53 protein-coding genes are annotated in these 57,671 nt (G+C 42.6%); 27 read left to right on the top strand and 26 right to left on the bottom strand.

The annotated features are described in order from the left end of the window. Window positions 1-69: 69 nt before the first annotated feature. The 3 genes from RM347_RS27730 to RM347_RS27720 all read right to left on the bottom strand — a co-directional run bounded on the left by RM347_RS27730 (window position 70) and on the right by RM347_RS27720 (window position 2,321). Window positions 70-462, bottom strand: coding sequence for a DUF309 domain-containing protein (locus tag RM347_RS27730; RefSeq protein ID WP_322719112.1), 393 nt, complete (start codon window positions 460-462; stop codon window positions 70-72). Continuing rightward, the gene (locus tag RM347_RS27725) at window positions 459-824 is read right to left on the bottom strand and encodes a ferredoxin thioredoxin reductase catalytic beta subunit (RefSeq protein WP_041565931.1); all 366 of its coding nucleotides are present in this window, start codon (window positions 822-824) and stop codon (window positions 459-461) included. The genes RM347_RS27730 and RM347_RS27725 overlap by 4 nt, the downstream gene beginning before the upstream one ends. A 336-nt stretch (window positions 825-1,160) precedes the next feature. Further along, entirely contained in the window at window positions 1,161-2,321 is a 1,161-nt protein-coding gene (locus RM347_RS27720; RefSeq protein WP_322719111.1) for a DUF58 domain-containing protein, read from the bottom strand. A 230-nt stretch (window positions 2,322-2,551) separates the two neighbouring features. Here RM347_RS27720 and RM347_RS27715 point away from each other — a divergent pair, with 230 nt between their 5' ends. Further along, a complete protein-coding gene (locus RM347_RS27715) occupies window positions 2,552-2,995 on the top strand; it encodes a DUF29 domain-containing protein (protein WP_322719110.1) in 444 nt (147 codons plus the stop codon). 301 nt (window positions 2,996-3,296) lie between these two features. Here the strand turns inward: RM347_RS27715 and RM347_RS27710 are convergent, their stop codons facing one another. From RM347_RS27710 to RM347_RS27700, 3 genes are all read right to left on the bottom strand, one after another. Further along, window positions 3,297-5,132 (bottom strand): caspase family protein, encoded by a 1,836-nt coding sequence (locus tag RM347_RS27710; RefSeq protein WP_322719109.1) that lies wholly within the window; start codon window positions 5,130-5,132, stop codon window positions 3,297-3,299. Window positions 5,133-5,142: 10 nt separating this feature from the next. Further along, window positions 5,143-5,517 (bottom strand): hypothetical protein, encoded by a 375-nt coding sequence (locus tag RM347_RS27705; protein ID WP_322719108.1) that lies wholly within the window; start codon window positions 5,515-5,517, stop codon window positions 5,143-5,145. Window positions 5,518-5,730: 213 nt separating this feature from the next. Continuing rightward, window positions 5,731-6,603: an S-methyl-5'-thioadenosine phosphorylase gene (locus tag RM347_RS27700; RefSeq protein WP_322719107.1), complete on the bottom strand. Its 873-nt coding sequence runs from the start codon at window positions 6,601-6,603 to the stop codon at window positions 5,731-5,733. A 397-nt stretch (window positions 6,604-7,000) separates the two neighbouring features. Between RM347_RS27700 and RM347_RS27695 the strand changes: the two genes are divergently transcribed. Then, window positions 7,001-8,128 carry a metallophosphoesterase family protein gene (locus RM347_RS27695; RefSeq protein ID WP_322719106.1) on the top strand — a complete coding sequence of 376 codons (1,128 nt, stop codon included), beginning with the start codon at window positions 7,001-7,003 and terminating at the stop codon, window positions 8,126-8,128. Window positions 8,129-8,160: 32 nt separating this feature from the next. Here RM347_RS27695 and RM347_RS27690 read toward each other — a convergent pair whose 3' ends face one another. Further along, a complete protein-coding gene (locus tag RM347_RS27690; RefSeq protein ID WP_322719105.1) occupies window positions 8,161-9,393 on the bottom strand; it encodes an FIST signal transduction protein in 1,233 nt (410 codons plus the stop codon). 374 nt (window positions 9,394-9,767) lie between these two features. Between RM347_RS27690 and RM347_RS27685 the strand changes: the two genes are divergently transcribed. The 7 genes from RM347_RS27685 to RM347_RS27655 all read left to right on the top strand — a co-directional run bounded on the left by RM347_RS27685 (window position 9,768) and on the right by RM347_RS27655 (window position 16,462). Continuing rightward, window positions 9,768-10,013, top strand: a complete 246-nt coding sequence (locus RM347_RS27685; RefSeq protein WP_322719104.1) for a Calvin cycle protein CP12 — start codon at window positions 9,768-9,770, stop codon at window positions 10,011-10,013. Between the two features lie 1,155 nt (window positions 10,014-11,168). After that, window positions 11,169-11,765, top strand: coding sequence for a DUF3177 family protein (locus tag RM347_RS27680; RefSeq protein WP_322719103.1), 597 nt, complete (start codon window positions 11,169-11,171; stop codon window positions 11,763-11,765). Between the two features lie 36 nt (window positions 11,766-11,801). Continuing rightward, a complete protein-coding gene (locus RM347_RS27675) occupies window positions 11,802-12,098 on the top strand; it encodes a hypothetical protein (RefSeq protein ID WP_322719102.1) in 297 nt (98 codons plus the stop codon). Between the two features lie 124 nt (window positions 12,099-12,222). Next, the gene (locus tag RM347_RS27670) at window positions 12,223-12,330 is read left to right on the top strand and encodes a DUF6888 family protein (protein WP_416211906.1); all 108 of its coding nucleotides are present in this window, start codon (window positions 12,223-12,225) and stop codon (window positions 12,328-12,330) included. A 176-nt stretch (window positions 12,331-12,506) separates the two neighbouring features. Next, a complete protein-coding gene (cbiD, locus tag RM347_RS27665) occupies window positions 12,507-13,619 on the top strand; it encodes a cobalt-precorrin-5B (C(1))-methyltransferase CbiD (protein ID WP_322719101.1) in 1,113 nt (370 codons plus the stop codon). Between the two features lie 224 nt (window positions 13,620-13,843). Beyond that, window positions 13,844-15,466: a glutamine-hydrolyzing GMP synthase gene (gene guaA, locus RM347_RS27660; RefSeq protein WP_322719100.1), complete on the top strand. Its 1,623-nt coding sequence runs from the start codon at window positions 13,844-13,846 to the stop codon at window positions 15,464-15,466. A gap of 588 nt (window positions 15,467-16,054) precedes the next feature. Continuing rightward, window positions 16,055-16,462 (top strand): response regulator, encoded by a 408-nt coding sequence (locus RM347_RS27655; RefSeq protein WP_322719124.1) that lies wholly within the window; start codon window positions 16,055-16,057, stop codon window positions 16,460-16,462. Between the two features lie 232 nt (window positions 16,463-16,694). Here RM347_RS27655 and RM347_RS27650 read toward each other — a convergent pair whose 3' ends face one another. Beyond that, window positions 16,695-17,600, bottom strand: a complete 906-nt coding sequence (locus RM347_RS27650; protein ID WP_322719099.1) for a cation diffusion facilitator family transporter — start codon at window positions 17,598-17,600, stop codon at window positions 16,695-16,697. A 445-nt stretch (window positions 17,601-18,045) separates the two neighbouring features. After that, window positions 18,046-18,654 (bottom strand): TetR/AcrR family transcriptional regulator, encoded by a 609-nt coding sequence (locus RM347_RS27645; protein WP_322719098.1) that lies wholly within the window; start codon window positions 18,652-18,654, stop codon window positions 18,046-18,048. A gap of 108 nt (window positions 18,655-18,762) precedes the next feature. Between RM347_RS27645 and RM347_RS27640 the strand changes: the two genes are divergently transcribed. Both RM347_RS27640 and RM347_RS27635 read left to right on the top strand, forming a co-directional pair. Next, a complete protein-coding gene (locus RM347_RS27640) occupies window positions 18,763-19,509 on the top strand; it encodes a 3-oxoacyl-ACP reductase family protein (protein WP_322719097.1) in 747 nt (248 codons plus the stop codon). 302 nt (window positions 19,510-19,811) lie between these two features. Further along, a complete protein-coding gene (locus RM347_RS27635) occupies window positions 19,812-20,165 on the top strand; it encodes a hypothetical protein (RefSeq protein ID WP_292702939.1) in 354 nt (117 codons plus the stop codon). Between the two features lie 706 nt (window positions 20,166-20,871). Here the strand turns inward: RM347_RS27635 and RM347_RS27630 are convergent. The 3 genes from RM347_RS27630 to RM347_RS27620 all read right to left on the bottom strand — a co-directional run bounded on the left by RM347_RS27630 (window position 20,872) and on the right by RM347_RS27620 (window position 22,715). Then, complete coding sequence (locus RM347_RS27630) at window positions 20,872-21,108, bottom strand: DUF4327 family protein (protein WP_069073690.1); 237 nt, start codon at window positions 21,106-21,108, stop codon at window positions 20,872-20,874. A gap of 857 nt (window positions 21,109-21,965) precedes the next feature. Beyond that, complete coding sequence (rbfA, locus tag RM347_RS27625) at window positions 21,966-22,385, bottom strand: 30S ribosome-binding factor RbfA (RefSeq protein WP_322719096.1); 420 nt, start codon at window positions 22,383-22,385, stop codon at window positions 21,966-21,968. Between the two features lie 123 nt (window positions 22,386-22,508). Continuing rightward, window positions 22,509-22,715 (bottom strand): DUF751 family protein, encoded by a 207-nt coding sequence (locus RM347_RS27620; RefSeq protein ID WP_012407479.1) that lies wholly within the window; start codon window positions 22,713-22,715, stop codon window positions 22,509-22,511. 165 nt (window positions 22,716-22,880) lie between these two features. Here RM347_RS27620 and RM347_RS27615 point away from each other — a divergent pair, with 165 nt between their 5' ends. Beyond that, window positions 22,881-23,738 (top strand): DNA adenine methylase, encoded by an 858-nt coding sequence (locus RM347_RS27615; RefSeq protein WP_322719095.1) that lies wholly within the window; start codon window positions 22,881-22,883, stop codon window positions 23,736-23,738. On the opposite strand, the gene RM347_RS27610 is transcribed toward RM347_RS27615, so the two are convergent. The 3 genes from RM347_RS27610 to RM347_RS27600 all read right to left on the bottom strand — a co-directional run bounded on the left by RM347_RS27610 (window position 23,710) and on the right by RM347_RS27600 (window position 26,776). Next, complete coding sequence (locus RM347_RS27610) at window positions 23,710-24,186, bottom strand: PD-(D/E)XK nuclease superfamily protein (RefSeq protein ID WP_322719094.1); 477 nt, start codon at window positions 24,184-24,186, stop codon at window positions 23,710-23,712. The two genes, RM347_RS27615 and RM347_RS27610, sit on opposite strands and share 29 nt — an antisense overlap. Before the next feature lie 302 nt (window positions 24,187-24,488). Next, window positions 24,489-25,709: a HetZ-related protein gene (locus tag RM347_RS27605; protein WP_322719093.1), complete on the bottom strand. Its 1,221-nt coding sequence runs from the start codon at window positions 25,707-25,709 to the stop codon at window positions 24,489-24,491. 407 nt (window positions 25,710-26,116) lie between these two features. Beyond that, a complete protein-coding gene (locus tag RM347_RS27600) occupies window positions 26,117-26,776 on the bottom strand; it encodes an L-threonylcarbamoyladenylate synthase (protein WP_322719092.1) in 660 nt (219 codons plus the stop codon). Window positions 26,777-26,867: 91 nt separating this feature from the next. Here RM347_RS27600 and larC point away from each other — a divergent pair, with 91 nt between their 5' ends. After that, window positions 26,868-28,142 (top strand): nickel pincer cofactor biosynthesis protein LarC, encoded by a 1,275-nt coding sequence (larC, locus tag RM347_RS27595; RefSeq protein ID WP_322719091.1) that lies wholly within the window; start codon window positions 26,868-26,870, stop codon window positions 28,140-28,142. A gap of 182 nt (window positions 28,143-28,324) precedes the next feature. Here the strand turns inward: larC and RM347_RS27590 are convergent, their stop codons facing one another. Together RM347_RS27590 and RM347_RS27585 are read right to left on the bottom strand one after the other, a co-directional pair. After that, window positions 28,325-29,929 carry an NAD(P)H-hydrate dehydratase gene (locus RM347_RS27590; RefSeq protein ID WP_322719090.1) on the bottom strand — a complete coding sequence of 535 codons (1,605 nt, stop codon included), beginning with the start codon at window positions 29,927-29,929 and terminating at the stop codon, window positions 28,325-28,327. Window positions 29,930-30,035: 106 nt separating this feature from the next. After that, window positions 30,036-30,971, bottom strand: coding sequence for a hypothetical protein (locus RM347_RS27585; RefSeq protein WP_322719089.1), 936 nt, complete (start codon window positions 30,969-30,971; stop codon window positions 30,036-30,038). Between the two features lie 205 nt (window positions 30,972-31,176). Here RM347_RS27585 and RM347_RS27580 point away from each other — a divergent pair, with 205 nt between their 5' ends. Both RM347_RS27580 and mnmA read left to right on the top strand, forming a co-directional pair. Beyond that, the gene (locus RM347_RS27580) at window positions 31,177-31,374 is read left to right on the top strand and encodes a hypothetical protein (RefSeq protein ID WP_322719088.1); all 198 of its coding nucleotides are present in this window, start codon (window positions 31,177-31,179) and stop codon (window positions 31,372-31,374) included. A gap of 95 nt (window positions 31,375-31,469) precedes the next feature. Beyond that, entirely contained in the window at window positions 31,470-32,525 is a 1,056-nt protein-coding gene (gene mnmA, locus RM347_RS27575) for a tRNA 2-thiouridine(34) synthase MnmA (RefSeq protein WP_322719087.1), read from the top strand. A gap of 205 nt (window positions 32,526-32,730) precedes the next feature. Here mnmA and RM347_RS27570 read toward each other — a convergent pair whose 3' ends face one another. Next, window positions 32,731-33,000 (bottom strand): type II toxin-antitoxin system ParD family antitoxin, encoded by a 270-nt coding sequence (locus RM347_RS27570; protein ID WP_322719086.1) that lies wholly within the window; start codon window positions 32,998-33,000, stop codon window positions 32,731-32,733. 124 nt (window positions 33,001-33,124) lie between these two features. Then, entirely contained in the window at window positions 33,125-33,778 is a 654-nt protein-coding gene (locus RM347_RS27565) for a Uma2 family endonuclease (RefSeq protein WP_322719085.1), read from the bottom strand. A 199-nt stretch (window positions 33,779-33,977) separates the two neighbouring features. Between RM347_RS27565 and sat the strand changes: the two genes are divergently transcribed. The 4 genes from sat to RM347_RS27545 all read left to right on the top strand — a co-directional run bounded on the left by sat (window position 33,978) and on the right by RM347_RS27545 (window position 40,290). Beyond that, window positions 33,978-35,156 (top strand): sulfate adenylyltransferase, encoded by a 1,179-nt coding sequence (gene sat, locus RM347_RS27560; RefSeq protein ID WP_322719084.1) that lies wholly within the window; start codon window positions 33,978-33,980, stop codon window positions 35,154-35,156. Between the two features lie 99 nt (window positions 35,157-35,255). Then, window positions 35,256-37,385 carry a caspase family protein gene (locus RM347_RS27555; RefSeq protein WP_322719083.1) on the top strand — a complete coding sequence of 710 codons (2,130 nt, stop codon included), beginning with the start codon at window positions 35,256-35,258 and terminating at the stop codon, window positions 37,383-37,385. Between the two features lie 67 nt (window positions 37,386-37,452). Then, a complete protein-coding gene (locus RM347_RS27550; RefSeq protein WP_322719082.1) occupies window positions 37,453-38,583 on the top strand; it encodes a tetratricopeptide repeat protein in 1,131 nt (376 codons plus the stop codon). A gap of 165 nt (window positions 38,584-38,748) precedes the next feature. Then, window positions 38,749-40,290 carry a phytoene desaturase family protein gene (locus tag RM347_RS27545; RefSeq protein WP_322719081.1) on the top strand — a complete coding sequence of 514 codons (1,542 nt, stop codon included), beginning with the start codon at window positions 38,749-38,751 and terminating at the stop codon, window positions 40,288-40,290. Here the strand turns inward: RM347_RS27545 and RM347_RS27540 are convergent. The 4 genes from RM347_RS27540 to RM347_RS27525 all read right to left on the bottom strand — a co-directional run bounded on the left by RM347_RS27540 (window position 40,277) and on the right by RM347_RS27525 (window position 45,077). After that, window positions 40,277-40,951 (bottom strand): hypothetical protein, encoded by a 675-nt coding sequence (locus RM347_RS27540; RefSeq protein ID WP_322719080.1) that lies wholly within the window; start codon window positions 40,949-40,951, stop codon window positions 40,277-40,279. The genes RM347_RS27545 and RM347_RS27540 overlap by 14 nt on opposite strands. 667 nt (window positions 40,952-41,618) lie before the next feature. Then, window positions 41,619-42,080, bottom strand: coding sequence for a hypothetical protein (locus tag RM347_RS27535; protein ID WP_322719079.1), 462 nt, complete (start codon window positions 42,078-42,080; stop codon window positions 41,619-41,621). A gap of 27 nt (window positions 42,081-42,107) precedes the next feature. Continuing rightward, complete coding sequence (locus RM347_RS27530) at window positions 42,108-43,946, bottom strand: bifunctional serine/threonine-protein kinase/formylglycine-generating enzyme family protein (protein ID WP_322719078.1); 1,839 nt, start codon at window positions 43,944-43,946, stop codon at window positions 42,108-42,110. Between the two features lie 321 nt (window positions 43,947-44,267). Then, complete coding sequence (locus RM347_RS27525; protein ID WP_322719077.1) at window positions 44,268-45,077, bottom strand: ABC transporter permease; 810 nt, start codon at window positions 45,075-45,077, stop codon at window positions 44,268-44,270. 903 nt (window positions 45,078-45,980) lie between these two features. Between RM347_RS27525 and RM347_RS27520 the strand changes: the two genes are divergently transcribed. Further along, window positions 45,981-47,066 carry a glycosyltransferase family 4 protein gene (locus RM347_RS27520; RefSeq protein WP_322719123.1) on the top strand — a complete coding sequence of 362 codons (1,086 nt, stop codon included), beginning with the start codon at window positions 45,981-45,983 and terminating at the stop codon, window positions 47,064-47,066. Between the two features lie 78 nt (window positions 47,067-47,144). Here the strand turns inward: RM347_RS27520 and RM347_RS27515 are convergent, their stop codons facing one another. Beyond that, on the bottom strand, window positions 47,145-48,776 hold the full coding sequence (locus RM347_RS27515; protein WP_322719076.1) for a DUF655 domain-containing protein: 1,632 nt from the start codon (window positions 48,774-48,776) through the stop codon (window positions 47,145-47,147). Between the two features lie 236 nt (window positions 48,777-49,012). Between RM347_RS27515 and RM347_RS27510 the strand changes: the two genes are divergently transcribed. The 3 genes from RM347_RS27510 (at window position 49,013) to psb35 (ending at window position 51,408) form a co-directional block, all read left to right on the top strand. After that, window positions 49,013-50,185: a cysteine desulfurase family protein gene (locus RM347_RS27510; RefSeq protein WP_322719122.1), complete on the top strand. Its 1,173-nt coding sequence runs from the start codon at window positions 49,013-49,015 to the stop codon at window positions 50,183-50,185. A gap of 545 nt (window positions 50,186-50,730) precedes the next feature. Further along, window positions 50,731-50,913: a CsbD family protein gene (locus RM347_RS27505; RefSeq protein ID WP_322719075.1), complete on the top strand. Its 183-nt coding sequence runs from the start codon at window positions 50,731-50,733 to the stop codon at window positions 50,911-50,913. A gap of 285 nt (window positions 50,914-51,198) precedes the next feature. Further along, window positions 51,199-51,408 (top strand): photosystem II assembly protein Psb35, encoded by a 210-nt coding sequence (gene psb35 / locus RM347_RS27500; protein WP_322719074.1) that lies wholly within the window; start codon window positions 51,199-51,201, stop codon window positions 51,406-51,408. Between the two features lie 21 nt (window positions 51,409-51,429). On the opposite strand, the gene RM347_RS27495 is transcribed toward psb35, so the two are convergent. Next, window positions 51,430-52,524, bottom strand: a complete 1,095-nt coding sequence (locus tag RM347_RS27495) for a hybrid sensor histidine kinase/response regulator (RefSeq protein ID WP_322719073.1) — start codon at window positions 52,522-52,524, stop codon at window positions 51,430-51,432. A gap of 688 nt (window positions 52,525-53,212) precedes the next feature. Between RM347_RS27495 and RM347_RS27490 the strand changes: the two genes are divergently transcribed. From RM347_RS27490 to RM347_RS27475, 4 genes are all read left to right on the top strand, one after another. Next, entirely contained in the window at window positions 53,213-53,932 is a 720-nt protein-coding gene (locus tag RM347_RS27490) for a response regulator transcription factor (RefSeq protein ID WP_322719072.1), read from the top strand. A gap of 182 nt (window positions 53,933-54,114) precedes the next feature. After that, complete coding sequence (locus RM347_RS27485) at window positions 54,115-55,803, top strand: NAD(P)H-quinone oxidoreductase subunit 4 (RefSeq protein WP_322719071.1); 1,689 nt, start codon at window positions 54,115-54,117, stop codon at window positions 55,801-55,803. Window positions 55,804-55,981: 178 nt separating this feature from the next. Then, the gene (gene thrB / locus RM347_RS27480) at window positions 55,982-56,896 is read left to right on the top strand and encodes a homoserine kinase (RefSeq protein ID WP_322719070.1); all 915 of its coding nucleotides are present in this window, start codon (window positions 55,982-55,984) and stop codon (window positions 56,894-56,896) included. Between the two features lie 42 nt (window positions 56,897-56,938). Then, complete coding sequence (locus RM347_RS27475) at window positions 56,939-57,448, top strand: hypothetical protein (RefSeq protein WP_196513112.1); 510 nt, start codon at window positions 56,939-56,941, stop codon at window positions 57,446-57,448. 18 nt (window positions 57,449-57,466) lie between these two features. On the opposite strand, the gene RM347_RS27470 is transcribed toward RM347_RS27475, so the two are convergent. Further along, a partial coding sequence (locus tag RM347_RS27470) for a hypothetical protein (protein ID WP_428850623.1) occupies window positions 57,467-57,671 on the bottom strand: 205 nt, incomplete at its 5' end.

The raw sequence follows: 57,671 nt of genomic DNA, 5'->3' as shown, positions 1-57,671 counted from the left end.
AGGTATAGAGCAGGTGCAGAGGGAAAGTTTTCCCCCAAGCACTAATCCAAATCACCTGAGTAAATTTTACTAATCAGTAGTTAGCACAATTCTAGGCAAAGATAAGACTTGATTTTTACCCAAGTCTCCAGATGTAATCTTATCTGGCCCCATTTGTTGTAATGTCGTCAACAACACTGCACTCTCACTCAATAGCTCATCTACATCAATGCCACCGTAACTAGATGGGTAACGGCGTAGGCGATTGCTGCCTTCTCCCAATAGAATTACTGCACCTCGCCAGTTACGATTCTCCAAATGATAAAGTGCCACAGCAATTTGGAGAATTCCTTGATAAAAGGTTTTTTCCGGTTCGCCAGCTTCAATCCACAAAGCCTCTAAAGTGTCATGACAAGCGTAGAACTGACCAGAATTGAACTGTTCTACGCCTTGCCAAAACTCTTGGGGCATGATTTCGCTCATCCCATGCTGTCTCGTACTTCTTTAATTGTTTCGAGAGAGATGTCTTGTTTTTCTCCAGCAAACTCGTTGTCAGGGGTGAGGAACAACATGCAATGGCACTCTTTGCGTTCTCTCATTGGCACACAAGGACAGTTCCAATATGTGGCGTGAACCTCAGCCTCTTTATCTTCGTAATGGCGACAGGGACATAAAGGGGCACCTAGTTCGTCTTTATGTTTGGCTAGTCCTTCAATCACAACTGCGGTAACAGAAGGTTCAGAACAGAAGTATGTTCCAGTACGCTTGGCGTATTGTTCGGAAAAATGCCGCATTGCCTCTAGGCTTTTATCGCTGGATTTTGTGTTATGTTCTGATGTGATCATGTCGCTCATAATTTAAATATTTCTTTGCATTGTACCTCAGCCTCATGTGGGGATTACTGGGTGTATTTCCCCAACCTTACCTGCTCAAGTTGTTTTACTTTTGCTCAAAGGCTGATGTATCTGGTGTGCTGGGATCAGAAAAAATCTCAGAACTCGCAAAAGCTTAACTTGCGTGGGGAGTGGGAACTGGGGAAGAGGCAGGGGGCAGGGGAAGCAGAGGAGCAGGGGAGGCAGTGCGGTCTTCTCTACGAGACGCTGCGCGATGGGGTTTCCCCAAGTAGAGCAACTGCCGTGGAGCAGGGGAAGAATTTCTAACTCTTGACTAATTCCTGCAATTTATAAACGTAATGTTTTTTGCAGTTGGGGTTGTAGTGCGCGATCGCTTTGCAAAATTATACCAGAATGATCCCAATTGATTACCTGTTGTTCTGCTGGTGAGGAAATATTTTGCCACAAAACCCAGCGACTGCCTTGAGGAAGAGTAGCAAGGCTCAGGGGGTTTTGAGTTAGCCAAATCAAGGGATAGCTTTTAGGAACTACTGAACTGGCATCTTCTAGGGCTGTAGTTGCTGCTAAGGTTTCTAGAACGAAGCGATTGCCTTTAATTAAACTTGTTGATGCTGTCCATAGTTGCACCTGTAATTGCTCTTGTTGTGCATAAAAATACAGTGAAGCTGCGGTAATTACTGCTTGCTCAAAGTTTTCTTCTTCCCAATTGCTAGCACTGTCAAGGGCAATAACTATTTCTTGTCCACCTGTAACCATTTCTAACTCCCGGACTCTTAATTCGCCATAACGGGCGCTGGTCCGCCAGTGAATCAGACGAGTAGGATCTCCGATGCGGTAGGGACGGAGCGATCGCACCAGCCCCGCTGTCGCTGTCTGCAAGGGTTTACCACGAGGATCGCCCCTTTTGCTCTCTTCTTGCCCCATTTCGTCTACTAAGGGGCAGGTAGCCAAAGGTAACACTGTGGGATAAACGATCGCTGTAGCAGCACAATCACGCTGTCGGCGACACCAAAACAATCCTAAAGGCGCACCAGAACCCAGTTCGACTGTGTGCCAGCGATAAACGCCCCGGCGCTGGGTAGGGTGGTAATATACCCAACGGTAACTACCTTGGCTAGGAATTGTCTCGATTGCCTTTTGTACTGGTTTACCTAAGACGAAGGGCAGTATATCCTCGACTTGCAATAAAGTTACAGGCTGCTGTGTCTGATTGCGGATTTCTAACTCCACCCTCAGATCATCACCTGCTGACACAGGTTGCATGGGACGGCGGGTGATGGATAGATTTGTGAGCGATCGCGGCGGTAAGATGGCTGCTACACCCAAAAGGGCAAAACTGATACCGCTAATTGCGTACAGCCAACCAGCCATCGTATTGATACCAGCTCCAAAAAAACAAATAGCGGTTGCTGCTAGTACCCAACCGCCATAAGCAGGGGCACTGGCGCGGGTTTCTAACCAGTTGGTGATGGGTTTGATGATTTTCATGTTTCTTTTTTAACCCAACACACCCGAAATTCACAGTGTCTCAGGGGTTCGCCAAAAAAGTCATAATAGTAGTATTTATGAAGCGTCAAGCAATTTGAAGCGTGCGTGGTTCAGGAGGCGATCGCACTATGTATTATTAAGATATCAAATGGAGGGGAAGATTTTTTGATGCAGTTAGTCAGTTAGGAAATATATGATTAAGTTATGGAATGTAGGTAGAAGGTAAAAATATGACAATTACTACTAACTTAAAGCAACTGTATGAAACCGATGAGAATTTATGGTTAGAAGAAACTATTGAATTATTAAAACAAAAACAGTTTAACCAACTTGATTTAGAAAACTTAATTGAGGAATTAATCAGTTTGGGAAAAAGAGATTTAGCTAAAGCTAAAAGTCTTTTAAGGCAAATTATTATTCATATATTGTTACTCCAATATTGGCAGGTAGAATATGAAAGAAACTATCGTCATTGGATTGGAGAAGTAAAAACCTTTAGATATGACTTAAAGAATCATTTAACGACAAATTTAATAAACAAGTTACAGGATGATTTAGAGAATATTTATCAAAGTGCGGTTGATTTTGTGAAAATTAAAACCGATTTAACTATTTTTCTAGAAAAGTGTCCTTACACTCTTGTACAATTATTAGATGAAAATTATTTACCTTAGATATATCAGTCTTATCTGATTTTTGTGGAATTAAAGCAGTACTGAGAGATGATCGCACTGTAAATCTATGCTTTGGCGATCGCAATTTTACAAATAGTTACGAGAATTGCCTGTTTCAATCGTCTTCATTTTTAACAAAATGCTTACAACATGGTGGTTGGCTAATAGTGCAAGGTGCTCGGCTGGTTGGTCAACCTCATTTGATAGGGTAACGATGATTTGGGCACTTATGGTTTTACTCAAATCTTTCCTGCTATACGTACTCTACGAGTATAACGATGGCGATCACACTTTTTATTTACTACTCAGCAGAAAGTCCTCTAGCAAAGGCTCCACTAAAAGCAGAATCTATAATAATGATTTGCCTTCTTGCTTTACTACTCTGCATAGCTTCGTGTATAAAACTTGCTGAAACCGCTGTTGCTTTTATAAGATCACCTCGTGAGTTTTTCCGGGTAATTCGAGTTGTAAAGTAAAAATTTCCATTGGAATCCTTAACTCCAAGACCTGCAAAATATAGAAGAAGTAAATTACCTCTATCAGCTTCCGAGAAGAGAATTTCGATTGCCTCTTGCATTTGAGTGGGTTCTGGATCGATTAGCGTTTGAACATCTTCAAAATCTCCCTTAGCTGAGTGCTGTAAGACCCTTGCCAAAGCTGCAACATCATCTTTGCCACAATGGGATGGTAAGTTCCAATCATTTCCATGTTCATATTTACTAACTCCAATTAACAGAGCAATTTTGCCAGTTACCTTAGTTTTGCTCGTTTTCTTAGGAGATTTAGCTACTAAAATTCTAAAGCCCTCTTTAATTGGAAAGAATTTAGGAGTCATAGCCGGAAAAGCTTCGGTGATTTTGTTAGCAGCATACTCATGCAACTCATCAACTGAAATCCAGCCATCATTGTCCAAATCTGCTTCTCCCGTTTCAATACCTTCAATTAAGCGACGAGTATAAGGAAGTAAATTTGAATCTTTTTCGACAAAGTTGTATTGAATTGAAGAGGTAGAAGTTAAAATAACACGACCCTCTCTACCAAGAGTAGTCTTTAGTTCTACAGCCTTTGTAAAGGCAAGTACCCGTTGTTCAATTGAAGCAACGTCTTCATCTTGAAGTCCTAAAGATTTCTGGTAATCCTTTAAATCTTTAGAAGCGTCTTCATTAAAGGGATATTCAATCCCTACAGCCTCAATTAATGCTTGCTCATACTCCCTTAGATTGCGTTCATATTCTCTATATGGCTGTAGTACTTCATTTTCTATAGCAGTAGCTTCTTCAATAGATAGTCCCCATTCAATCCGTTTTCGATCCAATATCTTACGCGCAAAGATAGAAAATTTGCCCTGGCCTGCGCGGCTTTCAGCTTCTTTACGATACTTCAATTTAGGATCATCTTTAGGAGATTTCGCTAGAAAAATCTTATATCCTTCTTCCGTGGGATAAAACTTAGGTGTCATTGCTGGCGCAGTCTCACGCACCTTAGCACTAGCATACTCATGCAATTCATCAACTGAAATCCAACCGTCTTCATCCTGATCGGCAGCACCTTTCTCAATGCCTTCAATCAGGTATCGAGTGTAGATCGAAGTTTCAGCTCCTTGTCCAAAAGAATATTCAGTTGTACTCGAAGAAGTCAGAATTGCTCGTCCTTTACCACCCAACTGCTCCTGAAGATTGACAGCACCATCGTCTTTCACAGTCATGCCTTGGGCAATGGCTCCGCTAAAGCAACAATCCAAAATAACGACCTGTCGCTGCGATCGGCTTTCGTTGATGCTTTCATGCAGAAACGCGGTAGCTACGGCTGACGGTTTGACTAGTCTGCTACTACTGTCCTTACGGGTGCTACGAGTCGCTAAGTAAAGTTTGCCACTCTCATCTTTGATACCATGACCAGAGAAGTAAAGCAGCAGCAGGTCATCTTTTTTGCGATCGCTAAAGAGCCGATAGATTGCATCTTCCATCTCTTGCCGCTGCGGATTTTTCAGCAATGTGATGTCTGCCTCGGCAAAGTCTCCCATTTCCGGATGTGCCAAAACGCGTTGCATAGCATCCACATCTTTAACCGATCCAGGTAAAGGATTCAGCCCAGGCTCATATTCACTTATGCCAATCAGTAACGCTACCTTTGCCATGTTTTTCTGTCTATGCTGCAATAAAATCTTGGGCTGCTTTGATGGCGGCTTCTAGTTCTTCCCGACTGTGGGCTTTTACTGTCAGCTTCTTGCCGTTAGCTTCCACAGACAGTTCAATCGGTTTACCACCGAGGCGATCGCCCAGAAATCCCATCAACTTTTTCGCATTGGCTGTATTTACCTCAGCCATTAACAAACCCACCAGAAACCCGCCTAATGCTTTGTTGCCTTCTGGTGGGCTGGGATCAAGAACACGACCAACTGCGTCTACCTCGTCAATTTGCTTGAGTTCAGTAATTAGCCGTTGAACCTGTTCGTCCCTTTCTTCCGCGTCCAAGTCAGGGTCATTGAAGGCGATGATAAGCTTAATGCTATTTGCGGTCATACTACACTGATTAGGGTTTGGTCAGTTTTTTGTTCTAACTACTGACAATTATCCCAGTTATATCAGTAAAAACCTCATGCCTTAATTCACAGAACGAACAGTTGTACAAATCTTCACAGATGTTATCTTATGATGGTGCGGCACTGATAGCGAGCGTTAGCGAGTCGTCGAGCGTTACAGCCCGTCGTAGACATCGCTCATTCATCACCAATACTACAAATACTTCTGCAACAATAACCCTAACTTTTTCTTCGTCGCCGCTGGTGCTTTATCCAACTGAGTCAAAATCGCATACTGCAACGCCGAATGCGCTTCACTCGGTGGTGGATTTTCACTCAACCGCCGCACAGTTTCTTGAATAACCTTTTGAGCATTCACAGCATTCCGCAGCAAATTGCCAATCACCAATTCCACTGTCACACTGTCATGATCTGGATGCCAACAATCGTAATCTGTCACCAGCGCTAAGGTTGCATAGGCAATTTCCGCTTCCCTTGCCAACTTCGCCTCTGGTAAATTCGTCATGCCAATGATTGTTGCACCCCAACTGCGGTAAAGATTCGATTCTGCCTTAGTAGAAAAAGCTGGCCCTTCCATGCACACATAAGTGCCGCCGCGATGGAGAGTAACTTCTGGTAAATTTAGAGATGCGATCGCATCTGCCAACACAATAGCCAAATTCTTACAAATCGGGTCGCCAAAGGCAATATGAGCAACAATTCCCTCACCAAAAAACGTTGAAATTCGATTTTTTGTCCGATCGATAAACTGATCTGGCACCACCATATCCAGTGGTTTTGCTTCTGCTTTCAAGGAACCCACAGCACTAGCTGAGATTAAATACTCCACACCCAATTGCTTCATCGCATAGATATTAGCGCGAAACGGTAACTCAGAGGGTAAAAGCGTGTGATGGCGACCATGACGCGCCAAAAAAGCTACTCGTGTATCATCCAAAGTCCCTAGAATCAAAGCATCAGATGGTGAACCAAAAGGAGTATCGACTCGCAGCTCTTCGACATCTTTGAGCGCGTCCATTTTGTACAGACCGCTACCACCAATAATCCCAATACTAGCTTGAGCCATGATTCTGAACCTGTTCCTTACCGATCTGCTAAGTTATTTTATCGAAAAGGGGAGTAGCAGAAAACAAAGTGGTATCTACGATGAGCTACGCGATCGCATTTCGTGCCGCTAACACTATTGAATTATTACCCATTAATTGTTTGTTTACGTGCAGAGAGAAGTCATCACCCAGTTCTTCGAGCATTGATTACTAATTCTTCGCAATTAAATTTCCGATAATTCTTGGATATTAATGCTTATCATTAGCCCTTAAGTCAATTGTCACCATAGTGTATAATCGATGCTTCATGTATACAAATGTTAAGTAGACGCACTCCTGAGCAGGGAGAGAAAGTAAGGGTTATACTTTTGGGAAAAGGCTTATTTTAACCACTGCTTTTAACATTTTCATAAATCAATGACTCTCAATTTTCGCTTTGCGGTAGTCAGCGACTTACACCTGGCACTTCCCCACACAATCTGGGATCATCCCAGTCGGTTTCATCTGGTGGAAGTCAGTATCTCGGCATTTAAAAGTGTACTAGAACATTTAACACAACTTGATTTAGATTTCTTGTTGTTGCCAGGAGATTTAACCCAGCACGGCGAACCAGAGAACCACGCCTGGTTGCAACAATGTTTAGCCCAGCTACCTTTTCCCGTCTATGTTGTTCCTGGTAATCATGACGTTCCTGTGTTGTTGGCTGATCAGCAATCAATTGCTTTTGCAGATTTTCCCTACTATTACACAAAGTTTGGCTATGACGATCCACAGCAGATTTACTACATTCGTCAGTTGCTACCTGGAGTTAAGCTGATTGGACTGAATTCTAACTCCTTTAATGACCAGGGGGAGCAAGTGGGTTGTTTGGATGCCAAACAGCTACGGTGGCTAGAAGAGATGCTGGCGGCATCTGGTGATGACTTAGTTTTGGTGATGGTGCATCATAATGTGGTGGAGCATTTGCCCAATCAATCGAGTCATCCATTGGCAAATCGGTACATGTTGGCGAATTCAGCAGAACTGTTGCACCTGCTGAGGCGCTACGGAGTCAAGCTAGTGTTTACGGGGCATTTGCACGTTCAGGATATTGCTTACTCAGATGGAGTATATGATATTACCACTGGTTCTTTAGTGAGCTATCCTCACCCTTATCGGGTGCTAGAGTTTCATCGGGATAACCAAGGTAAAGAATCGTTGCAAATTTTATCCCATCGCGTAGAGTCAGTACCTGAGTTCCCCGACTTGCAACAGTCATCGCGGCAGTGGATGGGCGATCGCTCTTTCCCCTTCCTAATCAAGCTACTAACTCACTCTCCATTAAACTTACCCTTATCGCAGGCAAAAAAATTAGCTCCTAGTTTGCGAGACTTCTGGGCAACTATTGCCGATGGAGATGCAGTGTTAGATTACCCTCATTTCCCCCTAGAAGTACGGCGCTACATTGAGACATATAGTGCATCACAGCCCAACCCAAGCATCCCAACTAGTGGAACCTTGACTCTGATTGATAATAACAGCACACTTTTGCTGGATAAGAGTTAAAAGTTAGGACGTGATTTAACACTCAGCATTCATCACTGATTTTGGCGACAAATTCCAAATGCTGAAGTGTAGGCGTGTAAGAAGGTTCTGCCACCAACAGGGCCGATTTCACCGCCGCAGAAAAAGCCACCTACAGGAATATCGTTGAGATACCGCCGAAATAGTTCAGAATCGAAATTAGGTTTACCGTACAGTCCTTCACCTCGTCCCAGACAGGCAAACATTAAGGCAGCTACAGCAGAGGGTTCAGATTCTCGTTGGTGTTGATAACTTTGGAGGAGTAATTCTAGGTCTTCAGCAGAGGCTTGGGCATCGCGGAGGTGGAATTGCAGCCTTTGACCAGGACGGACACGATCGCCAATTGCGATCGCCCCAGCAGTTGGATCGACCCCAAGAATACCACGAATTAAAAAGTCTCCTTGCTGCAAAGCCAGCTTAAATTCATCCATTGCCACACCAACAAACAGAGAATGCTGTGCTAGAGTCCGTTCGTGTTCGCTGAGACTAGCAATCAAATCTCGCAACACCATCAGAGGTACTTGCTCATCTAACTCCAGAATAATATTGCGATCGGCTTTTGTGACTTGCAATGGTTTGCCAATCGGTCTACATCCTTGGGCTACAATCGTTTCCAAAACAATATTGCCAGTCAAAGCTATACCAACAGTCCCCTCACGATACAGACTTTGGTGTTCTTCACCGCAGGCATCATTACAAAATAGGGCAACACGACCACCCATACCCCCACCACTAGCCTGTCCCCCCACTATCACCGATCCTGGATAAGCAAAATCCAGCCCCTGCAACAAATCGTTGATTCCAGAGGCGAAAGAACTAGACAGCAAGATGAACTGGGGTGTTGGTGATGGCGGCACACCGATCAAATCAAGCCAAGCATCTGGTGGACTGTCCAAGTCTGGTAATTCTTCAGCAACAACATGAAATACTTGAATTTTGACCCCTGGAAGATGCGCCAAAGTCAGACTAATAGCTGGTTCAGCTTCCAGTTCTTGGATTTCTCCGCTACCTGTAGTCCCAATCACACCTCCACCACTACAACCAATTAGCACTGGCACAGAAAGTTTCTCAGCTAACAAAGGTAACAGTCGGGAATACTCACTCGTAAAAGCAGACGAAATGAATACCAGTCCTAGATCCGCAGGTGCTGTTAACGATGAGACAGCTCGTTCCACCACATCTGTAACAGCGGCTTCCAAAGAATGACGGGTTGATAGGGCGTTTGCCCACTGCATTTGGTCTGCCATGAGTTTTGAGCTTCTTTCTCTTTTTAGGCTAGTAGGTTTTGATTTTTTATTTTGGGAAAAATTGCATCTTACAAGAATTGACGCCAGCCCTTTGTCTCCTCCATCCCAAGAAGCTGGGGTTGTCATTCCCTAATACATTGCATCTAAATATATTGTATGATTATTTATCTATGGTACCGATTCCACAAAATCTTAAAAAATAAAGGTAAATGCATTATAGATGCGCTAATTTGTTGTATTGGTTATAAATCAATAGGCTAAAACACTAACTTATGATCAGCTAAATGGTTAGAATGGTTAGTAATCAAGCTAAAAACTGCCATTTCTGAAGTTTTTCTATACTAGTATTAACAACACACAACGAGACTAAAGCAATGACCAACATCCAAGAAACAGCAAAGAGCGACATCCAAGAAAAAATCCAAGAAGAAGTGGAACAAGCGCGTACTGTCTGTGATATTAACGGTAGCAACTCACCAGAGTGTGCAGCTGCTTGGGATGCAGTAGAAGAATTGCAAGCCGAAGCTTCCCACAAACGCCAAAGTAAGCCAAAAAACTCTCTAGAACAGTATTGTGATGACAACCCAGATGCAATTGAGTGCCGGGTTTATGACGACTAGAAATTGAGGCGAGTGAATTTTTGTCTTTTGCTTTGGTCAGCAAGCAACTAACGATTGACCAAAAAAGATGCGAAGAGTGGGGGATGGAGCAACGCCAAGAGTCGCCCCATCCCCCTTAATTCTTTCCTGATAAAAAATTCCTTATTTGAATCAAGAAGCTTCTCTCTTTGGGAGACGCGGCTCTAAACATGGGTTATCTGTGTGTTACCGTTCTCCATGTCTTCTAAATTACTTAGATGTAGCAGTTTTACGCCACCCCCCGTCTAAAACCCTGCTCTCCCTGTTTGATCATTTTCTCCAAAAGGTAGAAAATTGGTGAAATATCTGCCTTTAGAAATGTCTAAGAGTTAAACTTTGAAGATTTGTTTATCTTAAAAGGAAACCTTCACACCCAAAAAATCGGGATTACAAAACTTCACCTTGTAATATATTTTCTAAAAATGAAACAACAAATGAATTGCCTGTAGGGGCGTACAGATGTACGCCCCTACAAGTTTGTAAGTAAGTCGGTGGTAATATTTCCAGCTATGTTAAGGAATTTTAATGTAGGGTGTGTTGTCGCCAAGCGCCGCACCGTCAACAGTTCGACTTCGCTCACTGTTAACCCTGAGCGAAGCCGAAAGGTCAAAAATCCAAGGTGCGTATAAACTACGGCATAACACAACGCCCTTGCTACAACCCGCGAAACCCGCTCAACGCAGTGGCTCCCATACGGCTAATTTATATTTCTTCATATACATGGAATTTTTCTCGCCGACTTTACTTATCCCTCTTCCGTCACTTTGGGATAAAACCTTAATTTTTTGTTGGCTGAAACGATTCGTTAATTTTTCCAGGACTGATGGAAGAAGGTTAGTATAAATTTTGTGAAATCGTAAATGACTATGGGAATCATAACTAATTAGTACAGTATTGGGTCTAACTACTTAGCTTTGTGCTTTGATTAAACTATTATCAAGAAGAATTCATGCTGAATTCAGGAGTCAGAATTCAGCATGAATTGGAGTCCGACTGACTCCTGAATAAAAGAGTTTAATAGCCCTGCCTTATTAAGCGAACTACAATCAGGTAGTGGTATAAAACCCCACTTGATTAATTCTGACTCGTAACTTATTTCTTGGTAACTTATTTCTTGTTTATTGTTTGAGAAAAACTATGGACTATAATATTTGGTTTCGCCCTTTCGTCTGGATTGATTACCGACTGGCAGTATTATTCCTGGTAATTATTCCGCTAATTCTTCTGATTTGGGCATTTGTGCAAAAAGCGGAAGGCATACAACGCTTATTAACTATATACTGGCGAGTAGCAAGCCTAGTGGCAATCACGATTTACTTAATGATTGCCCAGTATCCAGTTAGTTTTATTTCTGGGTTGATGGCTCGGATTTTGATCCCGATTTCGCTGTGGTTTTGGGTGGATCTTAACGATGAAATTGAGTATCAAACCAGTAGCTCTTTGAAATTGATTTTCACCTCTTGGCGTTGGGCTACGACTGTTTATTGTATTTTGGGTACACTAGCTTTTATCCCTTTTTTGGGCTGTGCCTTTTCTGGCAATGTACTGAAGACTCCTTATTGTCGCGTCTGGTTCGAGGCTCCGTTGCTATTCAAAGAATATTTCCATGCTAATAGCAAGGCTGAGTTCTTAGGTTTTCTTGGTATAACTAGTTTAGTAATTTATGTGCTTTACTTAAGCTATTTTGTTCTGATTAAGTTGGGCAAGCAGGGACGTTCAGCCACACCACAGTAACTGCCACTCCGCCACCCTACCCCTACTCTTAAAAAAATGAATTCCATTGGCAAGCGACTGGAACAATACACTGCTAAACGCCCCCAAGAAGTCCTACTTGTAACGGTGGAAATTGCCGATGAGCAAGATACAATTGCGATTTTCAAAGGCTTTTCCAGTTCTTTGATGCGTCCCACGGCATTTGATGCAGATGTACCAGTTCTGCCGGATGGGGCAATTATCCTCAATATTGACCGAGTAGCCAGTCCTTATAATCCTGAAGCACCCCGTTACATTCAACAAGGAATTTCTTGGGAAGCTATGGAAGCTCTATTATCAGAAGTAGGTGTTTAGCTAATTACTAATTCGTAATTCGTAATTTTGGTGTAATTAAGTAAAGTAAAATGCCTACTGCTGCTCAAGTAGCAAGTTTGTATCGTATTAGCTATCAACTGACGTATATCATGCTTTATACCTCATTTGCGTTGATAATAGGACTCGTAATGTATACATCTTTGCTGGGTATGACGAAGAGATTGAATTCCAAATTTTACCCAACGGAGAGTTGTCTGATGAGCCGAATTAATTACGATTCAAGACGAAGGCTAACAGGGCGTTGCAGCCGAACGCCGAGAGGTTATTTGCTGCACCCTAAAGGTAGTAAGCTACAGTTGAGGTCTAAATTGCCCTCTGAAACTGTCTTCTCTACGAGAGGCTGCGCGAACAATTTTGAAGAATTATTTTGATTTTTGAATTTAAAAAATGTCCCGTTCTGGATACACTCTCCCGGTATTTGCGTGCGCTGCTGCTGTTGCAGCTTTACACTGGTTACGCGATCGCCAACCCCTAACTTTAGCATCTGTAGATCTGATTGAACCCGCTCAAATTGCAGAAATCCCAATTGAACAGGTAGCAGGACTATCTGAGAATACAGCTTTAGCGATCGCTCGCAGCGATCCTGGTGATAATCTCGATTTGACTAAAGATACACCGATTTGGGCGCTGGTGGAGTGGAGGGAAGCAGGGGAAGCAGTAATTATTAAAGGCGGGGAAGGAATTGGTAGGCAATTAAATGCTGACAACAAGCCTGCTATTTATGCCTACGCTCAAAGGCTGTTGCAAGAGAATCTGCAACGGATGCTAGCATCTGGGGAAAAAATCACGGTGACGATTATTCTACCTGAAGGGCGATCGCTTGCTGTTAGAACTTCAAATTCTGCTTTTGGTGTGGTTGAAGGACTTTCCCTTTTAGGCACTACTGGCATTTCTCAACCCTTAAGTACACCAGATCAGCTTGCAGTTTTTCGGGCTGAATTACAAAATAAAGCCAGTCGTTTTGAAAGTTTAGTATTCTGTATCGGAGAGAATGGCCTAGATTTGGCGCATAAACTAGGGATTAATCCTGAGCAATTGGTCAAAACTGCTAACTGGCTTGGCCCAATGTTAGTAGAAGCTGATGTGCTGGGCGTGAAAGAAATCTTATTATTTGGCTATCACGGCAAGCTGATGAAACTGGCTGGAGGGATTTTTCACACCCATCACTACTTGGCTGATGGACGCCGGGAAATTTTGGCAGCGCACTGTGCGATCGCTGGTTTAAAATCACCAGATATCCAAGCTGTGTTTAACAGTGCGACTGCGGAAGCTGCACTAACACACTTAAAATCCCTAGATACTGCAACTGGTAGTGATTGGGTAAATCAAGTTTACAGTGCGATCGCCGAAACCATTGATGTTCGTTCCCAAGAATACATTCAAAACCATAGCCAAAGGGGCACAGGAAGTACAGTCTGTGGCTCTATTCTCTTCGATCGCGATCGCAAAATTATTGTGAAGAGTAAAACTGCTGGTTTGTTGATGGGAAAATTATGTTAATTTATTATGAATAATCGTAAACAATCCAAATAAATAATCTTTTAAGTAACCACTCTAGGGTAAGTTTATCGTTTTAATACCATCTCCGACTCAGGGACTAGACAAACGCACATAAACTCGCGTTTGTAAAGGCTCTCTATACCATTATCAGCCTATCCAGGCTGAATAATAGCATCACCATAGACCACAAAGCATCTATCCTTAACAGACATAACTCTCCCGTCATGAATACAGCGGTGACTCTACCAACAGAACAAGCGCCCCAAACATTGGAAAATTTTGGGCGGCTTGATCGCCAATTGATTGTAATTCTGGACTTCGGCTCTCAATATTCTGAGTTGATTGCCCGTCGCATCCGCGAGACTCAAGTATACTCTGAAGTTTTGTCCTATCGCACTACTTCTGAACATTTGCGGCAACTCAATCCTAAGGGAATCATCCTTTCTGGTGGCCCAAGTTCGGTTTATGGTGATAACGCTCCCCATTGTGACCCAGAAATCTGGAATTTAGGAATACCCGTCTTGGGTGTTTGCTATGGGATGCAGCTGATGGTAAACCAACTTGGTGGTGAAGTAGCAAAGGCTGACCGAGGTGAATACGGCAAAGCATCATTATATATTGATGATCCCACAGATTTGCTCACGAATGTCGAAGATGGCACTACCATGTGGATGAGTCATGGAGACTCAGTTACCCAAATGCCGACAGGGTTTGAATTGCTGGCACATACAGAAAATACTCCCTGTGCTGCGATCGCCGACCACGAAAAGAAACTTTACGGCGTTCAGTTCCATCCAGAGGTAGTGCATTCTGTTGGCGGTTTAGCATTAATCCGTAATTTTGTCTATCACATCTGCGATTGCGAACCAACTTGGACAACAGCGGCTTTTGTCGAAGAGGCAATTCGAGAAATTCGTGCCAGAGTTGGTGAAAAGCGGGTGCTATTGGCGCTGTCTGGTGGAGTGGATTCTTCTACTTTGGCCTTCTTGCTGTATCAAGCGATTGGTGAGCAACTGACTTGCGTGTTTATCGATCAAGGCTTTATGCGAAAGTATGAGCCAGAGCGATTGGTAAAGCTATTCCAAGAACAGTTTCACATTCCTGTAGAGTATGTTAATGCTCGCGATCGCTTTTTAGCTGCGATCGCTGATATCACAGATCCTGAAGAAAAACGTCGCCGTATCGGACACGAATTTATCAGTGTATTTGAGGAAACATCCAAGCGCCTCGGTCACTTTGACTATCTAGCTCAAGGGACTCTTTATCCAGATGTCATCGAATCTGCTGATACCAACGTTGATCCCCAAACTGGTGAGCGAGTAGCGGTGAAAATTAAGAGTCATCACAATGTCGGCGGTTTGCCCAAAGACCTAAGATTTAAATTGGTGGAACCACTGCGGAAATTATTTAAAGATGAAGTCCGCAAAGTTGGGCGTTCCATTGGTTTACCAGAAGAAATTGTCCAACGACAACCTTTTCCTGGGCCTGGTTTGGCAATTCGCATCCTGGGGGAAGTCACATCTGAGCGGTTAAACATTTTGCGTGATGCCGATTTGATTGTGCGGCAAGAAATTAACCAACGCGGCATGTATCATGATTTCTGGCAAGCATTTGCTGTATTGTTGCCAATTCGTAGTGTTGGCGTTATGGGGGATAAACGTACTTACGCTTACCCCATTGTTTTGCGGATTGTGACTAGTGAAGATGGCATGACTGCTGATTGGGCGAGAGTGCCTTACGATGTTTTGGAAGTGATTTCCACTCGGATTGTGAATGAGGTAAAAGGGGTGAATCGGGTAGTTTATGACATCACCTCTAAGCCGCCTGGAACCATTGAATGGGAGTAATCAAGTTTTGAATTCGCTTAACTAAGAAGCTCATCACTCTTTGCTATAGTTCAGATCCCTTGCAGTAGTTTAGATTCACATACAGCAGTTTGCAAGTTAATGAGGTAAACTTTTTCAACTCAAGAGCCAGGTATAAAGCCGATTTTACTTCTGACTCTTGCTGTATTTCAAAATGGCAATGCCGACCTGACTCGTTTTAAGCCTCGGCATTGTCTATTTTTTTGTCTTTCGGTTTACTAAGAGCAATAATGCTGCAAAATCCTGTATTTGCTAAATTTTAAAAGCCTTTATCAAAATCCAAATCTGTTAGTAATAAAGCAGTCAGTAATTAGTAAGATTATTCTTGAACTCCAACTATTCGTTAAAGCTAATTTTTTAAATGTAAAGCAATTTAAACACTAACATAATTTTATCCAGTCAATTATAAATGCCAGCGAATAATTAACCATCAATTAGATGGTAGCTGGACAAATTGAGTTATTGTCTAGGAAAATAGACACGATCGCAGTAAAATTACCAATGGTGTGGTTACAGAGAAAAAAAACGAGCAGCTCATTAGAAATAACTTTCATTGTTAATGGAGATGTCATGGAAACTCCTCTCCTCCTTGCTGGCTTAAACATCCTCGTAGTTGATGATGATGAAGATAGCCGCTTTTATATTACTACCGTGTTGGAAGCTGATGGAGCCACTGTTATGGCAGTTGCATCGGCAGCGGTAGCATTGAAAGTACTACCTGAGTTGCAACCAGATATCTTGATTTGTGATATTGCTATGCCTGGTGAAGATGGCTACACCCTCATCCGCAAGATCCGGGCGCTAAAGCCTGATGATATTTGTGGAAAACTTCCCGCTATCGCCTTAACTGCATACGGCGATAGCGAGTATCGTAGCCGTGCCCTGGAAGCGGGCTTTCAGACTCATGTGCCTAAACCAGTTGATCCAGGAGAACTAGTTGCGATCGTCGCAAATTTAGTTGCTTCTTATAAGAGTTAACACAAAGATGCAGTCATTTTTCGGTCGTTATTTGTTATTTCCCTCATCTTTTCTCATGTTCCTCATCATATTTTTTAAACCAAGAAATCAAGATTCTATAACATCATTTTTGGTGAAGTGTTGGTTTGTGAAAAAAGTGTTGGTAATAACAAGTTTTTAAGAATAAAACTGGTTCATACTCTAAAAGGCGCTGCTTTACATTTGAACAAAGCGTGATTTGGACTTGCTGAGACTATTTAGCTCCAGTTTCAAAGCTAATTTGCTCAGATTTATATGCTGGTGGTTCGACGTGAATTAAAATCCTTACTGGACGGAACCGTTCTTCTAATCGGCTTTCTACTTCTTCGGTGATGTGGTGGGCGGTTTCTACATCTGATGCATCCACTATTAAATGCATTTCAATAAATACCTGTCGACCAAGAACACCGCGAGAGGCAATATCATGACAATTAATTACACCTGGAACAGAAGTAGCGATCGCATGTATTGCTTCTGGTGCGATCGCCATTTGATCCACAAGCCAAGGTAAATTCTCTTTTAAAACTGACCAGCCGCTCCAAAATACCAACAAGGCGACAGGAAAAGATAACACCAAATCCATCCATTGATAACCAAGCCAAACTCCTATCAAGCCGCCAATTACAGAGATTGTCACCCAAATATCGCTCATGGTATGTGTAGCATCAGCTATGAGAATTGAGCTACCTACCCGCCTACCCACACTGCGTTCGTAAAACGCCACAAAAATATTCACGCCCAGCACAATTAGTAATAGCCACAACTCAGGTGGTGAGATTCTCACAGGTTCACCACCACCTTTGAGAATTCGCTCGATTGCTCCTTGCAGAATTTCAAAACAGGCTATTCCTAAAAATGAGGCAATTCCTAAAGCTCCTACTGCTTCAAACTTGCTGTGTCCGTAGGGATGCTCGCGATCGGGTTGTGGAGAAGAAAATTTACTCGCGATTAATCCTAAAACGTTATTGGCACTATCTGTCACACTATGCAAGGCATCAGCTAGCAAACTCAAAGAACCTGTCCAGTAACCTACAAGTGCTTTCAATCCCATTACAAACAGATTGAGCAGTAAGGTAATAATTAAAACTTTTCGCACTTCGGCGCGGTTATCGTAAGTCATAGATAATTTATCACATCAAGTTCTATGACTTCTAATGTAGAACTCAAAATACAAATAAACACAAATAAAGTGTATCAAAGTCTTACACAGTAAGAATTAAGTATCTCTTTAGTCTCTATATTTTATGCCTATTTATTGAGATTATTTTTAATTAACAACAGCTACAAGCTTCATAGGTACTAGTAATAGCTTTACAAATAGCAGCATATTTTTAGCATTAATTATAGGAATATTTTAATTAATTTTGTTATTTATATATCCAGTCAGGTCGTACCAAATTGTATTCAAAGACATTATGACGACCCTCAGTGGTCTATACTTACTCCGCATAACTGACGAGCTTAATGAGTTTTATTTACTAGCTTATAAGGATGAGGAAGCCCGCGTTTATTCAGAAAATGGTCAAGATTTGAGGATGTCAATGGGACACCAAATAGGTGTCGTTCTACTCCGGCCACGCTTGCAATGCTGTCTCCACAACCCGCAGTAGTTCCGTTCGGGTGGCTCCGGTCGCCGCTAGGACTGACATTCCACAATTTAGCGTCACGACAAAGCGGGCCAGAGCGGCTGGGTCGGAATCCGCCGGCAAGTCTCCCTCCAAAATCGCCTGCTCAAAACGCTTACGCAGAGCGGCTTCGCCTGATGCTCGGCGTGCAGACAATTCCTGGTGGATTGGATCGGCCGGATCTCCAGATGAAAGCGTGCCATGAACCCAGAGACATCCCGGTGGATTGTGCGGATCGGTTCCCAGGTCAACGACCCCGTGCATCATCCGCTCGGCGACCTGGCGCGCAGTCGGCTCTTTGAGAGCCTCACGAAGATAGGCTGACGGCCCGTCGGCATAGCGATCGAGCACTTTGCGGAACAGAGATTCCTTGTTGCCAAAGGCGGCGTAGAGGCTAGGGCGATTGATACCCATAGCCTCGGTCAGATCCGAGAGGGACGTACCCAGATAACCCTTGCGCCAGAACACATACATTGCACGATTGAGCGCGTCATCGGTATCGAACTCGCGGGGCCGGCCCATCGCCACAGTGGTTTTTTCCTGTTTCATACTCATCAGTATAATAGTTTCTTGACAGGCTTACCCTCATGCCTTATATCTATACCATGCGATACAAAATTGTCTTGTAACAATAAACTCTAACGACAAAAGAATACTATGAGCACCAAAAAACTCACAGGTAAGGTGGCATTGGTCACTGGTGGCTCACGCGGACTGGGAGCAGCGATCGCCAAACGTCTCGCGCATGATGGTGCAACTGTCGCCCTTACCTACACTAGCTCGCCGCAAAAAGCCGACGAGGTGGTGCTCGCCATCGAAGCGGCAGGCGGCCAAGGCTTGGCTATACGGGCCGATAGTGCCAATGTCGAAGCGGTGAAAAATGCTGTCGCCGAGACTGTGAAAGCCTTTGGTCGCCTCGACATCCTCGTGAACAACGCGGGGGTTGCCGCTTTGGCCCCAATCGACCAGTTCTCACTGGATGATTTTGACCGACTGATCGCGGTGAATGTCAAGGGCGTCTTTGTCGCAACTCAGGAGGCTGTCCGCTATATGGGTGAGGGCGGACGGATCATCATGATCGGCAGCGTCAATAGCGACATCATGCCTTTTGCTGGCGGCTCCGTCTACGCTTTGACCAAGGGTGCAATCGCCAGTTTTACGCGTGGTCTAGCCCGCGATCTCGGCCCTCGTGGCATCACGGTGAACAATATCCAACCCGGGCCGGTGGACACCGACATGAACCCGGCGGAAGGTCCCTTTGCCGACAACATGAGAAGCATGATCGCCCTCCAGCGCTACGGCCAAAGCGAAGAAGTCGCCGGCATGGTTTCCTATCTCGCCAGTGCAGAAGCCGGTTTTGTCACCGGTGCGAGCCTGAAGATTGATGGCGGCTTCGCAGCCTGATTCAAAGGACACAGCAAAACCAACATAAATGACCGCAAAATTTGGAAAGAATTTTGTGGCGGAATTTTCTCCTGGAAAACTTTTGTACCAGTCGTTGCGTGAGACCCGTTCAAAACTGCAAAGCTTAGAAGACAAGTTTCTTTGCGCGACTTGGCTACCTGTAATTTTTTAGAACCCAGCAGAAGATACTTCTACCAAGTGCTAGTGGTTTTTGAAGAAGACACGGGAAACTATTAAAGTGGGATTCAGACCCTTCCTTCGGGTAATATTACTACTTATCAAGAAGTTTTAATAAAAAACGTATGTCTTCAATTCCTCTAACATTAAACCTAATTGAAGGTTCTGTCTCCTTTAGTTTTTCACCCCAAGCAGCACGAGAATTAAAGACAGCGACGGATCAACTGATGGAGCGCTTGAAGGCTGTCGCCGCTAAACCCACTCCTGGCGGTGGTAAAGTCACTCCCCAGCCTCCCCTGGAATATCGTTATACGGGTGAAGTATTTTTAGAAATTTTTTGTAATCCTAATATCTGGCCAACGCCCTTCGCAGCCAAAGTTTTGCTGACTGTCCGCAACGTCAACATCCGCTTGACTACTGAAGCAGAACTTACTCGCATCATTGAAGACATTAATCAGTATTTAGAGCAAGTAGGATAATAATTCAAATGATTTTTCTGTGCTTTTCAAGATTTTTCAGAAAAAATACTATACAAATTTTGGATTTTGCGAAAGTTAAGCAAGTTCCTTGCGGAGGTTCCTGACGCTGTGCGTAGCTTGCTTCTCCGTAGGGGTAAGCTATCTGTTGTCGCAACTGGTCTAGGTTCGCCTGACTTAGCAAACTTTTCAAGACGGATTTTGGCTTTGAACAGCAATTCATCGCATCGCTTAGTTGTAGGAAGCGATGCGATGAATTGCGAGTCAAAAGTGGAGTTCCTACACTTCTAATATGGTTCGGTTAAGATCCCCCCGCCTGCGGCGAACCCCTTAAAAAGGGGGTAGAAGAGGGTTAAAAGCCCCCCTTTTGAAGGGGGTTGGGGGATCTTCAAAAGATTAAAACGTTAACCGAACCGTATTACCTACACTTCTATCGGATTAATGTAGGAAGGTCACAGAATCTACATACTAGACTCAAGCTGTAGCACGAGATATGCAGAACAAATGGTTCTGATGCCTACTTTAACTTGAAAAGTTGTATGAATTCAGACTCTAATGCTTCTGTGTTAATGAAAAACGCAAGATTCTGTATGGGGCAATGCTCATCAAAAACCAGAGATTATCCCCCAGATTGGGCATCGAATCGTTGATGATGACATCCACACATCAAAAATAAACCCTTAATCTCAAACCCGAAATCAAACATTGATTAGTCGTTGTCCCACTGTTCACGACCAATTAGGTCGCCAATGCGATCGCGTAACAAAAAGTCACATTTCTCTAATTCACATTCAACGCAAACCCACTCTCTCGCTGGAATATATTGGCAAAGGGTATATATTGGCTGTTGTCGGCTAATCATTCCCTTTTGCACCAGTCGGCGTGCTTCGTCTTGAATCACATCGAGAGAGTAGTAATTGATAGAAGGCACCGTATTCACACTCATGGTTTTTACTCACAAATTAACACTTACGATAGTGTTCCCGTTAATAATTAGGAACAAACATTACAGAAATTAGACTTGTGGCTAGGATTTTGTAGTTTGCTATACGGAACTATTTTTATTTTGACGCTACATTTCCTGAAATTATCTCAAGAAATGTTAAGAAAGTCAACGAATCCTGACATTTATCGAAAATCCGCTTTACAAAAAAAATTCCGAGTAGTTAACTTAACCTGCTTATGTAGCTGTATGACTTTGATGCCACAAGTCTGAAAGTCTTGCCATTACTGTTTTTAAGCAAGATTTGGTGGGTAGAAAGAATTTACATTGCGTAGGCGTAGCCCGCCGCAGGCATCGTTTACATACCAAATAATCACCTTAAAGCCGGATTTAGAACTGCTGGTATCTATCTAAGGGTAAACAACATAAGAATATTTGTCAGATACTAGGGTATAAACTGTTGCAAAACATAACGGCTAAAGTACACTAATAAGGCTTTTATCCTAGCATCTGTTAACAATTTCTTAAGTAAAACCGTAATTATTTAGTTAAATTAAGCACTAGTATTACACAGTTTTCTTTTGAAAAACATCTGTAGAAGGGTGGAGTAATCCTAATTCCTAATTTAGGACACACATAAAAATGCTTGAGACAAGCAGCATTTATGCGTCTGCACAAAAGCCTTTTGCAGTAGAGTAAAAATGAAAGCCAAGACAAGCAGAAAGCCTATACATGCAACTACCGACCCCTGAAGTAGGTTATGGTCACATTAAAACAGACGCGATCTAGTCACGTCTGTAAACTGTTTGGCGGATTTGCTGAGATTAATTGTTCTGAAGTTACATTGTTGTTTTAGTTACTTATTCGGAGAATTCTTCTTCATCTTGATCGGTACTGTCTTCTACTGATATCAAATTTTCTGGTGGACGCTCATGGTTAAGTTGGCTTAGTAGTGCCAGTACCTTATTACCGCGTTCTATGGAGCGATCTTCGAGAAATATCACCTCTGGTGTACGACGTAGCCGCACCCGCGCCCCAAGTTCGCTGCGGACATAACCTGTGGCCGACTTTAAGCCTGCCATTGTTTCTGCCTTAGCTTCATCTGTACCATAGATGCTGACATAGATTTTGGCGTGTTGGAGATCGCCGGAAACATCAACATCAGTAACACTGACCATTCCAGTACCCACACGATCATCCTTAATGCCGTTGAGCAGCATTTGGCTAACTTCCCGTTTGATCAGTTCAGCAACGCGGGAAACCCGACGATTTGTAGCCATAAAAATTTCGCCTCATCACAGAGGTTGTACGACAAAAATAGATGCAAATAGGGTAGACAGTACTTAGCGGGAGCAACGCCAAGAGCAACCGTCTGTGGGGCACAGCCCCGATATAGCGCTAGTCTAGATTGCACTCAAGCCCAGCATTGCCCGTAGAGTGAAAGTAAGGAAGACTAGGCTGCTCACAAATAAACCCAAGAGGGCGATCAAGGTGACTGGGCGCTTCAACAGTGGCACTAATGGCGCAAAGGTGTTCAGAAACAGTCCTAAGACGATAGTAATTAAGTACCGGGGGTAGCGAAAGACGTTATCCCAAAATCCGTCAAACATCTGAATGTAAACTGCCTTGTTATATACTTACGTTTGTTTTGATATGCTTTATCTACTCAATTGTAATCTATGTGGCTAGAAAATTAGCCAGTTAATATAAAATATGGTTCGTCGGTTATATTGGCTTTATTTAGTCACGATTATTTTCAGTTAAATCGGAAGTAAATGGTAATTCAAATCCCCAAGGAAACTAGCCCACGTCCATTTTTGAAGTGGGCAGGGGGTAAAAGTAGGTTGATACAGCAATATATTCCTTATTTTCCCAAGAGTTATAAAAATTACTATGAGCCATTTTTAGGTGGTGGTGCTGTTTTTTTCTATCTCCAACCAACCGCAGCAATTTTAACTGATATTAACGCCGAATTAATTAATGCTTATGGTTGCGTTAGAGACAATGTTGAAGAATTAATTTCTATATTGAAAGAGCATAAAAATCGACATAATAAAGATTATTACTATAGTGTCAGAAATAACTCTGTTGGTAGTGATATAGAAAAAGCTGCTCGTCTAATTTATCTTAATAAGACCTGTTTCAATGGTCTTTATCGAGTCAACTCACAGGGCAAATTTAATGTGCCCTTAGGCAGATATGATAATCCCAATATTTGTCATGAAGATTTACTCAGAGTCGCCTCCATAGCGCTTTCTCATGCAAAAATTCAACAAGCAGATTTTACAGAAGTCCTAAACTATGCTACGAGCAGTGATGACTTTGTATTTTTTGATCCGCCCTACCATCCTATCAGTGACACTAGTTATTTCACCGCTTATAGTCAAAATTGTTTTACTAAAAAAGACCAAGAAGTTTTGAGAGATACTTGTGCAGAGTTAGCAAGTCGTGGTGTCAAAGTTATGGTATGTAATTCTGATAGTGAATTTATTCAAAAAATTTATACTGATATTAATTTTGAAACCTACAAAATCAAAGCAGCCCGATCAATTAACTCAAACATAAAAAATAGAGGTAGAATTTACGAATTACTAATTACATCTTTTAAAGATTTTTATTTGCCCAAGCAATGAATCTGTCTAAACTATAGACCGCTAATAAATTATGGTTATCGTTAACTCTTGCTTTCAGCCATTTGCTTGCACCTTCTCGCATACCTTCACCGCCTAAAATTACAATAGTTGGTGCAGGGTAATAATTCTGGATGTTCATATTCAAGTAAGGAAATTTTTCATCAACCGAACCGGGGCTTTCTTGCCATTTGCACTCGAAAATTAAACCAGATGGCATTGTTGGTAAGCCAACAACATAAAAATCAACCTTCAGATCGGTATGATAAATTCCAGTTCCAATATAAACTTCTTTTCCATAACGCTTTGGCAATAAAGCAGCATTTAGTATAAATTCTTTTGGGACATAGTTCCCGACTTGGAAATAATTATGCCCATTCAAGATTGCTTCTACATTTCCTTCTAAAATATTCCCAGACTTATTTGCCCTTCCGCCTTGAGTCAGAGCCATCCTCAATCCCTCTGCCAAAAGTCTTGCTTATTATAGGATTTCACAGAAGCAGTAATTAATGGTCAGTTGCTTAATATGAATTTTTGATTTTGACTAAACAAGGTTGGATTAATAGGTAATAAATCCGAAAAACTTGGTACTTTTGTACTAAATAAATACAAATGTATTAATAATTTGGCTCAGGAACAAGTTACTAATTCAGAGAAGTATGAAAGGAATGGAATTTCCTTTTCTCTTTGCCCCTTAACCTCTCTAATAACTGGAAATTAGCTTGGATAAATTTTAGTTATTTCACCTTAGCTTCAACCCGTCTGGGCTTCAGTATGACCGTTGCGGATAGACCATGCTAATTCTAAAAGTTGAGTCCAGCGCTTTTGTAGCTGTTTGGGGGTGCATTTGATGGTTTTGGCGATCGCTTGGTCGTTTTGTCGAGCAGTTTTTAACTGTAATATTTGCTGTTGCTGTTCTGTGAGTTGATTCACAAAAATTTCCCACTGCTGGGAAGATAAACCCAACTTTTGCTCTAAACCCGCACCTAACCATTGATGTACCAATTGCCAGTGGTGTTGCTTGGCAAACTTTTCCACATGGTATTTAAACCGCTGTTGGAGATAATCGCGCTGACGGCTGGTTAAACCGAGAATTTGGTCAATTTCTGGGGCTGAGAGGTCTTGAAGTTTCAAGCTGAGGTAGTTCATACAATCAGATTGACCTTGAGACTCCAAATATTTCATCAATTCAGTGATGACGCGATCGCGTTCTGACTCTTCGGATGGATCGAAATTAGTTTGGGCAATCATCTGCGATCGCAGCTGTTGCACCGCCGAGTTACGCTGGTAAGATTCTGCTTCTTCACCCTTAGCAGACTCTACGGCCATTTCGATATCCACGGTCGTTTCTTGGGGTTGACGACGAGCAAAACCTTGGGCCCGTAAGATAATCAATTGCTGATTTGCACCACCAGGTAAATTGATCCGGCGTTTGGCATACTGTTCTGTAAAGGCCATATATTCAGCTAATTGCAGCTGAGTACGCGGCGTGTGATCGTTAGGTAGTTCGTTTTCTCTGCGGAAAGCTTTGATAGCTTCGATATAAAATGCTTGTAAAAAATCTTCAATCAGGCTGTAACGAGCCTCAAAACCCAACTCAGAGCCGGATATAGTTACATGACGGTAAACCATAGCACCCAAATTGCTATGTAATTCCACCCGCCCTTGTTTTGAACCTAGTTGGTAGTAACGTAAGCACTTGTGCATCCGATGCCTTCCCAACGTAATCTGCCAGGATTTGATTTCCCCAGATGTTTGGATACGGGAGCTTTTATCGCAAATGCGTTCTACTTCTACGGCTATGCGCTTTGCTAAAGCTTCTACGCACTTGGGTGTTGCTTTCACTTGCCCTTGCATTTCCTCACGCAGCAATTCAATCAAGGTATCAGTGCTGCTATCTGAAAATTCTTCAGTCGAAACGTGGTTCTCAAAAATGGGTGTAGAGTTTGGTAGATTAACAACGTTAGCTTTCATGACTTTTCCAGGTAGTAGTATTGCACCGTAATTACAACGCAGACACAGCAATCAAGACAGGCCTTGGCTTGTGAATCTTTGGGCATTCATCCATCAAGACTTGCCGCATATAATGCTCACATCTAAAGCTCATATATAAAACTGTAGGAAATACGAAAGAGTTACGGTTATAGCAATGTGTCGGTTTTTTCACAAGCCACCAAATTGACGCTGGGACATAAGTACCCGCCATTTTCTCAAAGTTGTCAAATCCCTTGCTGTACCAACTGTTGCCACCATCCTGCTATATCCAGTGCTTCACCGAACAGCCCGTCGTAGACATCGCCTCTAAATATGACAATTTCAAAACTGGAGTCGTTTTTATCACAATTTCCGAAACAAAGAGGTGCGCCTGTGAAGTTTAATTCTTATACCCATGCTGCTGCTGCTTCCCAACCTAAACCCCTCCGTATAATTACTGCTTCGTCTCCGGTCATATCCAAGATGGTAGATACTTCATAAGTAGGTTCCTCGCCAGTATCTACAATTATGTCTACCAACTTGTCTAAACGGTCAAATAGTTCTACCCGCGACTGAACAGTTTCTGGATCTATCCGAATCATGCCATCATCTGCTTCATCTGGTGGTAGATGTGCTGAAGTTGAAATAATTGGATTGCCCAACGCTGCTAGCAACTCCAAACACACAGTATGGTTTGGTACTCTAATTCCAGTAGTTTTCCGCTTGGGGCTTTGCACCAATCGCGGTACTAACTTAGTAGCTGGGAGCAAAAACGTGTATGAACCCGGAATCAGGCGTTTCATAATCCGATAGGCTGTGTCACTTACGAAGGCATAAGTTGCCACATTTGAAAGCGAGGGACATAAAAATGTCAGTGGTTTATCATTTGCTAGCTGTTTAATTTGCCGCACTCTTTCTACCGCCGACTTGGCATTCAAATCACAACCGATCGCATAGACTGTATCAGTAGGGTAAAGCATGACTGCGCCACTAGAAAGCGCCGACTTTATTTCCTCTATTCGGCGAATTTGAGGATTATCCGGATGAACTGAGAAAATTTTTGCCATAACACAGGGAGTGGGGAATGGGGAATGGGGGCAGGGGAGGCAGAGGGAGCAGGGGAAGAATTTCTAACTCTTGACTAATGACTAATTTATTATGAATAAAATTGCTTATCTTCAATGTCCGACAGGAATTTCTGGTGATATGTGCCTGGGTGCTTTGGTCAGTTTAGGTGTTCCTGTGGAGTATTTAATTGAAAAACTTAATGGGTTGGGAATTGAACAGGAATATCAGTTAAGAGCAGAACTTGTCCAACGGAATGGTCAGCAGGCGACTAAAGTCCATGTGGATTTAGTACACGATGATCATCATCATCACGAACACAGTCACCAACACACACGCCACCTGCCAGAAATAGAGCGGATGATTCTCAAAGCGGGGTTGCCATCACAGGCAGAAGCTTGGAGTTTAGCAGTATTCCGACAGTTAGCAGTCGCGGAAGGAGCAGTGCATGGCATTTCCCCTGAAAAAGTTCATTTTCATGAAGTGGGTGCTATAGATGCGATCGTAGATATTGTGGGTACTTGCCTAGGGTTAGATTGGTTGGGGATTGAGAGCAATGAGGAAGGATTGCCCTTACTTTACTGCTCGGCGTTCCCGACTGGTGGCGGCACTGTTCGGGCTGCACATGGTCAGATGGCAGTACCAGTACCAGCGGTATTAAAGCTGTGGGAAATGCGAGGTTGTCCAGTTTATAGCAATGGGATTGATAGAGAACTGGTGACGCCAACAGGAGCTGCGATCGCTACTACTTTGGCAAGAGACTTTGGTTCACCACCTGCGATCGCTATCAAGCAGATAGGATTGGGAGCAGGAACCATAAATTTACCCATTCCCAATATTTTACGCCTCTGGTTGGGCGAAAGCGCAATTTTACAGTCCAATTTCAGCGATTTTGAAGATACTAGCTCAAATTTAGAAACCATCTCGGTACTAGAAACCCAAATTGATGATTTAAATCCACAAGCGATCGGCTATGTGTTTGAGGCGTTGTTTGCTGCTGGTGCGGTGGATGTTTTTACCCAAGCGATCGGGATGAAAAAGTCCCGTCCAGGGATTTTGCTGACTGTGATTTGTCATCCAGAAAATTTGCTCAGTTGTGAAGCGGTTTTATTTAGCGAAACCACTACTTTGGGCATTCGGAGAACAACTCAGCAACGCACCATTTTACAACGGGAAATTCAACAAGTGGAAATTGAATATGGCAAAGTGCGTGTCAAAGTAGCATGGAAAGGACAATCACCAGAAAAAGTTATTGCTAATGTGCAGCCAGAATATGAAGATTGTGCAGAATTAGCTCGAAAACATAATATTCCCTGGCGCGAAATTCAACGGCTGGCGCTACAGCGTTGGTATTTAGTCAATCCTTAATAGTCATTGTCAGCCACACAAATCCCTTTACATTTAATACCGTTCGTAAGGGTGCGCTGACAATGAGAACATAAAACTTTTTCGTTTTCTGTTTCTTGATTTATCTTTAAACTTGTGTTTGCCGTAGGAAAGTCTTTTTGAGTCTGGAGTTTTACAGTCATAAAAAGGGAGGAGGGAATCAACTAACTTAGAACTTTCATCATATATTGTGTCAATGTAAATGCATCTACACCCAATTCGCTACGCTCTTGGGCTGCTAAGATACCCGCCTGCGAATGCCACCAAGCGGCAGTTGCCACAATATCTTCTACGGGAATCTGCTTGGTTGCCGCTTGTGCCAACAATCCACCCAGTAACCCAGTTAACACGTCGCCGCTACCGCCACGCGCCAAGGCGGGTGTGCTTTCAGGAACAATCCAAACGCCACCTTGAGGGTTTGCGATCGCAGTTCTCGCCCCTTTCAACAACACTACTGCCCCACTTTGCACCGCTGCTTCCTGTACTGCTTTCACCCTGTCATGTTTGGCATCGGGGACATCAGGAAACAGTCGCTGGAATTCGCCAGTGTGGGGTGTGAGTACGGTTACTGCTTGGCGTTTTTTTAATGTGGCGATCGCTCCCATTTGTGCCAGGATATTTAAACCATCGGCATCGAGAATTAGCGGGCGATCGCTGTTGATTACTTCTTGCACAATAGGAGTCGCATCTCGTGTTAAACCGGGGCCACAAGCGATCGCATTAAAGGAACTCAGATCGGTGTTTTCTGGTAATTGCAATTGAGCGATCGCTCCGGTTTCCGTCTCTGGACAACCGACAATTAGCGCTTCTGGCAAGTGTGACACTAAAAGAGATTTCAGTGATTCGGGTACGGCAATCGAAAGCATTCCCACACCACTAGCCCGCGCACCCAAACCAGTTAAAATTGCTCCACCTGCATAGCGCCGCGAACCGCAAATCAGCAGTAAATGTCCTTCCTTATATTTGTGGGTGACTGGTGGACGGGGTAGGGGTAAAGTAGCAAGCGCTGTTGCTGGTGTAATCCGTTTAATCCTGGGTGTATCTTTGAGAACAGCTTCTACATCAGCGAAAGGAATATCAAAATCGATTAACTCAGCTTTACCGAGATATTCCAGCGCCTGATCTTGGAAGAAAGCTAGTTTCCATAAACCTAAACAAAATGTGTGAGTGGCGCGAATAGCAGTTCCCAATACTTCGCCTGTATCGGTGTGTAAACCTGAAGGTAAATCTATACTATAAATCGGCACAGACAATTCATTTAGCTGATTAATTGCAGAGGCGATGGGATCAGTCAGGTTTCTTTCTAAACCAAGCCCAAACAAGCCATCAATCAACAAATCTGAATCTGGCAATTGCTCAATTGTTTGATAAATTGGAATGCCCAAACTCTGGGCATATTGCAAGTGCTGCAAAGTTAATTCTTTGAGCTTAGAGAAAGGAGAATAAATCCAAATCTCATACCCGCGAAAGTGTAATTCACGGGCTACTACTAAAGCATCGCCACCATTATGACCGGGGCCGACCAGAATTCCGACACGAGATCCCCCCGCCTGTGGCGACCCCCTTTTAAAGGGGGTGTTTGAAGGAATATAGTCAGCCTTTTGAAGGGGAGTTGAGAGAATTTCTGGAATGCGACAGGCAATTAATCCCGCCACCTTTTCCATCAAAGCGACTACAGGCATTCCGGCTGCAAAGATCCGCTTTTCAATATCGCGCATCTGCCCAGCAGTTACTACCACTTGCGAAATTTGTTCTTGCCTATTTTGCATCAGTCCTGTTAGCGATAGCGGGGCGTTTAGCCCGTGCTGAATATGAATTTATTTTACTCTCCACTCCCTAGTGCAGACGCGATTAATCGCGTCTCTACCCACTTATTCACTTCCCGTAGTAAACCCTGGCATTACCGTATCCTGTATTTCGCAGATATTTATTCCACTCCTCAGCTTGGAATCGATCAGAGAAAGGCCCTACTGCTACGTGTGGCCCTCGTGGTTGCGTTCTTTCGAGGACTCCGCCAGATCGTCCTAAATCTTGGCTAAATCGAGCTAAATTCTGCCTAATTTGTGCTGCGATCGCAGATAATTGTTCGGAAGTAGTCGGAATGGCGACATAATATCTAGAGACTGGCCTATTAGCATTTATAGTACTGCGATCGCCTACAAAGCCTCTATTGCCTGCCTCTATTTCCTGTCCGTTAGCGAAGCTGATAATCCGGGCGCTATATATGCCTCGTGACTGTAGCTCACTTACCCGTTGTTGGGCGTTAGATACTCTGTTAAAAACTCCTGACTGAATTACATTCCGGCCTTGGTACTGGCGAATGTAAGCACTGGGTTCAATCTGACGTATTGCTTGTAGCGTCTGGAAATCACTACCATCTACGTAAACTAAGTAGCGCTCAAAGTTCTGGTTATATTGACTAAACTGTGCAGGTTGAGAGGGCTGAAAATTCTGCTCAAATTGATTGTTTTGTAATGGTTGAGAGGGCTGAAAATTCTGCTCAAATTGATTGTTTTGTAGTGGTTGAGAGGGCTGAAAATCCTGCTCAAATTGATTGTTTTGTACTGGTTGTAACTGCGGTGATGGCTGTTGACCAAAAGGAATTGGCGGTGGCGGTAAAGTTTCATCGGCTTCTTGAGCCAGTAGCACGTTACTATTTTGGATTTGTGCTTGTGCTGGGGTAGAGTCGGGAATCAGTACTAACCATCCTCCCACTAACAAGGAGAGAAGTCTGATAGTGGGCTTCCAACCCTGAGAACTTCGGCGCAGCATCTGAAATGGGATAAATTTACTTGGTATTTCTCTCGACATAGTAGTTAGAAAGTAGTCAAAGTATTTCTAGGCAATTTCCATCAGGAACTAATTAGCTTACCGTTGTAGCAACTATATAGCGTTAACGTAAAATTAGCTCATCTGCGTGGCAAAAAATACATCTGTAATTAATCTTAGATAAGGGTGATGGGGAAGTGAATAGTGATGTCTACGATGGTCACTGACTTGTACTGAGCGACTTGCCTTGATTTGTTCCGAGCATCTCGACTTACTTCGACTAAGCTCAGTACAAGTCGCTCGATGGAGCCGGAGCCGAGGTAGCGAAGTCAAAAGGAGTCGAAGTAGCTTTGCCGTACCACTTGCCTACGGCACGCTACGCGAACGTGGAAGCAAGCTACGCGCAGCGTCTCGTAGAGAAGTGCGGGCTATTCGGCGTCGCTGATTCAGTGACTTTAAAACTGAAGTGCTTTGGCAGTAAGGCTTTGAAGAGTGTGTGCTACAATTGGACAACCACGCAGCTATCGTGTCGTGCTTTGTATGAAAAAAGTCGTCGTTGGTCTTTCTGGTGGCGTTGACAGTTCCACCGCCGCAGCTATCCTGCACCATCAGGGCTATGAAGTGATTGGTTTGACTCTTTGGCTAATGAAAGGCAAAGGTCAATGTTGCTCTGAAGGTATGATCGACGCGGCTGATCTCTGTGAACAATTGGGCGTTCCCCATCAGGTTGTGGATATTCGGGATGTCTTTCAAACACATATTGTTGATTACCTGGTGACTGGTTACAGTGCTGGAATCACACCTTTGCCTTGCTCCCAGTGCAATAAAACGGTGAAGTTTGGGCCAATGGTGCAGTATGCCCGTGAAGAATTGGGATGCGATCGCATTGCCACTGGTCATTATGCCCGCATTAGCTATGACGAAGCAACTGGACGTTACCAATTATTAAGGGCTATTGACCGCAACAAAGACCAGTCATACTTTCTCTATGATTTGTCTCAAGATTTACTTGCAGCAACGATATTTCCTCTGGGCGAATTAGAAAAAACTGACACGCGCCGCATCGCTACTGAATACGGACTGAAAACTGCTGATAAACCAGAAAGTCAAGACTTATGCTTAGTGGAAAGTAACGGTTCCATGCGGGCATTTTTGGATAAATATTTAGCTCCCAAAACAGGCGATATTGTAGATGTCACAGGCAAAATTTTGGGACAGCATGATGGTGTCCATCACTACACCATTGGCCAGCGCAAAGGATTAGGGATTGCGGCTGCCGAACCATTGTATGTGATTGAATTAGATGCGGAAAATAATAAAGTAGTAGTAGGCGATCGCACTAAGGTAACTCAGCCAGAATGCACAGTAAATCGGGTAAACTGGGTTTCCATTGCCGAACCATCCACCCCAATTCATGCCGAAGTGCAAATTCGCTATCGTTCAACGCCTACACCAGTAACGGTGATTCCGTTGGAAAACTCTCGTGTGCGTTTGGTGTTTGATGAACCCCAAATCAGCATCACCCCCGGACAAGCGGCGGTGTGGTACGACGGGGAAAAAGTGTTAGGTGGCGGAATTATTGAACAGTTTAGTTAGCGAGCTGCACTGTTAAAGTTGAAAAACTCTCAACCAACCTAGTCTCTCTATGAAACTAGGTTTATGCATTTTTGCATAGTATTAAAGTTACATTACATACTGTCAAAGCTTAAGTAAAAAATTACTTTTGTAAATGGCTGCTTAAAACTCCTCTAAAGCCTGTACGGTTCTCGGATGACTTGCGGTCGTTTGCTGACGTCGCTCATTAACCTTGGTTTGACGCTTTATGCTTGGCGATTCTTTGGCGCACAGCTTGGCGGATGTCTTCCCAATCGTCAGGAGTCATCTCAGTTGCATTCCCAGAATTTAGACCTTCTAAAAGCATCGCTTCCAAACGTTCAGCCGCTTGACGCTTTTGGTCTTGGCGCACTAACTCACGGAAATATTCACTGACACTGCTGTAACCACCAGTTGCCACTTTCTCTTCTATATAAGTCCGCATCGCATCAGGGAGAGATATATTTATACTTTTCACTGGCACTACTTCCCTAATTTTTTCTTCATAATATTATTTTATGGCAATTTATGCCATTGATTGCCATACTAGGCTCAATCAGCAAAAGCGATACCTGCGATGGGCTGGAGCTACGTACTTTCTATCAAAAACTACTTCTCTCTAATGTTCCTTCAAACTCTTTCAAAGCTTGTACAGTTCCTACTTGCCAAGCTCGTTCAAGTGTAGCGGCAATAATTTGAGTTAGAGGGATATTTGGAAAATTAGGACTGTTATCAGATTCGATGTAATGTCCATCCCTGAGTAAATAAATCCTCAGCTTTTTACTATCGTAAATCCATAGTTCTGGAACTGCGATCGCTTCGTAAGCATCAAGAGTTGTTTTTGATGTTACATCTGTTTCAATTGCCAAATCAGGAGGCGGATCGTTTGGTTCTAGTTTGCGACGACCAATCATTCTTTGGTAATTCTGGATGTAGAAGCAAGCATCTGGTTCTACCCCTGCTATATTTTCCCGCTTAAAGGTGGTTGAACCGAAGGGTTCATAACTTTTTCCGGCGATCTTCAGCAAGATTTTTACAATATCCGAAATTAAGTCCTTTGATTTTTCGTGTTCGGGTAGAGGAACCATTATTTCTAACGTAGACTTGCTGTAAGCAACTCGTAGCGATCGCTTTTCCCCCAGTTCTTGCAAAATAGACTCAAATTCCTCCCAACTCATATCCTGGATATTCACTGTACTACCAGGCGCTAGCCGCATTTGGCTAACAGGTTTAACAACGGGGGATACAGCAGTCATAAGCATTTTCCTTATAAAGGAACTATTCTGAAACTTGAGGCTGGATTAGCTTTAGCGTAACCTAATCAAATCGCTTAGAGGCTAATTGCAACAATTTTCCTCCATTCCCCAAACTCTTTTTTTACCAGTACCAGCATTTTGATAAGTTAGTACATACATAATCTGAAACAATAGCAGTTAATACAAAGAGGGGATTACATTGAGTCACAATCCAGATGCCATAGCCCCCCACGGTGGACAGTTGGTTAACCGTATCGCCACATCAGAACAAAGAGCAGAGTTTCTCTCAAAAGCTGACTTTTTGCCACGAGTGCAACTAGACGATCGCGCCGTTTCTGATGTAGAAATGATTGCGATCGGGGCTTTTAGTCCACTGACGGGTTTTATGAACCAGGAAGACTACGATCGCACTGTTACAGAAATGCGGTTAGCTAACGGTCTGGTGTGGTCAATCCCAATTACACTATCAGTCAGCGAAGAAGTAGCTTCCCCGTTGCAAGAAGGCGGCTTAATCCGTCTGGATAACTCCAGAGGTGAATTTATCGGAGTTTTGCAACTCACGCAAAAATATCACTACGACAAAACCCGCGAAGCAAGAAATGTCTATCGCACTGATGATGCCAAGCATCCAGGCGTTCAGGTACTCTATAACCAAGGTACTGTACATCTGGCGGGTGATATTTGGCTGTTGCAGCGTGAACCTCATCCCCAGTTTCCCACTTACCAAATTGATCCAGCTGCCTCACGGCAAATGTTTAAAGACAAGGGTTGGAAAACAATCGTTGGCTTTCAAACTCGCAACCCCATCCACCGCGCCCATGAATATATTCAAAAGTGCGCTTTAGAAACTGTTGATGGTCTATTTTTGCACCCATTAGTCGGGGCGACAAAAGAAGATGATATTGCCGCTGACGTGCGGATGCGTTGCTATGAAATTTTGCTGGAACACTACTACCCCTTAGAACGGGTAACTTTGGCAATTAATCCAGCGGCAATGCGCTATGCTGGGCCTCGTGAGGCAATATTCCATGCTTTAGTCCGCAAAAACTATGGCTGTACTCACTTTATTGTCGGACGAGATCATGCTGGCGTCGGTGACTATTATGGGACTTACGATGCTCAGTATATTTTTGATGAATTTGCGCTAAGTGAATTGGGCATTGTGCCGATGAAATTTGAACACGCTTTCTACTGCACGCGCACTAAGCAGATGGCAACATCTAAAACTAGTCCCAGCAAGCTAGAAGAACGCATTCATCTATCAGGGACAAAAGTCCGAGAAATGCTGCGGCGCGGTGAGTTACCTCCACCAGAATTTTCCCGTCCTGAGGTGGCGGCAGAGTTGGCGCGGGCAATGCGGATACAAGTACCAGCTTAGGGTAGATAGTTAATAGATAAACAGTATCGACTGTAACTTTACATTACAGAGTTCAGCCCTGTAAGCTGCTAAGTGATAGCTGAGGGCTGATAGCTAATTATGGAACGGCGCACGTTTTTACATAGAATTGGCTCAATACTCGCGGTATTGGGGGTAACTGAAGCTGAGTGGTTGACTTTAGGAAATCGCTATTATCAGGCTTTGGCACAACCCAGTCCGCGCAAATTGGCATTGTTAATAGGTATTAACCAATACCCACAAATTCCAGCCCTCAGTGGTTGTCTGACAGATGTGGAACTTCAAAGAGAACTTTTGATTCACCGCTTTGGTTTCCAAGGGTCAGATATTTTAACTTTAACTGAGGAACAAGCTAGCAGGGAATTCATTGAGGCGGCTTTTTTGGATCACCTTGGCAAGCAAGCTAAACCTGGTGATGTGGTGGTCTTCCACTTTAGCGGTTATGGCAGCCGTGTCAAATTGGAAACATCGCCAGATACAATGCAAAATGCTCTGGTGCCAGCTAGTGTGACTCAAAGCTCACAAGATGAGAAAATAGTCAACTATATATTAGAAGAAACTCTACTACTATTATTGCGATCGCTCTCCACAGACCGAGTAACAGCAGTATTGGATACTAGCTATTATGCTCCTAGCACAGTAATAGGATTAAAAACTCGCGCCCTTCAGGAGTCGGCAGCAAAGCTAGCAACAGAAGAACTCGACTTTCTCAAACAACTCAAAACTCAAAAGGTATCCAGCACACCGATTGTCTTAGCAGCTACCTCAAATCCAAAGCAGCCGGCGAGAGAAGGACTTTTTTCTGGTTTTAGTGCCGGGTTATTTACCTACTCCTTGACGCAGTATTTGTGGGAATTCACCCCAGCCACCACAATTCAAGTTGCCTTTTCTCATGTGGAAAATTCTCTATCCAAATTGGGTAGTAAACAGCAACCAGCGTTATTAACTAGTAAGAAAAATCAAGATGTAACGTCTCTAGTGCCAGACAGTATTATTGGTGCAGAAGGCGCGGTAACAGCTATTGAAGAAGACGGTAAAACAGTCCATCTGTGGTTGGCAGGATTACCTCCACAAGTGCTGCTATACTACGGAGTGAATTCTCGATTGACTCTCGCAACAACAGAGCAATTAGTATTGCGATCGCGGACTGGGTTAACAGCAAAAGCGCAAATTTCCAAAATTGAAGGTGCAAATCCCCTCCAAGGCGGTCAACTCGTCCAAGAAGTAGTCCGGGTTTTACCCAAGAATATTAATTTAACAATAGCTTTGGATACTGGATTGGAAAGAATTGAGCGGGTAGACGCCACAAGCGCCTTTGCTGGATTTTCCCATGTGTCCACCGTAGTAGCAGGAGAAAAACCAGCTGATTATTTATTTGCCAAACTACAGGAAATTCCCAGTCGTTATGGTCTATTTTCTCTTGGTGGCGAGGTAATTCTCAATACCACTGGAGAAGTAGGAGAAGCAGTGAAATTAACAGTGCAAAGGTTAGCACCTAAATTATCAACTCTGCTTGCAGCCAAGTTATGGCGACTTACAGAAAATGAAGGTTCTTCCCGCTTGGCTCTCAAGGCAACTTTAGAAATAATTAGTGGTATATCACCACAGATGGTGATGCAGCGCGAAACAATAAGAACTTTCAAACCTGAAACTTCGATTAAAAAATCAGTACAGACGCGATTAATCGCGTCTCTCCCCACTCCGATTGTGCCTATCGGTAGTCGAATGCAATATCGAGTCGAAAACCAGAGCGATCGCCCAGTATATTTAATCTTGCTGGGATTAAACAATAATCATACAGCAATTGCCTTCTACCCTTGGGAAACCCCCCAAGAACCAAACACTGCGGACACCAAGCCCATCCTTAAAGAAGTTGTCATCGCCCCAGGTGAAACCCTCACCCTACCCCAAACTAATGGTGCTTCCGAATGGGTGATTTCAGGGCCAGCTTCTGAGTGCGAACAACAACTGATTTTTAGTACTGCCCCCTTTAGCGATACTCTTGCCGCTTTGAGCACTGCGAAGTATTCCACAGCCGAACAACGGGCGATTGACCCATTGTTGAATCCCTTAGACGTTGCACAAGCCTTGCTACAAGACCTACATAACACCAGCATTCTCAAAACGGAGATGAACGGCACAGCAGCCGACTCGTATATCTTGGATGTGAATAATTGGGCAAGTCTTAGCTTTAGTTTTCAAGTAGTGTAAACATGGAATCCAGGAAGTTAGTTGTGTATGTAACTATAGACTCTGTGTTAACACGTAATAAAGTTTCATGAAAATCAATAATCAGGTAGGGTTAGTGTTGTCACTCGTCTTACTCTCTGCCAGTATTGCTACCGCTCAACCAAAGCCAACTGATTCAGAAAAGCAGCCTCAGTCCAATCCGACAATTTCAATTCAACAGCAAGAAGAACTGGGAAAACTACAGCAAGAGAAAGAGATACGCGATCGCGTCCAATCTGAAGTAGACCGCGCTTTTGGTCACAGCACAACCCTAATCAACATTTTGCTAATTGTATTGACTTTTTTACCAATCTTAGCGGCGGCCGGTGTTTGGCTGCTGCGTCGTAGTGTAGTTAGTGAATTAGTAACTGAAACAAAGCAACAATTAGAGACAGAAGTAAAAACACAACTAGAAAAAGAAGTAGCGGCAGAAGTAAAAAAACAAACAGAAGATTTTAAGCAAGAGCTAGAAATATTAAAATCTGACTTTTTAGGGCAATTATCCCAATTAAATAATCTATTTTTAGATGCTCAAAACCAAAAAGAGCAAATTCTTCAACAGCTTTCCGGATTAACACCTTCACCTTCATTAACACAAGATTACGTTCATCCAGAAATTCAGCAAAAAATCCAAGAATTAACAACACAACTAGAAATTTTAAAGGCTGGAAATACTCATTTGTTTTTTACTGCTAATGATTACCTTAAACAAGGAGATGCTTTATTTTTTGAACATCGATATGAGGATGCATTAGCCTGCTATGAACAAGTTATTCAGAGAGAGCCTAATTCTTTCATTGCTTGGGTCAATCACGGCTGGGCACTGAGAAGATTGGGGCGCTATCCAAAAGCATTATTATCTTATCAACAAGCAATTGCTATCCAATCAGATAACTATATAGCTTGGTTTGGGTGTGGTAATTCACTTAGAAAATTGCAACGATTTGATGAGGCGATTGTTTCTTATGATAGAGCTTTAGAACTTCAGCCTGAATTTCATTGGGCTTGGTGTCATAAAGCCCGTTGTCATGCATTAAAAAATGATTGCGATTTAGCTATTGAAAGTTTGACACAGGCGATTAAGTTAAGAGGGGATCAACATCGAGATTTGGCAAAAACTAATACTGACTTTGATCTAATTCGAGCAGATGAACGGTTCAAGAGAATACTTATCAGTTAGATTTTTGCAGCCTGTAATCTCTCTGTTTCTTTATAAGAGAAGGCAGGAGGTAGAAACTCTTTATATCCTTTATATCTGATTTTGAGTCCTGCATTTTGCACCTCACTTAAAAAGCAAACTGCTGTAATGTATTCTTGCCCACTTACTTAAACATGGAATAGCGATATGCAAAACACAGATATAGTCGTAATTGGTAGCGGTATTGGCGGTTTAAGTTGTGCTGCTCTTTTGGCACGGTACGGCTTTGATGTCATAGTCTGCGAAAGCCACTCCATCCCTGGTGGTGCTGCCCACAGTTTTGAACGCAACGGTTTTAAATTTGACTCTGGTCCGTCCCTTTACTCTGGACTTTCTTACAGCCCCTCTGCCAACCCTCTAAAACAAGTGTTAGATGCCATTGGTTCTGAACTACCATGCGTAACCTACGATACTTGGGGTTGTTGTCTGCCAGAAGGTGATTTTGACACGTCGGTTGGTGCCGAGCAGTTTTGTGAAGTGCTGATGAAATTCCGTGGTCATGGTGCTGTAGCCGAATGGCAGGAACTCCAGCGCGTTATGGAACCATTCGCTAGTGCAGCAACTTCCATACCACCAGCCGCATTACGTTTTGACTTTGGTGCAGCTAGAACTGTGGGCCCGTTTGTCCCATCTGTGGCAAAACATGTGGCGAATATCATCAAGCTGACGGGCCCTTTCAGCCGGATTATGGATGACGTTGTTAAAGACCCATTTACCCGAAATTGGCTCAATTTGCTATGTTTTCTGCTTTCTGGATTGCCAGCAGACGGTACTAGCGCCGCAGAGGTAGCATTTATGTTTGCGGATTGGTATCGACCAGACGCAGTACTTGAATATCCCATTGGTGGTAGTGGTGCTTTAGTTGACAGCCTTGTACAAGGATTGGAGCGTCACGGTGGGAAGCTGATACTGGGCGCTCATGTGGAGCAAGTGCTTGTAGAAGGGAATCGCGCAGTGGGTGTACGTCTGCGCGATCGCCAAGAAATCCGGGCGCGTCGGGCGGTAATTTCTAATGCATCGGTTTGGGATACCCTGAAGCTAATACCAGAAAAGGCAGTACCTAAGCAGTACCGCACTAAACGACAAGCGACGCCTGAGTGTGATAGCTTCATGCATCTACATCTAGGCATTGATGCTCAAGGATTAGAGTCAAATTTGCGGTGTCATTACATCGTCGTCAATGACTGGGAATTGGGCGTGACAGCACCTCAGAATGTTGTGGTGATATCAATCCCTTCAATTCTCGACCCATCCCTAGCACCACCAGGTAAGCACGTGATTCATGTGTATACTCCTGGTAATGAGCCGTATGCTCTGTGGCAGGGAATGGATAGAAGGAAACAAGAATATGCCGAACAAAAGCGATCGCGTGCAGAAATCATGTGGCAAGCGCTACAGCGGATCATTCCAGATATTCGCTCTCGTTGCGAAGTCACACTTGTTGGTACACCTCTAACTCACGAGCGTTATCTTCGCCGTCACCAAGGTTCTTACGGCCCAGCAATTCAGGCTGGAACTGGTATGTTTCCTGGCCCCAGCACACCCCTACCAGGACTGATGTGCTGTGGCGACTCAACATTTCCCGGTATTGGTTTACCAGCAGTCGCCGCTAGTGGGTTGATTGCTGCCAATACTCTTGCACCAGTTAATAAGCATTTAGCAATGCTTCAAGATATCAACTGTATTTAATTTTTCGAGTATAAAATCTAGTTGCCAAGAGAGCCGCACCTGCTGCCAAAACTGCTAGCACACTATCAGGTTCGGGTACGGCAGCAACTTGAGCATCAATTCGTGCAGTTCCAGCAAATAAACCTGTCAAGTCAGGGTTCCCTAGTATTTTTGCAAACTCTGGAGAAACCAGCAATTTAACATCAGGGATGGTTAAATTTTGGCCATCAAAAGCCACAGGTTCCGCAATACTCAAATCAAACAAAATTGTATTTAAGGAAAATGTGTCTCTTAAAACAAATCCGCTGGCATCTTTGGTAGTACGTCCCGGAGCAAAACCTACTGAAAACTCACCAACAGTAATTTGATTATTGAAGGTAACAGTACCATTATGCTCAAATGTGCCTGAGAGCGGAGTAAAACCGCCCTCGTCACTGAACGTGAAGTTAGTAGCTGAGTCGATATTGAAGCCAACTAAATAATTGCTGGGAATTGGTGCAACTGTCTGATTAGTGCCTGTCAATATTAGCCCAATATTTCTAAGGATATCCTCGTGGTCACGATCAATGCTGGTGACTCCAGATATCACTTTAAAAGTTGCAGCTTCTACCTGTATGGGTGCAATTGATATAAAAGCTGCTGTTGTACAACCAAGAATCCCTGCAAACTGAGAAAAACGCATATATACACCTGATGATCTCTGTAGTTTATTTTATCTAAAAAGCATTATCTATTAATCTAACAAGTTAGGAATTCCGCTAAAAAATCACCATCTAAAGTTAAAAATAGTAAGTTTTTAAAGTTAGCATGAACTAATTGTCAAGCTAATATCCAAATTTAAGTCATACAGTTACAAGGATAAAGTTAATTAGGTGGGTAAAAATAAATATCACTGCTCAGTATGAAGCGGAAAATATGAGATATAAAGCATTAAGCATCAATAATTTAAAAAATATAGTTATGTTTAATTATGCCCAGTTCCAACTATTTAGCCTTAAACTTAACAATGATGATGTTGTCAAACATAAGTTTGACTTCTAATTGTTAATAAATTTAGGTTAAGATTTGAACTACTGTCTTATATCATTTCACTTGAATAATGATACAAACACGTTGCTAGACGCATAGCAATGCTTATGCGTGTCAGCTTCAGCCAAAACTGGATGCTCCCGAAAATTCTCCTTTCTAGCCTCTGGCTGGAAATGCATTAAAAGCGGCTCTGCCGCAAATTCAGCAGGCGGCAGCCCCCAATAGGCATTCCCAGATGGAGTTTGAGAACGAGATAATTTTTGAAAAAATTAAATCTAATTGCTATAGTTTGATTTATTCTCGCCAATTTACTTCTTGATTCACAGACTTGTTCTAATCCACCAGCTTATTTTCTCCAAATTAGAATCTATTTCCTGCCAAAAGCTTGCTGATGAGTCTACTTCTCTTGCTGCTGCGAAGATTTTATCTATACTATCGAAGTTTTTTTGAATCAACTGCTTATCTAGTTTAGGAATATCTAATTTCAGATATTTCAAACGGTTGGGTAACTCTAATTTCTCTTTTGCTGGCAAGTGGGGAATCCGATCAACTTGTTCGATAATTTTGTCTATTGATACAATAACTTCTTGCAGGCTTGGCTTTTTAGCTTGTAATTGTAAATCTTTTTCTTCAAACGCTTCTTCTTGATTACCTAACTTTACTATCAGTATTTTGACAAAGAAAATATTGTAATCAATAACAGTTACTTCACCGACTTGTTGATGATATTTTCCACTTTTATTTATAAGTACTATGTCACCTTTATCAATCCTGTCATTCATAATGTATACAGCCTTTGAATTAAATTGCTAGATAATCTCCTCTACGGAAAATACTACTCTAAAGCCACAAACTCTCAGCCCACCGTCTGACTCATTCCAGCTACGACTGGCGCTGCGACAAAGTTCTGCACTGAAACTCCAAGAACCACCGCGTAGCACCCGGCGATGAATATCACCGCCAACTTCCCAAGCTGTTCCATCTGAGGGTGCGTCGTTGTAATTGTTGTGCCACGAATCAGCACACCATTCCCAAACTAGCCCGTGCATATCGTACAATCCAAAGGCGTTGGCGACTTCAAAACTACCGACGTTTGTTGTTTCTTTACGGAATTTGCTTTTTGGTTCGATGGTGCAGCTGACTAACTCAGAGGTAATGGTTTCGCCAAAGTGGAAAGAAGTTGTAGTTCCAGCCCGACAAGCATATTCCCATTCAGCTTCACTGGGTAAACGATAGTCGCGTCCTGTTTTTTCTGATAGCCTGAGACAGAATTCTACAGCTTCATTCCAAGATACATTTTCCACTGGTCTATCTAGACCTTTGAATTTCGATGGATTGGGATTTAAAGCTTGTTTGACTTTGGGTAAAGCTGCTACTACTCTCCACTGTGCTTGAGTTACAGGAAATTTCCCCATAAAAAATGGTTCAATAGTAACTTGGTGTCGAGGACGTTCGTCAGCATCTCCTTCAAACTCTGGTGAACCCATCATGTAACTACCGCCAGGAATCGATACCATTTCTAATCTGACAGACTTACCCAAATCTTCAGCAAAGAAATTTGCATTACCACTTATGCGGTTTACTTCTCTACCACCTGTATCTAGTGTCACTACATCAAATTCAAAGGTTTCTAAGGGTGGTAATGGAACGATTACTTTTTGTGGTAACGGTGGTAATATGGGTTGGGACATCGAAACAATTTTTAGGACAACAGGTTCAATGTTCGATGTTGTAAACTTCAAATCGTTGATAACTTCTACTGCTGTTTGATATCTTTCGCTCGGTAGATGCTTTAGTAATTTATCTAAGATTTTGCCTAAGTCGTCGCTGATAGTAATACCTTTTTCTTGTAACCGTTCGCGCCACAACCACTTAGCGGTCATGGCATCATAAATGGGGTCATTAACCTGTCCAGAGGCATCCTGCAACGGCAAACATCGAGTTAAAAGACGCACGCAAGTCACACCCAAAGCATACAAATCACTGCCGTGACAAGCAAATCCAGCCATTTGTTCAGTTGGGGCATAACCAAGGGTATAAATTACTGTAGCTTGTCTTCCTAAACTGGTTTGTGTTACCTGTTTAGCACCGCCAAAATCAATTAAAACGGGTTTTTCATCACTTGCACGGCGGATAATATTTTCTGGTTTGATATCCCGATGAATGACATTATGAGTATGAATAAATTCCAGAACTGGCAATAAATCAGCTAAAAGTTCCCAAATTTGTTCTTCCCCATACATTTGTTGTTGAACTTCTTGTAAGAGAGTTTTTCCTTGAATAAATTCTTGTACGAGATATAAGCTAGCACCTTGTTCAAAGTAAGCAAGTAATCTGGGAATTTGGGTATGATTTTCTCCCAGTTCATACAACCGAAAAGCCTCTTCTTTGAAAAACTCTGCTGCTTTAGTACGTTGTCCTGTTCCTTGAAATTGTGGGAAAAATTGTTTGATGACGCAAGGCGCGTTTAGTCTGTCTACATCTTCTGTAGCATAGGTTCTACTAAATCCACCTTCACCTAAAAGTCTTAATACGCGGTAACGGTTTCTTAGAAGTTTGCCAAAGTTGCTTTGTCCGCAACTCACGCAAAATCTATTGCTATCAGAGTTGAATGGATTTGAGCAATTGGGATTTTGGCAGATTTGCATAATGAGGGGGAAATAGCATCTTCTCCAAAGTTAGCCCCAATATTATCTAATTGAAAACAGTTATGTACAGAAGCGAACACGGAAGTTTATTTATGTGCTTAAACTATCTTTCACATGAGGATACAACGATGAATAAATTATATTTATTTACTAATCTATACTAGGAAATTGTGTTAGTAGAAAGTACGGCAACGTTGATATGATATTGTTACGTTACGGCAAGCCTAACGCACCCTAAATTTTAATATAGCTGTTGTTCACCATCCAAAAAAGTTCGCAAAGAACCAAATAACCTATAATTTTTATTGCCAATTGCGACTTTTATTTGAAAGTTTTATTCTCTCCAGAAGCCCGAATTAGTTCAGCTACAAGAGCAACGATCGCAGATACTGAAATCAGCATCACGCTCAGGGCGTTAATATCAGGCTTGACTCCTGTTCTAATCCGGCTAAAAATTTCCATTGGCAGGGTGTTAGAACCGCTACCAGCAGTAAAACTGGAAATGAGAAAATCATCTAAGCTGAGAACAAAAGCCAACAGACAACCAGCTACAATCCCAGGCATTAATTGAGGTAACAATACTTTGATGAAAGCTTGCGTTGGTGTAGCGCCTAAATCTAGTGCTGCTTCTTCTAAGTGAGGGTCTAAATTAGTCAGTCGGGAAGCAACCACAAGCCCGACGTAGGCGAGACAAAACACGATATGGGCTGCAACTATCGTCCACAAACTCAAAGGTATTGCAAACGCTGCTAGACATACTAGGGTAGCCACTGCGATCGCAATATCGGGAATAATCAATGGTAGGTAAGCAACACCTCGATACAATTTCTTGCCAGGAAATTGGTAACGCGCCAACCCAACCGCCATTAAGGTTCCCAGCACTGCTGAAATTGCCACTGCACAACCAGCAACGATCATACTGTTTTGCAAAGCTGATAAAATGCGATCGTCACTAAACAACTTACGATACCAATCGAGAGTGAATCCTTGCCAAGTTGCACTGTAGGGTGACTGATTGAAGCTATAAAACCCAAGTACCAGTATGGGCAGGTACATGAACACAAATATCAGCAGTGAGAAAACCGCCTGCCATGAGACACGCGGTTTTTTGAGAGATGGAGAGGTATTCACGTTTATATATGATTTTTAATTAATAGCAACACAAAATATCATATTTTATGCGATAAGTCAATTACTTAACTCTCTTCTCTCCCTTTTGACTATTGGAAAATCTAATAGCATCTCAATTAATCAGGCAAGTTGCTCAGAGCAACTGCTTAGAGGTAGGCAAACTTTCGCCACTGTGTACTAGTTAATTGTTCCCTTTAAGAGGTTGTTTGAAAAGTATTTAGCTGTGATTTTAGGTACTTATTGATCTCCCTTAAAAAGTGTGGTACTGGAATCAAAGTCCCCCTTTTTTAGGGGAGCCAGTGCGGTCTTGGGGGTTTCCCCCATGAGCAACTGGCGTGGATTTAGGAGGATCTAAAACGTTTTTCTACCTAGAATAGGACTTTTCAAACATTCTCTAAAAACTTGGATAGAACTTATAAGGAAAATTATAGTTTCTGATTTCAAACTACCTACTTTACGAAATTCTATCCTTTGGACAGCTACAGATTATCCTTTAGAGTAGGGAAAGCCGCCCAAAGAATGTCTACGCACTTTATTCTTCAATTAATATTTGTAAATCAGATAATTGACAGGTGATATTAGAACTTTTTCGTCCGATATCAACCATTTATCTAAGACTTTGACGATTTTAGAAAATTCCTATTGAGAAAATAATGTATATTTAAAATTCCACTAAATCACCAAAATTTAATAAATTAGAATGTATTTACCTCTTTAGTAGTGGGTAATTTCCGTACTAGGATAGACAAAGAATATAGAAATAAGAGCATAAGATTTAAAAGAAATTGTTAATAAGTTTAGTATCTGAAGTTACTTTCTGATGCAGAGTTAATCAATTACAAGCACTAAAACAACAGAAAGAAAAAACTTCTAATTCAAGTTTGATTTGTTAGGAGGTTTATGATGCGAATTGCTCAAATAGCTCCACTGTGGGAGAGAGTTCCACCCCCAGCTTATGGTGGCGTAGAGTTAGTAGTGGGGTTACTGACCGATGAATTAGTCCGACGCGGACACGAAGTAACTTTATTTGCATCGGGAGATTCTATTAGTCTGGCAACACTAACGTCAGTTCATCCCCGTGCCCTCAGACTCGATCCGACTATCAAAGATTACAGCATTTACGAGATGCTGAATTTAGCTTCAGTATATGAACGCGCAGAAGAGTTTGATATTATTCACTCCCATGTTGGGCATGGGGCACTGGCTTACGCGAATCTCGTCACAACTCCTACAGTTCATACGTTGCACGGTATTTTTACCCATGACAACGAAAAGATGTTTAGTTTTGGTAAAAAACAACCCTACGTTAATATTTCTGATGCACAACGAGAACCAAGGTTAGGGTTGAACTGTGTAGCAACTGTCTACAACGGAATTGATGTCAGCAGTTATAATTTTCATGCCCAACCAGAAGATCCGCCCTACCTGGCGTTTTTGGGTCGGATATCTCCAGAGAAGGGAACGCACTTAGCCATAGAAATTGCCAAAGAAACTGGTTGGTGTTTAAAAATGGCAGGTAAGGTGGATGCCGTTGATGTGGAATACTTTGAGAAGGAAATCAAACCACTGATTGATGGGGAGCAAATCCAGTATCTAGGTGAAGCCAACCATGCTCAAAAAAATGCCCTCATGGGAGGTGCAGTAGCAACTCTGTTCCCCATCACTTGGCGAGAACCATTTGGGTTGGTGATGGTAGAGTCAATGGCTGCGGGTACGCCAGTGATTGCGATGAAATTGGGGTCTACTGAGGAGGTAATTTCCCACGGCAAGACAGGTTTCCTCTGCAATAATATTCAAGAGTGCATCAGTGCCATTGATCGGGTAAGAGAATTAGACCGCTATAGCTGTCGCCAGTATGTTGAAAATCTTTTCAGCGTTGAGCACATGACTGATGGCTATGAGGCAGTTTATCAACAAATAATAGCAGAACGATTTTCTCGGAATGGGCGTTTCCGCAGTTTGCTTGATTTAGCTAGCGATCGCGTTTAAATACCGCATTTGTGTAATCTTACATGTTTTTAACTAGGTAGAACAGAGACCACCATAGGGGCGTACAGATGTGCGCCTCTACCAAGTTACGCCATCGCCCCATTTTTCTACAGTTCTAGCACTCACTCCTGGAACTCGTTCTAAGTCTTGCAAAGATGTAAATTTTTGCTGTTGACGACTAAGAATTATCCGCTGTGCTAACTTCTTACCTACACCAGGGAGAGTTGTTAATTCTTCTAAACTTGCAGTGTTTATATTTACTTTTTGAATTACTTGAAGCTCACTTGATGAAGGAGTTTTTATTTGGGGACACTGTGTTTGTTCTAATTTGATTTTTTCTTGAATTCCTGGTGGTAAGCCAGGTTTAACTTTGGCATAAAGACGAGCAAATTCTCGCTCGTAATGGGCAGTGACTATGGGATTTTCAATTACTACAAGTGTCTCATCATTACCATTATTGGCAGCGTCTGACCAATTATGAGAACCTGTAATTACTGTTTGACTATCAATAACACCAAATTTGTGATGCAATAGATCGCCTTTGGGTAACACAGGTACACCTACAGTAGTAATTGGATTTTGCCAAGGATGGTTGTCAACTTCATATTTACATTTGTTACTAAGAGCAACCCCCATCATATCCAATGCTTCGCTGTAGGGACGATAGGCGAATTGTAGTTCAATTAAAGCACGAATTTGCACACTTTGTTGATGACGTTTTTCTAAAACATTCGCAATCCGTTGTTCAGAAAAGACAAATAATGCCAGATCAATAGATTTGGTTGCTGAATCTAAAGTTTTAGCAATTAAACCATTACTACTGTTACTCCAAAGTTGAGTTGGAGAAGTAGGCGAAAATTGTACAGTAATTTGGCTTGTTCCTAAAGTTATTTGTTTAGGCGATCGCATCGGTTTTTGCAACCCAAATCGGCTATCTGGCTGACCTCCCGGCCCATCTCCCCATAAGATGTTAAACTCTTCTGTAAATAAAGATGCTACTTCTGGGCTGTCAATCTGCAATAAATTATTAGCATTACCTAAAGTGTTGGAATTTGTAAAATCACCATAAGTATCACTTAAAGTAAAATTTGCCGAAGTAATAATTACAATGCGATTGTCCACAATCACAAATTTGTGGTGCATTAAACTGCTACCCACTGAACCATCTGCTCGATCGTCTAGCCAGGGGATTTTGGCATTTTGCAAAATCATCAAAGCATCTCTTTGATTGATTTCTGCTGGACTGAGTTGATTATCTTGGTTAATATCGATAAATTGGCGAAATTCGTGATAGCGTTCCTGTTCTCTTTTATCTAACTTATCTACTTCAGTAGATGTTAAGCTACTCCAAGGTCGGCTATAGGTATTTTCTAAAATGATCCTGACTTTTACCCCAGCTTTTTGTCTATCAACCAATGCTTGGGCAACTTTGGGTAAACGTAATTCTTGCACCGCCACATCTACTGTAAATTTAGCGTGCGTAATAGCATCGACAATCTGTTTTTCTAAATCATCCCCAAGGCGAGTTTGCTGACGGTAAGCTTCTTTGTATTCTGAAGACTCAGAATGGTTAAAATAAACTTGAACTAATGGGTCTTGTGGTAAGGGCGCTGGACGCTGATTGTAGGACTGGACTCGTTGACAACCAGTGATGGAGAATATCAGTAAAAAGATATATAAAAAATATCTTTGTCTAGAGATAAGTTGCACTGTAATCTGTTAAAAGTGGATTGAGAGTGGACATATTTATCATTCCCAAAATTCTGTGTCTAGAATTCACAAATTTCCCGAATGATTTATGAATGCTATAGCTGTCTAAGCAAAGGAAAAAATCCATTCATCCACGCAGAATTAAAGAGATTTTGTCAGATTTGTCCACTCAAACTGTATGTGCTAACAAGATCAGCAGCTTACTACCAACGTGTTTTCTCACCATTATCGGTTATATGCAAATTTATCTAGATTACAGTGCCACTACTCCGACTCGAAAAGAAGCGATCGCAGTTATGCAAACAGTCCTCACTCAACAGTGGGGCAATCCTTCCAGCTTACATGAGTGGGGACAACAGGCTGCAACGGTTGTGGAACAAGCACGTGTCCAAGTTGCTGGTTTAATTAACGCTGCGACTCCTGAATCTATCATCTTTACCTCTGGTGGCACTGAGGCAGATAATCTAGCAATTATGGGTGTGGCTCGATTATATTCTGTTCCTCAACATATCATTATCTCTAGCGTTGAGCATTCAGCAATTTCTGAGACAGTACGGTTGCTAGAAATGTGGGGTTGGGAAGTTACACGCTTGTCTGTAGATGTTAAAGGCAGAGTCAGCCCCTTGGATTTAAAGGCGGCGTTGCGACATAATACAGTCTTAGTTTCCGTGATTTACGCTCAAAGTGAAGTTGGCACAGTGCAACCAATTGAGGAACTGGGTAAGATAGTGCGATCGCATGGTGCTCTGTTCCATACAGATGCGGTGCAAGCTGCGGGACGCTTACCCATAGATGTGCAACAACTGCCTGTAGACTTACTTAGCATTTCTAGTCATAAAATATATGGGCCACAAGGTGCAGGGGCGTTGTACGTGCATCCTGGCGTGGAATTGATGCCCTTACTGGGTGGGGGTGGGCAAGAAATGGGACTGCGTTCTGGTACACAAGCAGTACCGATAATTGCCGGATTTGGTGTAGCAGCAGAATTAGCAGCCCAAGAATTGGCTACAGAAACACCCCGGTTGATCGAGTTACGCGATCGCACCTTTGCCCAATTAGCTGAAATTCCTGATTTAATCCCCACAGGAGATCCCGATCGCCGCTTACCTCACCATGTCAGTATGTGCCTAGAAAATGCCGATGGGGAAAAACTCAGCGGTAAAACCTTGGTACGGCAATTAAACCTTGCTGGCATCGGTATTAGTGCTGGTGCTGCTTGTCACAGCGGTAAACTTAGCCCTAGCCCAATATTGTTAGCGATGGGCTATTCCGAAAAAGCTGCTTTAGGGGGAATTCGCATCACGTTGGGACGTGATACGACTGAAGCTGATATAGATTGGACGGTAATGGTGTTAAAGCAAGTTTTGCAGAGGGTGAAACCCAGAGCAAACGCAATACTGCTCGGTTAAGGATTTTAAACTGTAATTTGGTTTGGGGAAAAGGGTAAAGGTTTTTCCTTTACCATTCCCTTTTTCCCCAAAACCCGACAAGTCTTGAGAGCAAATGCATTTTAATTCTTAACCGAATATTGCGATTCTTTGGGTTTAAAACTAACCCAAGTTGCTAGGTTAAGTTGCTTATCATCACCTTTCCAAGCTGTTTCTAATTCGGCTTTGACAAGTTGAGCAGCCTTGTTTTTGCCTATTTACCATATCAGTGGTAATAAGCCAAGTTGCACTTGATCATCATCGCTGTCTACCTGAAGTTATAAATTATTTTTTCTCAAGATAGAACAATATAATGATACCTTTCCCTCTTTTGGATATTCGTTGAACTCTCAAAGATGAATTTAACCTTGAAATAATTATGTACAACGGACACAAATATTTTTAATAAAAACATCGTCAGATAGAAGAATTAAAAGTTGGCTAAAAGTAATCTATAGATATTGCAGTGCTTTTTGAGCAAGCAACAAAAAACTAATCAATAGTTAACATACATAGGAACAAAACATATGAGTATCGAAGATAGAGCAAAAGCTTTTGCTAAAAACGTTGAAGGCAAAGTACAAGAGACAGTTGGCGAAGTAACTGGCAACCCTAACGATAAAGCTGAAGGTAAAGCTAAACAAGCTGAAGCCCAAGTCCGCCACACCGCTGAAAATATCAAAGATGAAGTTAAAAAGACTTTAGAATAGTACACCGTGGCGGAGATTTGCCTACTTTAATAAGTTGCTCAAGTAAGGGCAATTTGTGAATTGCCCTTACTTATCTGGTTAATTGAGATAATAGTAGCTAGATTTAGGCTGTACTGTACTAGGTGAAACTTTATTTAGGAAGAAGGTGTAGGTTAAATAATTATTTACTGAACCTTCTCCCTTTTATAAAATCTGTTTTTTAACTGAGATTTTTAGGTATTTTGACAATAGCGATCGCAAAACCTTTTCTCAATCTATTACTGATTTTTTCAAAGGTACTAATTCATGATTAATCTTCTATTTACCTATCTTTTAACAGACATCCCGTTAACATCACAAGGTAACTCTACTTATTCTATTGTACTGACAGCCTTATTAGGATTAGGCTTTATCGCTGCTGTGGCTATAGGATCAATTGCTTGGTACAATTCCAAACGTCCTGTAGGTTGGGAAGATAAAGAGCGTCCCAATATTGTTCCAGAAATTGATAATTAATAATTTTTTGTCTACATACTTTTAGTTTTCGCTAGCTACAGGTAGACGTATAGTAAATGTACTACCTTGCCCTGGTTCAGATGTCACATCGATTGTGCCTTGATGTGCTTCGATAATGCAGCGAGATAGATATAGTCCCAAACCACTACCAGAACGCTGGTGTTTCCCTTGACGAAATCGCTCGAATAATATTGCTTGGTCTGGTTTAGAAATTCCTGGCCCTGTATCTTGGATATCAATATTCACAGCTACCGGAGTCAGATAGCAGTGAATATCTACAGAACCTTTATCTGTAAATTTGATGGCATTGCCAATGATATTTGTCAAAACTCGCCGCAGTTCTACGCGATCGCCCATGACGGTGCTTGCTGTTTCACCTCGATCAATGTTTACAGTTAATCCTTTTTCTTCAGCTAAGGGAGTTAATTCCTGGGAAACTTCACTAACTAACTCCTGAATATCGCAAGGAGAAATTTTTAAGGTTTTACAGCCTGCTTCATGACGATAAACTTCTAGCAAGGTATTTACCATTTCCAGCAGGTCTTGATTACTGCCAATCATGGTATCAATTATTTCTTGCAATTGTGGCGAAACTTCGCAAAACCTGCCTTCCAGCAATAATTTTAATACCCGGTTGGAGGCTACCAGCGGTATGCGTAAATCGTGAGTAAAACGCGAGACAAAATCTGCCCGCAGGTTAGCCATCTGATCTCGTTCGTCGATACTATGCTTGAGGCGCAGGAGCGATCGCACTCGCGCATGTAGTTCATCAGGATCGAATGGTTTACGAATGAAGTCATCTGCACCAGCGTCGAGTCCTTCAACAACGCTAGACTCATAGTGAGCTGTGAGCAGCAGAATAGGGATAAATGGCAACGCCTGATTCTGTCGGATGCGTCGAGTGAATTCATAGCCATCTATCTCCGGCATCATCACATCTAAGAGAATTATGTCTGGCGGTGACTCCTCAACCATAGCCAGAGCAATTTTACTATCTTCCACCAAGCTAATTTCATAGTCCTTATCTTCTAGGACTGCTTCTAAGACCAGTAGATTGTCAAAAACATCATCGACAACGAGAATTTTATCTTTTTTGACAGTTTTAGTTAAAGACATGGCTAAATAAAAAAAGAAGTGCTTGGCTATCCCTAGCAAATCTAGTAATAGCTTACTTCACTAGCGCTGAGATTATTAAAAATTCACATTTTACTTTAAAATTTCCTGAATTAAACATCCTAATTTTTTAAGTAAAAATACTGCCTAATTTTTGTTTTACTGTATTAATTTTTAATTAATTTAGTTTGCTATAAGTATCTTAGTCGTCTGATTATTCAGCTAATATCTATGTCTGGGTACTAGTGCAGCACACCGTAAATCCAGCCACCATCTGAATTAACCAGACAACAAGTTGCTCAGACCAACTTGTTAAAGGTAGGCAAACTTCTGCCACAGTGTACTAGCATGAGGTCGATTAGTCCATTTCTGTATCTCATCCTAGCTACTGCAAGGGTAACTATTTAATAGTCACTCACTCTTGCTTGCTACCAGATTTTCAATCAAAAATTGTTTACCATAAAGCATCTATCCTTAGGTTTATGTATAAAAATATTTTTTGATTGAATTATATTATCATATCGGAACTCTTGCCTTAGAAAAGCTTACAAGATAAGGTTATTTGTGTCTAATGGTAGATGAAGTTCAGGGAACAATGCCAAACGCATTGCTTTTTGTATAAGATCCCGAATAGAAGAACGAGATTATTTTAATCTGTACTTGAGATAAATAACAGTAAAGTTAAGCAACTATGAGTGAAATCAAGATCCTTGTGATTGAAGATCACAACCTGACAAGAATCGGCTTACGGTCTGCCTTACAAACCCAGCCAGAGTTTAACATTGTTGGTGAAGCAGCCAATGCAGCCGATGGCATCAAGCTTCTGAAAACTCTCAAGCCGGATGTTGCCACTATTGACATTGGTTTGCCTGACATGGATGGTATTGAGCTAACACGCACATTTAGGCAATATCAAGCAGAGAACGAAGATTATACTACAAAGCTGCTAATTTTAACCATGCAGAATAGCGAACAGGCAGTTTTAGCAGCATTTGCAGCAGGTGCAGATTCTTATTGCATGAAGGATATCGAAACTGAGAGACTAGTTGAGGCTGTGCGAACGACCCATGCAGGTAGCTCATGGATTGATCCAGCGATCGCAGACCTTGTACTACAACAAATACGTCAAGATTTCCCCGATGGCAGCAGAGGGGTATCTGGCAAAAGAGTCTTGATTGAAGGTATTGACCCAGATGTTGAGAAAAGTATAGTCAGCTATCCTTTAACTCATAGAGAGATGGATGTTTTAGAGTTGATTGTCGCTGGGTGTGACAATGCAGAAATTGCTAAAAGACTCTATTTAACAGTCGGTACTGTAAAAACTCATGTTCGAGGTATTCTCAATAAACTCTGTGTTGCTGACCGGACACAGGCTGCTGTCCGTGCTTTGCGGGCTGGATTAGTACCGTGAGCAAGTAAGTAGCCATCATTAACTGCATATCCAAGAACACTTAACAAATAAAAATCTTTTTTCCCCAGTCCCCAGTCAATTGTTTTTCAGTCAAAACGGTTAACTGGGACAAAGATTTATGAAGAAATTGTTACAAAGTTTAGTAGAATGACATAATTGACTAAATAAGTATTTTTATATACATGATAGCGGATCAATTTCCCTGGCTTACCGCGATTGTCTTGCTGCCACTCGTTGCTTCCCTGCTCATTCCTGTGCTGCCTGATAAAGACGGCAAAGGTGTGCGGTGGTATGCACTAGGTGTAGGTATCGCAGACTTTGCCTTGATGTGCTACGCCTTTTGGAAGCATTACAATGCCAGCAGTGCTAGTTTTCAAATGGTGGAAAATTATGCCTGGGTGCCTCAGTTGGGTTTTAACTGGGCAGTATCAGTAGATGGGCTTTCAGCGCCACTTGTGCTTCTAGCAGGATTTGTCACCACACTCTCGATTTTTTCAGCTTGGCAAGTTGATCACCGACCCCGCCTCTTCTATTTCTTGATGCTGGTGCTGTATTCCGCACAGGTAGGGGTGTTTGTTGCCAAAGACTTGCTGCTGTTTTTCATCATGTGGGAAGTAGAGTTGATTCCCGTCTACCTACTAGTCTGTATTTGGGGTGGGCAAAGACGTCGTTATGCAGCTACGAAATTTTTATTGTATACCGCAGCGGCTTCTATATTTATTTTAGTGGCAGCCCTGGCAATGGGTTTATACGGCGGCGGTAATATGACATTTGATATAACCGCCCTCGCTAGTAAAGAATTTCCGCTTGGTCTACAACTGCTGCTTTATGCAGGGTTGCTGATTGCATTTGGTGTCAAGCTTGCTGTTTTCCCCATGCATACCTGGTTGCCTGATGCTCACGGCGAAGCATCATCTCCTGTATCGATGATTCTGGCTGGTGTGTTGCTGAAGATGGGCGGATATGGGCTAATTCGCCTAAATCTTGAGTTACTTCCCGATGCACACATTTACTTTGCGCCTGTTCTAGCCATTCTTGGTGTTGTCAACATTATCTATGGTGCATTGAACTCCTTTGCTCAGACCAATATGAAGCGGCGTTTGGCTTATTCGTCGATTTCTCACATGGGGTTTGTATTGCTTGGGATTGCCTCCTTCACTGATTTGGGAATCAACGGCGCGATGTTGCAAATGATCTCGCATGGTTTGATTGCATCAGTGCTGTTCTTCTTAGCAGGTGTTACTTACGATCGCACCCACACAATGGTAATGAAAGATATGGGCGGTATTGGTCAAGCCATGCCCAAAGTCTTTGCCCTGTTTACAATTGGAGCGATGGCATCCCTGGCACTTCCCGGTATGAGCGGCTTTGCTGGCGAACTCTCGGTATTTGTTGGCATGACAAGTAGTGATGTTTACAGTTCGACTTTCTGCACCGTAACGGTTTTTCTCGCCGCAGTTGGAGTCATCCTCACACCCATCTATCTACTTTCCATGCTGAAAGAGGTGTTTTATGGTAAAGATGCAGCACTGCTATGCGACATTAATAATGCAGGCTTGGAAAATCAAGAAGATGACGGAACAGTTTGTTTTGGTACAGACTGCCTCGTACCAGAAGAAGCAGTCTACGACGATGCTAGACCCCGTGAAGTGTTTATTGCTGCATGTTTTCTGCTGATGATTATTGGTATTGGTTTCTACCCCAAGATGGCGATGCAGATGTACGACGTGAAGACTGTCGCAGTCAATGCTAATCTTCGCCAGTCTTATGCCATAGTCTCCCAAACAAATCCCCAGATTTATGCCAAGGGATTCTTGGTTCCGCAAATTTCAGAGGTTGAGGTAGCGCCCATTTTAGGAACATTGAAGTAAACTTTTTGACATCGATTTTTGTGGAAAAGAGCGATGTCTGGGTTGGGCTGCGCCAATGCTAACTTATAGAAAACACTCAGTTGGCTATGCAAAATGCCACAACAGATAATTAGCATCGCTGGTGAACAAATCAACCCTTTACATGGGATGCTGGTTGATTGATTAGTGAGGTTTGCCAATGTCTGTTGTTTCTGGTGTCACTGTTACCGTCCCCGCCACAACTGCTAATTTGGGGCCTGGTTTTGATTGCATTGGTGCAGCTTTAAAGCTGTACAACGAGTTCAAGTTCACTCGCCTAGAAGAAGGTGGGTTAACTATTTATGTCACTGGTACAGAAGCTGAACGAGTCCAAACTGATGAGAGCAATCTCCTCTATCAAGCGTTTGTCAAGTTCTATCAACATATAGAGCAGACGCCGCCGACTGTGAAAATAGAAATTAAGTTAGGTGTCCCACTGGCGAGAGGTTTGGGTAGTTCGGCGACAGCAATTGTTGGTGGGTTGGTTGCTGCTAATCAACTGGAAGGTACGCCGATGAGTCAGTCGCAGGTGATGGAGTTAGCGATCGCAATGGAAGGACATCCTGATAATGTAGTTCCAGCTTTGTTGGGAGGATGTCGTCTTGCTGCTACCAGTGGTGCAGGTTGGGAAATTTGTGATCTTCCCTGGCATAAAGATGTTGTACCAGTTGTGGCTATTCCTAATTTTGAACTTTCGACTTCAGAGGCGCGGGGCGTTCTGCCAACTGAAGTAAGTCGCGCCGATGCGATTTTCAATACAGCACATTTGGGGTTATTGTTGCGCGGCTTGGAAACTGGTAACGGACAATGGTTAAAGACAGCTTTGCAAGATAAGTTGCATCAGCCCTATCGCAAAGCTTTGATTCCTGGTTATGACGCTCTCAACATCGCAGCTGTTAGTGCTGGTGCTTATGGTATGGTGATTAGTGGTGCGGGGCCGACACTGTTAGCTTTGGCGGATAAATTACACTCAGAGGCTGTGGAGGCGGCGATGTTAGCTGCTTGGCAAGAAGAAGGAATTACAGCCGAGGTGCGATCGCTTTCTCTCGATACCCAAGGCGCAAAAAGCTTTTAAAAAATCCGATGACTATTTTACTCAGCACTTAAAACTCGATTTATGGAGCAAATTCAGGCTGAAATGGCGGCGCTTAACTCTCAGATTCAGATTCTCCTAGAAGAACGCGCTGCACTCACTATTAATAATGTAATCTCTGGCGAGAATGATTCACCCCAGGCAATGGTGGAAGCGTACCGCCGTCAAGCCAGGGAAAATGCCCAATTATCTGTTGAACTCCAAGGCATAGATGCAGCGATCGCAGCCTTGGAAGGCCAGATAAAACAAAAACAAGGTAAGTTAGTGCGATCGCAAGTTGCATCAAAAGAACTTATCCAACAGCAAGAGCTAGAAGAAGCCAAAGAAGTGGCACAGGTTCATGCTCAACGCATTAATCAACTAGCAAGTGAACTTGCGGCAGAAGTCCGCCTCCTTAAACGTTGTGCCAATGAATTGAGTCCAATGTATTGGCGGATTTATTACAAGCCCTTCATCACTGGGTTTAAGACAATCTCTGTTCCTTATGTCCGCTCTGATGGGGAAGTGTGGACAATTGTCAACCGGATTGTTTAATGCTTTAGCCCTAAGCACTCAGCTAAAACACATCAAATTTGCTTGAAGAAGGCAGGAGGCAGAGGGCAGAAGGCAGAAGGAACTTTTTCGTCGGGGATTCAGACCCCGCACGCCAGTTCCTTTATGCCGGGAAGCCCGTCCACCGGACTGGCTCCCAATGTTGTTTGCGCCGTGTAGACGGCGGGGTTTTAGACCCAAGTTCGGTTCGGTCACAGCCAGAGGA

This window comes from Nostoc sp. ChiQUE02, from assembly GCF_034531305.2.
In the GTDB taxonomy this organism is placed as follows: domain Bacteria; phylum Cyanobacteriota; class Cyanobacteriia; order Cyanobacteriales; family Nostocaceae; genus Nostoc.
The sequence above is the reverse complement of the archived record's forward strand: the minus strand, read 5'-3'. Positions and strand labels throughout refer to the sequence as shown.

Excerpts from the sequence above, each read along its gene's own strand:
- RM347_RS27485 (WP_322719071.1), top strand. The coding sequence starts at position 54,115 with ATGATAGCGGATCAATTTCCCTGGCTTACCGCGATTGTCTTGCTGCCA.
- RM347_RS27590 (WP_322719090.1), bottom strand. The coding sequence starts at position 29,929 with ATGCAAAATAGGCAAGAACAAATTTCGCAAGTGGTAGTAACTGCTGGG.
- RM347_RS27520 (WP_322719123.1), top strand. The coding sequence starts at position 45,981 with ATGCGAATTGCTCAAATAGCTCCACTGTGGGAGAGAGTTCCACCCCCA.
- mnmA (WP_322719087.1), top strand. The coding sequence starts at position 31,470 with ATGAAAAAAGTCGTCGTTGGTCTTTCTGGTGGCGTTGACAGTTCCACC.
- RM347_RS27610 (WP_322719094.1), bottom strand. The coding sequence starts at position 24,186 with ATGGCTCTGACTCAAGGCGGAAGGGCAAATAAGTCTGGGAATATTTTA.
- RM347_RS27585 (WP_322719089.1), bottom strand. The coding sequence starts at position 30,971 with ATGTCGAGAGAAATACCAAGTAAATTTATCCCATTTCAGATGCTGCGC.
- thrB (WP_322719070.1), top strand. The coding sequence starts at position 55,982 with ATGTCTGTTGTTTCTGGTGTCACTGTTACCGTCCCCGCCACAACTGCT.
- RM347_RS27605 (WP_322719093.1), bottom strand. The coding sequence starts at position 25,709 with ATGAAAGCTAACGTTGTTAATCTACCAAACTCTACACCCATTTTTGAG.
- RM347_RS27490 (WP_322719072.1), top strand. The coding sequence starts at position 53,213 with ATGAGTGAAATCAAGATCCTTGTGATTGAAGATCACAACCTGACAAGA.
- psb35 (WP_322719074.1), top strand. The coding sequence starts at position 51,199 with ATGATTAATCTTCTATTTACCTATCTTTTAACAGACATCCCGTTAACA.
- RM347_RS27680 (WP_322719103.1), top strand. The coding sequence starts at position 11,169 with ATGGACTATAATATTTGGTTTCGCCCTTTCGTCTGGATTGATTACCGA.
- RM347_RS27655 (WP_322719124.1), top strand. The coding sequence starts at position 16,055 with ATGGAAACTCCTCTCCTCCTTGCTGGCTTAAACATCCTCGTAGTTGAT.
- RM347_RS27715 (WP_322719110.1), top strand. The coding sequence starts at position 2,552 with ATGACAATTACTACTAACTTAAAGCAACTGTATGAAACCGATGAGAAT.
- RM347_RS27710 (WP_322719109.1), bottom strand. The coding sequence starts at position 5,132 with ATGGCAAAGGTAGCGTTACTGATTGGCATAAGTGAATATGAGCCTGGG.
- RM347_RS27545 (WP_322719081.1), top strand. The coding sequence starts at position 38,749 with ATGCAAAACACAGATATAGTCGTAATTGGTAGCGGTATTGGCGGTTTA.
- RM347_RS27505 (WP_322719075.1), top strand. The coding sequence starts at position 50,731 with ATGAGTATCGAAGATAGAGCAAAAGCTTTTGCTAAAAACGTTGAAGGC.
- RM347_RS27635 (WP_292702939.1), top strand. The coding sequence starts at position 19,812 with ATGTCTTCAATTCCTCTAACATTAAACCTAATTGAAGGTTCTGTCTCC.
- RM347_RS27555 (WP_322719083.1), top strand. The coding sequence starts at position 35,256 with ATGGAACGGCGCACGTTTTTACATAGAATTGGCTCAATACTCGCGGTA.
- RM347_RS27700 (WP_322719107.1), bottom strand. The coding sequence starts at position 6,603 with ATGGCTCAAGCTAGTATTGGGATTATTGGTGGTAGCGGTCTGTACAAA.
- guaA (WP_322719100.1), top strand. The coding sequence starts at position 13,844 with ATGAATACAGCGGTGACTCTACCAACAGAACAAGCGCCCCAAACATTG.
- RM347_RS27705 (WP_322719108.1), bottom strand. The coding sequence starts at position 5,517 with ATGACCGCAAATAGCATTAAGCTTATCATCGCCTTCAATGACCCTGAC.
- RM347_RS27690 (WP_322719105.1), bottom strand. The coding sequence starts at position 9,393 with ATGGCAGACCAAATGCAGTGGGCAAACGCCCTATCAACCCGTCATTCT.
- RM347_RS27725 (WP_041565931.1), bottom strand. The coding sequence starts at position 824 with ATGATCACATCAGAACATAACACAAAATCCAGCGATAAAAGCCTAGAG.
- RM347_RS27630 (WP_069073690.1), bottom strand. The coding sequence starts at position 21,108 with ATGAGTGTGAATACGGTGCCTTCTATCAATTACTACTCTCTCGATGTG.
- RM347_RS27685 (WP_322719104.1), top strand. The coding sequence starts at position 9,768 with ATGACCAACATCCAAGAAACAGCAAAGAGCGACATCCAAGAAAAAATC.
- larC (WP_322719091.1), top strand. The coding sequence starts at position 26,868 with ATGAATAAAATTGCTTATCTTCAATGTCCGACAGGAATTTCTGGTGAT.
- RM347_RS27565 (WP_322719085.1), bottom strand. The coding sequence starts at position 33,778 with ATGACTGCTGTATCCCCCGTTGTTAAACCTGTTAGCCAAATGCGGCTA.
- RM347_RS27600 (WP_322719092.1), bottom strand. The coding sequence starts at position 26,776 with ATGGCAAAAATTTTCTCAGTTCATCCGGATAATCCTCAAATTCGCCGA.
- RM347_RS27695 (WP_322719106.1), top strand. The coding sequence starts at position 7,001 with ATGACTCTCAATTTTCGCTTTGCGGTAGTCAGCGACTTACACCTGGCA.
- cbiD (WP_322719101.1), top strand. The coding sequence starts at position 12,507 with ATGTCCCGTTCTGGATACACTCTCCCGGTATTTGCGTGCGCTGCTGCT.
- RM347_RS27620 (WP_012407479.1), bottom strand. The coding sequence starts at position 22,715 with ATGTTTGACGGATTTTGGGATAACGTCTTTCGCTACCCCCGGTACTTA.
- RM347_RS27615 (WP_322719095.1), top strand. The coding sequence starts at position 22,881 with ATGGTAATTCAAATCCCCAAGGAAACTAGCCCACGTCCATTTTTGAAG.
- RM347_RS27495 (WP_322719073.1), bottom strand. The coding sequence starts at position 52,524 with ATGTCTTTAACTAAAACTGTCAAAAAAGATAAAATTCTCGTTGTCGAT.
- RM347_RS27535 (WP_322719079.1), bottom strand. The coding sequence starts at position 42,080 with ATGAATGACAGGATTGATAAAGGTGACATAGTACTTATAAATAAAAGT.
- RM347_RS27510 (WP_322719122.1), top strand. The coding sequence starts at position 49,013 with ATGCAAATTTATCTAGATTACAGTGCCACTACTCCGACTCGAAAAGAA.
- rbfA (WP_322719096.1), bottom strand. The coding sequence starts at position 22,385 with ATGGCTACAAATCGTCGGGTTTCCCGCGTTGCTGAACTGATCAAACGG.
- RM347_RS27540 (WP_322719080.1), bottom strand. The coding sequence starts at position 40,951 with ATGCGTTTTTCTCAGTTTGCAGGGATTCTTGGTTGTACAACAGCAGCT.
- RM347_RS27720 (WP_322719111.1), bottom strand. The coding sequence starts at position 2,321 with ATGAAAATCATCAAACCCATCACCAACTGGTTAGAAACCCGCGCCAGT.
- RM347_RS27645 (WP_322719098.1), bottom strand. The coding sequence starts at position 18,654 with ATGAAACAGGAAAAAACCACTGTGGCGATGGGCCGGCCCCGCGAGTTC.
- RM347_RS27550 (WP_322719082.1), top strand. The coding sequence starts at position 37,453 with ATGAAAATCAATAATCAGGTAGGGTTAGTGTTGTCACTCGTCTTACTC.
- RM347_RS27475 (WP_196513112.1), top strand. The coding sequence starts at position 56,939 with ATGGAGCAAATTCAGGCTGAAATGGCGGCGCTTAACTCTCAGATTCAG.
- RM347_RS27640 (WP_322719097.1), top strand. The coding sequence starts at position 18,763 with ATGAGCACCAAAAAACTCACAGGTAAGGTGGCATTGGTCACTGGTGGC.
- RM347_RS27650 (WP_322719099.1), bottom strand. The coding sequence starts at position 17,600 with ATGACTTACGATAACCGCGCCGAAGTGCGAAAAGTTTTAATTATTACC.
- RM347_RS27530 (WP_322719078.1), bottom strand. The coding sequence starts at position 43,946 with ATGCAAATCTGCCAAAATCCCAATTGCTCAAATCCATTCAACTCTGAT.
- RM347_RS27675 (WP_322719102.1), top strand. The coding sequence starts at position 11,802 with ATGAATTCCATTGGCAAGCGACTGGAACAATACACTGCTAAACGCCCC.
- RM347_RS27730 (WP_322719112.1), bottom strand. The coding sequence starts at position 462 with ATGAGCGAAATCATGCCCCAAGAGTTTTGGCAAGGCGTAGAACAGTTC.